Below are 56,316 nucleotides of genomic sequence, written 5' to 3'. Positions count from 1 at the left end.
GAGAATAAACCCTGGGGGCCGGACTTAGGCTTTAAGCCGGTGATGTCGCTGGTATCAAAGCTGATTGCCGTGCGGGAGCACAAAGCGGGCGAGCCGGTGGGTTACGGCGGTACCTGGACCAGCGAGCGCGACACGCGGCTTGGCGTGGTGGCGATGGGCTACGGCGATGGCTATCCGCGCGCGGCACCAACGGGCACGCCGGTGCTGGTCAATGGTCGTGAAGTGAACATTGTCGGCCGCGTGGCGATGGACATGATTTGCGTGGATCTTGGGCCCGGCGCGCAGGATAAAGCGGGCGACGATACGGTGATGTGGGGTGAAGGTCTGCCCGTTGAACGCATTGCTGAGATTACAAAAGTGAGTGCTTACGAACTTATTACGCGTCTGACGTCGCGGGTGGCGATGAAATACATCGACTGAGCTTTAACGGGATGCGATGCATCCCGCTTCTGTTAACATCCCCTCGATCTTATTCCGCTTCCGGTTTATTGTTGAAAACCCTGCCTCATAATAATCCGGAGAACATCGCGTGTTTCAGAAAGTAGACGCCTACGCCGGCGACCCTATTCTCTCCTTAATGGAGCGTTTCAAAGAAGATCCTCGCAGCGATAAAGTGAACCTCAGCATTGGTCTGTATTACAACGAGGATGGCATCATTCCTCAACTGAAAGCCGTTGCCGAAGCCGAAGCACGTCTTAACGCAACCCCGCACGGTGCTTCGCTTTATTTGCCGATGGAAGGGTTAAACACCTACCGTAATACGATTGCGCCGCTGCTGTTTGGTGCGGACCACGCGGTGCTCGCGCAAAAGCGCGTGGCGACTATCCAGACGCTGGGCGGCTCGGGTGCGCTGAAGGTAGGCGCAGATTTCCTGAAAAAATATTTCCCGGATTCCGGCGTGTGGGTCAGCGACCCGACGTGGGAAAACCACGTGGCCATCTTTGAAGGTGCGGGCTTTAAGGTCGAGACCTATCCGTGGTTCGATAGCGAAACCAATGGCGTGCGCGTCGAAGCGCTGCTGGAAAAACTGAACACCCTGCCGGCGCGCAGCATCGTGCTGCTGCACCCATGCTGCCATAACCCGACCGGGGCGGACCTCACCAATGCCCAGTGGGATGCGGTGATCGAGGTGCTGAAGGCACGTAACCTGATCCCGTTCCTCGACATCGCCTATCAGGGCTTTGGCGCGGGCATGGAAGAAGATGCTTACGCCATCCGCGCCGTTGCCAGCGCCGGGCTGCCGGCGCTGGTCAGCAACTCCTTCTCAAAAATCTTCTCTCTCTACGGCGAGCGCGTTGGCGGTCTGTCCGTGGTGTGTGAAGACGCCGAAGCCGCGGGGCGCGTTCTCGGCCAACTGAAAGCGACGGTCCGCCGTATTTACTCCAGCCCGCCGAACTTTGGTGCGCAGGTGGTGGCGACCGTTCTGGGCGATGAACAGCTGAAAGCCACCTGGCTTGCGGAAGTGGAAGCGATGCGCAAGCGCATTCTGTCGATGCGTCAGGAACTTGTTAACGTGCTGAAAGAGGCGGTGCCGGGGCATAACTTCGACTATCTGCTCAAGCAGCGCGGGATGTTCAGCTATACCGGACTGAGCGCGGCACAGGTCGATCGCCTGCGTGACGAGTTCGGCGTCTACCTGATCGCCAGCGGCCGTATGTGCGTGGCGGGCCTGAATGCCGGCAACGTCCAGCGCGTGGCGCAGGCGTTTGCTGCTGTAATGTAAATGCTCACTAACCCAGCCCTCTCCCACAGGGAGAGGGCTGGGGTGAGGGCATCAGACCGCATAAACACGTCCCCCGGCACTTTGTGATCGTCTTCTTTTTATTCATCTTTATAAGTAAAAACTCCTTTCCTTCCCCTCCCGCTGGGGTTATGGTCGGATAGATTTTTGACCATCCACTCAAAATATAAAGATAACAAACTGAATATTCAGGGGAAAATATGCGCAAGATCACACTGGCGCTCAGCGCCGCCTGCTTATTGTTCTCGCTTAATAGCGCCGTCGTCGCGCGAGCTTCCGCACCGACGCCGCTTTACACCGGTACCACCGCCGCCATCCTTGCCGAGCAGGCACCCATTCACTGGGTTTCCGTGGCCCAAATCGAAAACAGCTTGGTGGGCCGCCCGCCAATGGCCGTGGGCTTCGACATTGACGATACCGTGCTGTTCTCAAGCCCTGGCTTCTGGCGTGGCAAGAAAACGTATTCTCCTGACAGCGAAGCGTATCTGAAGAACCCGGAGTTCTGGGAAAAAATGAATAACGGCTGGGATGAGTTCAGCATTCCGAAAGAGGTGGCCCGCGCGCTGATCGCCATGCACGTTAAGCGCGGCGACAGCATTTACTTTGTCACCGGCCGTAGCCAGACCAAAACGGAGACCGTCTCCAAAACCCTGCAGGACGATTTTCAGATCCCGGCGGCCAGCATGAATCCGGTCATTTTTGCCGGTGATAAAGAGGGACAAAACACCAAAACCCAGTGGCTGGAGCAGAAAAACATCAAAGTGTTCTACGGTGATTCGGATAACGACATTACCGCGGCGCAGGATGTGGGGGCCAGAGCGATCCGGGTGCTGCGTGCCTCTAACTCGACCTATCGACCGCTGCCGATGGCAGGCAAGTTTGGCGAGGAGGTGATTGTTAACTCCGAGTATTAGTTCTTGAGCGGCGGCTTTGATTCTTTTTTGAACAAATCCGCCGCTGCGGGTTTTACCTTTCGCCTTCTTGCTGCACACTTAGAAAGATTCATCTTTCAGAACGGAGCAGCTCATGTGGTATCAACAGACCCTGACCTTAAGCGCTAAACCCCGCGGGTTTCACCTTGTGACGGACGAAGTCATCGGGCAACTCCGCGACCTGTCGCGCGTCAAAACGGGTTTACTGCATCTGCTGCTTCAGCACACGTCAGCCTCCCTCACGCTTAATGAAAATTGCGACCCTACCGTCCGGTCTGATATGGAACACCATTTCCTGAAGACGGTTCCGGACAACGCCCCCTACGAGCACGATTATGAAGGCGCAGATGACATGCCTTCGCATATCAAATCTTCTCTGCTGGGCGTATCGCTGATGCTGCCGGTTCATAACGGGCGGCTAATGCTGGGAACGTGGCAAGGGATCTGGCTGGGAGAACATCGCATTCACGGTGGTTCGCGTAAAATTATCGCAACGCTACAAGGGGAATAAAGATGACAATTTCGGAGATACTTCAGTACTGCATGAGCAAGCCTGGCGCGGAACAAAGCGTTCACAGCGACTGGAAAGCCACGCAGATCAAAGTGGGAGACGTGCTGTTTGCGATGGTGAAAGAGGTTGAAGGGCGCCCGGCGGCGTCGCTGAAAACCAGCCCGGAACTGGCGGACCTATTACGTCAGCAGCATGATGATGTGAGGCCGAGCCAGCACCTCAATAAGGCGCACTGGAGTACCGTTTATCTGGACGGCTCGCTGCCCGGCTCGCAAATTTACTATCTGGTGGATGCGTCCTACAAGCAGGCGGTTGAGCTGCTGCCGGAAGCGACCCGACAGCAGCTCTCCGTGTAACAATTACAGCAACGGTTTAAGGAAGCGCGCGGTGTGCGAGGCTTCGCACTCTGCAACGGTCTCTGGCGTACCGGAGACGAGGATTTCACCCCCGCCGCTGCCGCCTTCCGGGCCGAGATCGACAATCCAGTCCGCGGTTTTAATCACGTCCAGATTATGTTCGATGACCACAATCGTGTTGCCCTGATCGCGCAGCTGATGCAGCACCTCAAGCAACTGCTGGATATCCGCAAAGTGCAGGCCAGTGGTCGGCTCATCCAGAATGTAGAGCGTCTGGCCGGTACCACGCTTGGACAGCTCGCGCGCCAGCTTCACGCGCTGCGCCTCACCGCCGGACAGGGTTGTTGCTGACTGCCCCAGGCGAATGTAGGTCAGGCCTACGTCCATCAGCGTCTGCAGCTTACGCGCCAGCGCAGGGACGGCGTCAAAGAACTCGCGCGCCTCTTCGATGGTCATGTCCAGCACTTCGTGGATGGTCTTGCCTTTGTATTTAATCTCCAGCGTTTCGCGGTTATAGCGCTTGCCTTTGCACTGGTCGCACGGCACGTAGATATCCGGCAGGAAGTGCATCTCAACCTTGATCACGCCGTCGCCCTGACACGCTTCACAGCGGCCGCCGCGCACGTTAAAGCTGAAACGTCCTGGCGTATACCCGCGCGAACGCGCTTCCGGTACGCCTGCGAAGAGTTCACGTACGGGCGTGAAGACGCCGGTATAGGTCGCCGGGTTGGAACGCGGCGTACGGCCAATCGGGCTCTGGTCGATGTCGATAACCTTGTCGAAATGCTCCAGCCCCTGAATATCGCGGTACGGTGCAGGCTCGGCCAGCGTCGCGCCGTTCAGCGCCGTCTGCGCAATCGGGAACAGCGTATCGTTGATCAGCGTCGATTTACCGGAACCGGACACGCCGGTAATGCAGGTAAACAGGCCAACCGGCAGCGTCAGGGTGACGTCCTTCAGGTTGTTGCCGCGCGCCCCTGTGAGCTTCAGCACTTTTTCCGGGTTCGCCGCGACGCGCTGTTTTGGCACTTCAATTTTGCGCTTGCCGCTCATGTACTGGCCGGTCAGCGACTCGGGCACCGCCATAATGTCCTTCAGCGTACCTTCCGCCACCACCTGGCCGCCGTGCACGCCCGCGCCCGGGCCGATGTCGATCACGTGGTCTGCGGCGCGAATTGCGTCTTCGTCGTGCTCCACCACGATTACCGTGTTGCCGAGATTGCGCAGGTGGATCAGCGTGCCGAGCAGACGCTCGTTGTCGCGCTGGTGCAGGCCGATGGACGGTTCATCCAGCACGTACATCACGCCGACTAAGCCCGCGCCAATCTGGCTCGCCAGACGGATACGCTGGGCTTCACCGCCGGAGAGCGTTTCCGCCGAGCGGGAAAGCGTCAGGTAGTTCAGGCCAACGTTCACGAGGAACTTGAGGCGATCGCCGATCTCTTTCAGCACTTTTTCGGCGATTTTCGCACGCTGGCCGGAAAGCTTCAGGTTGTTGAAGAAGTCCATTGCGTGGCCGATGCTCATGTCTGAGATGGTCGGCAGCGCCGTGTTTTCCACAAACACGTGGCGCGCTTCGCGACGCAGACGCGTGCCCTCGCAGGTGGCGCAGGAGCGGTTGCTGATGAACTTCGCCAGCTCCTCGCGCACCGCGCTGGATTCGGTCTCTTTGTAGCGGCGCTCCATATTGTGCAGCACCCCTTCGAACGGGTGGCGACGCACGGAGGTATCGCCGCGATCGTTCATGTATTTGAACTCGATGTTCTCTTTGCCGGAACCGAACAGGATCACTTTGTGCACGTTCGGGCTCAGGCTCGCCCACGGCGCTTCAACGTCGAATTTGTAGTGCTCCGCCAGCGACTTCAGCATCTGGAAGTAGTAGAAGTTACGCTTATCCCAGCCGCGAATCGCACCGCCCGCGAGCGACAGCTCGGGGTTCTGGATCACGCGATCCGGATCGAAATACTGCTGCACGCCCAGACCGTCACAGGTCGGGCACGCGCCCGCCGGGTTGTTGAACGAGAACAGGCGCGGTTCCAGCTCGCGCATGCTGTAGCCGCAAATCGGGCAGGCGAAGTTGGCGGAGAAGAGCAGCTCTTCCGCTTTCGGGTCGTCCATGTCGGAGACCACGGCCGTGCCGCCAGAGAGTTCCAGCGCGGTTTCAAAGGATTCAGCCAGACGCGTGGCGAGATCGTCACGCACCTTAAAGCGGTCAATCACCACTTCGATGGTGTGTTTCTTTTGCAGCTCAAGCTTTGGCGGATCGGACAGGTCACACACTTCGCCGTCGATACGGGCGCGGATATAGCCCTGGCTTGCCAGGTTCTCCAGCGTTTTGGTGTGCTCGCCTTTACGCTCTTTGATGATCGGTGCCAGCAGCATCAGGCGTTTGCCTTCCGGCTGCGACAGCACGTTATCCACCATCTGGCTCACGGTCTGTGCCGCCAGCGGGACATCGTGGTCCGGGCAGCGCGGCTCACCCACGCGGGCATACAGCAGACGCAGGTAGTCATGGATTTCGGTAATGGTACCGACCGTTGAACGCGGGTTATGCGAGGTAGACTTCTGCTCAATAGAGATAGCAGGCGATAACCCTTCAATATGATCGACATCCGGTTTTTCCATCAGCGACAGGAACTGACGCGCGTACGCAGAAAGTGATTCGACGTAACGACGCTGTCCTTCGGCATACAAAGTGTCGAAAGCCAGTGAGGATTTGCCAGACCCCGAAAGCCCGGTCACGACGATGAGTTTGTCGCGAGGGATTATGAGGTTGATATTCTTGAGATTATGGGTGCGGGCGCCCCGAACTTCGATCTTATCCATTCACCTTTCCCGGTTGGAACACGGATTGCCTGGTTTGTTTGAAGGACAAACGGCTGTCAGAAACGGCTAATTATGACACAAAATGACCTGTTTGAATATACAGTATTGGAATGCATTTTCTGATTCACTGTGTAAAAATGTTGAGTTCGCGGGAGAACTCTGGAACGTGCTACGCAACTATCAAAGTGCAGCATGGAAATGGTACACTCGCGCGTTTACACTATTAAGAAACGTATTCAGGAGACACGAACATGGCCAGCAGAGGCGTAAACAAGGTGATTCTCGTCGGTAATCTGGGCCAGGACCCGGAAGTACGCTACATGCCGAGTGGTGGCGCAGTTGCCAACATTACGCTGGCTACTTCCGAATCCTGGCGTGATAAAGCGACCGGTGAAATGAAAGAGCAGACCGAATGGCACCGCGTTGTGCTGTTTGGCAAACTGGCAGAAGTAGCCGGTGAGTATCTGCGTAAAGGTTCTCAGGTCTATATCGAAGGCCAGCTGCGTACCCGCAAATGGACCGACCAATCCGGTCAGGAAAAATACACCACGGAAGTGGTGGTGAACGTGGGCGGCACCATGCAAATGCTGGGTGGCCGTCAGGGCGGTGGCGCACCGGCAGGTGGCGGTCAGAACCAGCAGCAGGGCGGTTGGGGTCAGCCTCAGCAGCCGCAGGGCGGCAACCAGTTCAGCGGCGGCGCGCAGTCTCGTCCGCAGCAGCAGTCTGCTCCTGCTCCGTCTAACGAACCGCCAATGGACTTCGACGACGATATCCCGTTCTGATCAACGGATGCTAAAACAAAAAACCCAGACATCGTCTGGGTTTTTTTATTGCTGAAGGGATCAGGTAATCACCATCGGCCAGTCTGGTGGGGTGTGGTTCATCGCCTCAACCATCACCACTTTTATATTTTCCCAGACCGCGGCCATATCCAGCAGGGTAATGCCCAGCAGGCCCGTTGCGAACCAGCAGGCCGCGCCAAGCCCTAACAGGGTACTTATGACGGCAAGACCCGCGTAGTCGGATTTACGAAACTGAATGTTCAGCGTGCTGGCTAAAAACATCAAAACCGCGCTCAACAAGGGCCAGCGCAGGAGAACCATGCTGGTAGTAATGGTTGCCATAAAACCCATCCTCTACAAAACAGACGAACTGAATGAAACAGTGTTTCTCGTTACACAATATGTGTGAACTATATCACATTTGTTGATTTATTCGCCAGTGTCTGCGTAGCCAAAAAAGGGGATTTTATTACCCGAAAAAAAGAGCATGCGGTTCGGGACCGCCTTCGCACAGGGGGAGGCGGATCCACAACGCGCTGAGGTAATCCCGTCGGGTAAGTGGGGAAGAGCATCTGGAGGCAGAGAGACGGCCAGCCGTGCCGTTTTTAGGGGGCGCATTATTTTCTGATAATATTGTGGTGATGTCTGATTATTTATAAAACAACGAACAAAATATACCCGCAGAAATAGGATGAAACGTCACGTTGGTGTTGTACTTTTTTCATGCCGCCAGAAGTTTTGCTTAATCAGCGATCCTCTGTTGTGTTCTCTTCAAACCTCCCGTACGCGATGGATAATTATTTTCCTTAATTAAAACGGAACGAATACTTACAGTTTAGCTTACGGGAAAATATTATCGTCATAACGAAATTTAAGATTTTTAATACTAAAAGTCAGTTGCTAACTTCGCATGATTCATGCAACGTAATCACCTGTTTAACAAAGCATCCGGCCTTCATTACTACAGGCGTACAACATGCAGGGATATAGGGCGGGAAATGAATCGTAGCGCGCGGCGCAAAATGCTCAGAGTGGTAGGGATCATCATGGTAGTTATGCTGCCGGTGATGCTTGCTCTATGGTTTGCCCAGCTACGAGCCGAGTCGGAAACGAGCGCTCAGCTACGGACATTTGCTGAACTGGCATTAGACAAAACAGAACTGGTTATTCAACAAGTTGAACTGGCCAGGGGCGAGGCAGAAAAATATCAGGGTGAACGTTGTACGCCGGAACATCGTCAATATATGTTGAACGTTGTTCGTGGCCGCCTGTTTGTCGCCGATTTAATTTATGCTGAAGGTCAGAATTTTCTTTGTTCGACCGTTTTTACACCGGATCAACCCTACGTCATTCCGGTCGCTAATTACACGCGTAAACCTGACGTTGCTATCTATTATTTTCGCGATACGCCATTTTATACTGGCTATAAAATGACATATATGCAGCGCGGAAATTATGTCGTGGTTGTCAATCCGCTTTCTTACAGTGAAGTGATGTCTACCGATCATTCCCTCGCATGGGGGGTATACGACACGGTAACTAATGCCTTCTTTTCCGTCAGCCAGAAAGCCAATGCGACTTTATTAAATTCGATGATTCGGGATAAGGAATCGGTATTTCAAAAAGATAACCGTTTCTATACCGTCGTGAAATCGACAAATCGGCCTATTGCCGCCATCGTGTCGACGTCAGATAAACGTTTTTATGAAACGCTCTATCACCAGGCGACGTTGACGCTACCGCTGGGAATGATCTGCAGCATTATTATTTTGCTGGTGTGGTCCCGCACCCATCGTGAGCTTAATTCGCCGGGGCGCTTACTGCACCGGGCGCTGAACAAGCGCCAGCTTTGTGTGCACTATCAGCCGATTATTGATATCAAGAACAACCAGTGTGTGGGGGCAGAGGCGCTGTTGCGCTGGCCTGGTTTCAATGGGCAGGTAATGAGCCCGGCTGAGTTTATTCCGCTTGCGGAAAAAGAGGGAATGAGCGAGCGGATTACGGATTATGTCGTTGAGGAGGTATTCAGCGATCTGGGCCATTTCCTGGCGGCGCATCCGCATCTCTATATTTCGATCAACCTGTCGGCCACGGACTTTCACTCCTCGCGGCTGATCGCCATGATTTCTGACAAGGCCCGGCACTACGCCGTACGCGCCCAGCAAATTAAAATTGAAGTGACGGAACGCGGCTTTATCGATGTGCCAAAAACCACGCCGGTGATTCAGGCCTTCCGTCAGGCGGGCTATGAAGTGGCGATCGATGATTTCGGGACCGGTTATTCCAACCTGCACAACCTCTACTCGTTGAATGTGGATATTCTGAAAATCGATAAATCGTTTATCGACACCTTAACCACCAACAGCACCAGCCACCTGATCGCCGAGCATATTATCGAGATGGCGCAAAGCCTGCGGCTTAAAACCATTGCGGAAGGGGTTGAGACGGCTGAGCAGGTGAGCTGGCTGTTGAAGCGCGGCGTTGAGTTCTGTCAGGGATGGCACTTCGCGAAAGCGATGCCGCCCCAGGAGTTTATGACCTGGCAGCAGCAACCTTTGCACTGATATGCATTAATTCAACTGGTGGCGATAATCGCTCGGCGTACGGTCAAACTCGCGGCGAAACACGCGGGAAAAGGTTTGTTGCGAGACATAGCCAAGATCCATCGCGATATCAAAAATCGGCCGCTGCGTTGAGCGTAACGCCTGCGCCGCCAGCAGCAGCCTGCGCTGACGAATGTACTCCCCCAGCGTCTGGTGCATGACCGTGCGGAACATTCTCTGTAAATACCATTTCGAATAGCCCGATTTTTTTGCGACCACATCAATGTTCAACGGTTGGTCGATATGATCGTCAATCCATTCAATAAGTGTCTGAATAATTTGCTGATGCGACATAAGGTTGCCCCTCTGTAGATACAACTTTCTCGGTTGATTCGTCGTTTTCTCTGCGGGGGAGTATAATTCCTCAAGTTAACTTGAGGTAAAGAGGTTTTATGGAAAAGAGATTGCCGCGCATTAAAGCGCTGTTAACCCCCGGCGAAGTGGCAAAGCGAAGCGGTGTTGCGGTATCGGCGCTCCACTTTTATGAAAGCAAAGGGTTAATTAAAAGCATCCGTAACGGCGGAAACCAGCGCCGCTATACCCGTGACGTGCTCCGCTACGTGGCGATTATCAAAATTGCGCAACGCATCGGCATTCCCCTGGCGACAATCGGTGAGGCATTCGGCGTGTTGCCGGAAGGGCATACGCTTAGCCCGAAAGAGTGGAAAGAGCTTTCGTCCCAGTGGCGTGAAGAGCTGGACAGGCGTATCCACACGCTGGTTGCGCTGCGTGACGAGCTGGACGGCTGTATCGGCTGCGGCTGCCTGTCCCGTAGCGACTGCCCGCTACGTAACCCTGGCGACAGGCTGGGCGAGCAGGGGACCGGGGCGCGGCTGCTGGAGGAGGATTAAGTTCTTGCGGCAAAAAGCATAATAAAGAACTAAAGCGCCACTAAGGGCGCTTTAGTTTTTCCCGGTCTTTGTCTTTCTCTCTATCCCGCTGGTTCACGGGAGGGTTTCCCCCGACATCAGCACCCCTCGTGTCGAGCTGGTTGGGAAGGTTCCGGATTGTGCTGACACTTTAATTCTATGCAAGACCCGTTTTTTCGCCAGCCGCACTAGCCGTTTTTTAGACGAAATTTTTTCGCGGTGTTGTTCGATTTTCTATAGTTAAAAAGTATGAATAACAGGAGAAAATCATGCTCACGGTACATCACCTTAACCAGTCGCGCTCGCACCGCGTGATCTGGGCGCTGGAAGAGCTCGCCCTGCCTTATGAGATTGTTCACTACCAGCGCGAAAAGAACATGCTGGCACCCGACTCCCTCAAAAAGGTGCATCCGTTGGGTAAATCGCCGGTCATTGAAGATAACGGGCTGATCCTTGCGGAGTCAGGCGCCATTCTGGAATATCTGCAGGAAACCTATGATGCCGAATCGCGGCTGAAGCCTTTAGACCCCGCGCATAAGGTGCAATACCGCTTCTGGCTGCATTACGCAGAAGGGTCGCTGATGCCGCTGCTGCTCATGAAGCTGGTCTTCAGCAGCCTGGGCAAGCCGCCCGTGCCGTTTGGCATCCGAACGCTGGGCAAGGCGCTGGGGCAGGGGGTACAGAAAGCGTATCTCAACCCCCAGCTGGAGACCCATGCGCGCTTTATTGACTCACATCTTGCTAAAAACAGCTGGTTTGCCGGAGAGACGTTAAGCATGGCCGACATTCAGATGAGCTTCCCCCTCTGTGCCCTGCTGGCGCGCGGCGGCATTGCTAATCTGCCGCATATTCAGGCATGGAAGCAAAAAGTGGAAACGAGTCCTGGCTGGCAAAGAACCCTGCAACAAGGTGGCCCGTTAACGATCCCGGGCGAGGATTGAAATGTAAACAAATTGCGCATAGACGATAACGTTTGCGCATCCTCTGTTTATTTCTTCATCGTCATAAGTGAATTTTAGCGAAAAACGACAAAGTTCAGTTGAAAAGGGCGGGTATTAGGCTGGATAATCGTTTGCCTTAATTTGACCACCCGTTTTATAAGCGCGGAGCTAAACGTTTGCTTTTTTTGTGACGCCCTTTCGTCGCAAACGCAACACACGGATTTGACGTTTTAGCTGGCAGCGGTGTCTCCACCACGCTTATGGACGTTCTATAAAAACTCTCAGGGGATGTTTTCTATGTCTACGCCATCTGCGCGTACCGGCGGTTCACTTGACGCCATGTTTAAAATTTCGGCTCGTGGCAGCACCGTGCGCCAGGAAGTCGTTGCCGGTCTGACCACGTTTCTGGCGATGGTTTACTCCGTCATCGTGGTGCCGGGCATGCTGGGCAAGGCGGGCTTCCCGCCTGCGGCTGTCTTTGTCGCCACCTGCCTGGTGGCCGGCGTGGGCTCCATCGTAATGGGCCTGTGGGCGAACCTGCCGCTGGCGATTGGTTGCGCCATCTCTTTGACCGCTTTTACCGCGTTCAGTCTGGTGCTGGGCCAGCAGATCAGCGTACCGGTTGCCCTCGGCGCCGTGTTCCTGATGGGCGTACTGTTTACCGTTATTTCTGCCACCGGCATCCGTAGCTGGATTTTGCGCAACCTGCCGCAGGGCGTGGCGCACGGCACCGGTATCGGTATCGGCCTGTTCCTGCTGCTGATCGCTGCCAACGGCGTGGGTCTGGTCATCAAGAACCCGCTGGACGGCCTGCCGGTAGCGCTCGGTCATTTCGCGAGCTTCCCGGTCATTATGTCGCTCATCGGTCTGGCGGTGATTATCGGCCTGGAAAAACTGAAGGTGCCGGGCGGCATTTTGCTGACCATTATTGGCATTTCCATCGTCGGCCTGATTTTCGATCCGACCGTTCACTTCTCCGGTATTTTCGCCATGCCGTCGCTGAGCGATGACAAAGGCAACTCCCTGATCGGCAGCCTGGATATCGTCGGCGCGCTGAACCCGGTGATCCTGCCAAGCGTGCTGGCGCTGGTGATGACCGCGGTATTTGACGCCACCGGTACCATTCGCGCGGTGGCCGGGCAGGCCAACCTGCTGGATAAAGACGGTCAGATTATTGATGGCGGCAAAGCGCTGACCACCGACTCCCTGAGCAGCGTCTTCTCTGGTCTGGTGGGTGCGGCGCCTGCGGCGGTGTACATCGAATCTGCAGCGGGTACGGCGGCAGGCGGTAAAACCGGCCTGACGGCCATCACCGTTGGCGTGCTGTTCCTGCTGATCCTGTTCCTCTCTCCGCTCTCCTACCTGGTGCCTGCGTATGCGACCGCGCCAGCGCTGATGTACGTCGGCCTGCTGATGCTGAGCAACGTGGCGAAAATCGATTTTGCGGACTTCGTGGATGCGATGTCCGGCCTGATTACCGCAGTGTTTATCGTCCTGACCTGTAACATCGTGACCGGCATTATGATCGGCTTTGCCTCGCTGGTGATTGGCCGCCTGGTCTCCGGTGAGTGGCGCAAGCTGAACATCGGCACCGTGGTGATCGCCGTTGCGCTGGTGGCGTTCTACGCGGGCGGCTGGGCAATCTAAATTATCCATTGATGCGAAAACGGGTGGCTCAGGCCGCCCGTTTTTATTTTCAGGACTCATCCCGTTGCCTTTTGCGTTACTCTGGAGAGGATAGAATAAGAGGCACGACGCCTCAGGTTTGGCTTAAAAAGAAACACAGCAAACAGGGAACGCATGGAAATTTTCTTCACAATACTCATCATGACCCTTGTGGTCTCATTATCCGGGGTGGTTACACGCGTACTGCCCTTCCAGGTCCCCCTGCCTTTAATGCAAATAGCCATCGGCGCGCTGCTGGCGTGGCCGACGTTCGGTCTGCACGTGGAGTTCGATCCGGAACTGTTCCTCGTGCTGTTTATCCCGCCGCTGCTGTTTGCCGATGGGTGGAAAACGCCGACGCGCGAATTTCTTGAGCACGGGCGAGAGATCTTCGGCCTGGCGCTGGCGCTGGTGGTCGTTACCGTGGTCGGGATTGGTTTCCTGATCTACTGGGCCGTACCGGGTATCCCGTTAATTCCCGCCTTTGCGCTGGCCGCCGTGCTGTCGCCGACCGACGCCGTGGCCCTCTCCGGCATTGTGGGTGAAGGGCGCATTCCGAAGAAAATAATGGGCATTTTGCAGGGCGAGGCGTTGATGAACGACGCTTCCGGCCTGGTGGCCCTGAAGTTTGCCGTGGCGGTAGCCATGGGCACCATGGTCTTTACCATTGGTGGCGCGACCCTGGAATTCTTCAAGGTGGCGATTGGCGGTATTCTCGCGGGCTTCGTGGTGAGCTGGCTGTACGGTCGTTCGCTGCGCTTCCTCAGCCGCTGGGGCGGCGATGAACCGGCGACGCAAATCGTTCTGCTGTTCCTGCTGCCGTTTGCCTCTTACCTTATCGCTGAACATATCGGCGTCTCGGGCATTCTGGCGGCGGTAGCGGCGGGGATGACCATCACCCGCTCCGGCGTGATGCGCCGCGCGCCGCTGGCGATGCGCCTGCGCGCCAACAGCACCTGGGCGATGCTGGAGTTTGTCTTTAACGGCATGGTCTTCCTGCTGCTGGGCCTGCAGCTGCCGGGCATTATGGAATCCTCGCTGATCGCGGCGGAGGCGGATCCAAACGTTGAAGTCTGGATGCTGTTTACCGATATCGTGCTGATCTACATGGCATTAATGCTGGTGCGTTTCGGCTGGCTGTGGACGATGAAAAAGTTCAGCATGCGCTTCCTGACCAAAAAGCCGATGGAGTTCGGCTCCTGGACCACGCGCGAGCTGCTGATTGCCTCCTTCGCGGGCGTACGCGGGGCGATAACCCTCGCCGGTGTGCTCTCTATTCCGCTGCTGCTGCCGACGGGCGACGTCTTCCCGGCGCGCTACGAGCTGGTGTTCCTGGCGGCGGGCGTGATTCTCTTCTCGCTGTTTGTCGGCGTGATTATGCTGCCGATTTTACTCCAGCACATTGATGCCGGTGACTCGACCCAACAGCACAAAGAGGAGCGGATAGCCCGTGCGGCGACGGCAGAAGTCGCGATTGTCGCCATTGAGAAGATGGAGGAGCGTCTGGCTGCCGATGCCGAAGAGAACATTGATAACCAGCTGCTGAAGGAAGTCAGTTCACGCGTGATTGGTAATTTGCGCCGTCGTGCTGACGGACGTAACGACGTGGAAAGTTCGTTGCAGGAAGAGAACCTCGAGCGTCGTTTCCGCCTGGCGGCGCTGCGCTCCGAGCGTGCCGAGCTGTATCACCTGCGCGCGACGCGTCAGATCAGCAACGAGACGCTGCAAAAGCTGCTGCACGATCTGGACCTGTTAGAAGCGCTGTTGATAGAGAATCAGTAGCGCGTTGTTGCCCGGTGGTGCTACGCTTACCGGGCCTACGGTTCAAACGTAGGCCGGGTAAGGCGAAGCCGCCACCCGGCACTATTCAGACCGCACCCAAAACCCCTCACAACATTGCAGCCACGCCTGTGCGCTGTGCGACAGATACACCCCTTCACGCCAAATCATCCCCAACTGCCAGTGCAGGTCACTCTCCAGCGGGATCCAGCGCAGCGTGTTTTTATCAAGCCGCTCGCAGATCGGCTGCGGCAGAATGGCAATTCCCACGCCCGCCTGCACCATTGCCGCGAGGAAATCCCACTGGCCGCTGCGCACCGCAATGCGCGGCTTCACGTTATGGTGGTTAAACAGGGCCATCAGCTGGCGGCTTAAGGCGAAGTCTTCGTTGTAGATCAGCAGCGGGTGTTCGCCGAGCAGATCGGGCTTCACTGAGTCTATCTTCAGCCAGTCGCCGGAGCGGGGTACTAGCACGCACAGCGGATGGCTGAACAGCGGCAGCGTTGCCAGCCCGCTCTCTTCCTCCACGGGAAGGGCCGTCATCGCCACGTCCAGCTCGCCGTTGATCACCGCCTGCTGCACGGTCAGGCCGCCAAACTCAGATATTTTGAGCTCAACGCCGGGGTAGCGCTGGCGGAACAGGCTTATCGGCCCGGCCATCATCATGCCGACCATCGGCGGAATGCCGAGCCGCAGCAGACCTTTCGTCAGGTGGTTGATGTCCGCAAGCTCGGCCTCAAGCTGGCGGAACTCCGCCAGGATCGCCAGCCCGCGCTCGAACACCACGCGTCCGGTATCGGTCAGCAGCAGCTTGCGTCCGTCGCGGATCAGCAGGGTGCAGTTCAGCTCGTCTTCGAGGTTTTTCAGCATTTTGCTGATGGTTGGCTGGGTAACGAACAACTTCTCCGCTGCGCGAGTAAAACTTTGCTGGCGAACCACCTCGACAAAATAGCGCAGCGTTCTTATGTCCATGATTATTCCTCGAAACTATACCTTCGATGATTTTAATTCATTTCAGTCGATGACGTACGCTCACTATACTGGCGCCTCGTCTCATTTCTGAGGAAAACCCCCATGGCCGTGGCGTTAAGCCGTGTTACGCCTGCCGTTGTGCAACGACTCCAGGTCCCGGTTCAGGTACTGCTCTACGCGGGACTGTTTGTTTTTGCGGAATACCTTGTCGACTGGCTGCACCTGCCTTTACCCGCCAACCTGGTGGGAATGGTGCTGATGCTGGTGCTGATCCTCTGCCGCGCGTTGCCCCTCAGCTGGGTGCGCGCCGGCGCGCGCTGGCTGCTGGCGGAGATGCTGCTGTTCTTCGTTCCGGCCGTGGTGGCGGTGGTGAACTATGCGCAGCTGCTGATGGTCGACGGCTGGCGCATCTTCACGGTTATTGCCCTGAGCACGCTGATGGTGCTGGGTGCCACCGCCTGGGTGGTGGATAAGGTGTACCGGTTCGAAATCAGCAGGCAAAAGCATGACTAACTTTCAGATAAGCGTGCTGTGCCTGATCGTGACGGTCGCCATCTACTTTGCCAACAAGCGCCTGTATCGCCGCTTTCGCACGCTGCCGCTGATGCCGCTGGTCTTTACGCCGATCCTGCTGGTGCTGATGCTGGTCTTCGGCCATATCTCCTGGCAGAACTACATTGGTGAATCCCACTGGCTGCTGTGGCTGCTCGGCCCGGCGACTATCGCCTTTGCGGTGCCGGTGTATGACAACCTGGCCATTATCAAACGCCACTGGATGTCGCTCAGCGCGGGCGTCGTCACCGCGACGGTGGTGGCGGTCTGTAGCTCCGTCTGGCTGGCGCGGCTGTTTACCCTCTCCGATGAAATTCAGCGCAGCCTGGCCGTGCGCTCGGTGACCACGCCGTTTGCGCTGGCGGCCGCCAAACCGCTCGGCGGGCAGCCGGATCTGGTGGCGCTGTTTGTGGTCGTCACCGGCGTATTCGGCATGGCGGTGGGGGATGTGCTGTTTCTGCGGCTGTCCATTCGGGAAGGGATGGCGAAAGGGGCGGGCTTTGGCGCGGCTTCGCACGGTGCGGGAACGGCGCGTTCGTATGAGCTGGGTCAGCAGGAAGGGGTCGTTGCAAGCCTGGTGATGATGCTCTCGGGCGTAACGATGGTGCTGATTGCGCCGCTGGTGGCGTGGGTGATGTTTTAAGCTCCCCGGCCAGAGCAACCGGGGAGAAAGGCTTAGTGTGCGCGGCCCTGCTCAACGCCGAGGCCGGTTTGTGAGCGGATAAACTGGGCGCGGAATTTCTCACGCTCCAGGTTACCCTCCGGCGAGTTGTCGGTAGCCGAGAAGACCCAGATACCGATAAACGCCACGGCAATGGAGAACAGCGCCGGGTACTCGTACGGGAAGATAGCGCTTTCGTGACCGAGGATCTGCACCCAGATGGTCGGGCCGAGGATCATCAGAATTACCGCTGTCAGCAGGCCGAGCCAGCCGCCTATCATCGCCCCACGGGTGGTCAGTTTGGACCAGTACATGGAGAGCAGAATGATTGGGAAGTTACAGCTTGCCGCAATCGAGAAGGCCAGTCCCACCATAAAGGCGATGTTCTGCTTCTCAAACAGGATCCCCAGCAGAATAGCGACCACGCCCAGCACCAGCACGGTGATTTTGGAAACCTTCAGCTCGTCGCGCTCGCTCGCGCCTTTACGGAAGACGTTGGCGTAGAGGTCGTGCGATACCGCAGACGCGCCCGCCAGCGTCAGCCCGGCGACCACCGCAAGGATGGTGGCGAAGGCCACGGCGGAGATAAAGCCGAGGAACAGGTTGCCGCCCACCGCATCGGCCAGGTGCACCGCCGCCATGTTGTTACCGCCAATCAGCGCGCCCGCCGCGTCTTTAAACGCCGGGTTCGCGCCCACCAGCATGATCGCGCCGAAGCCGATGATAAAGGTCAGGATGTAGAAGTAACCCATAAAGCCGGTGGCGTAGAAGACGCTCTTACGCGCTTCACGCGCGTCTGACACCGTGAAGAAACGCATCAGAATGTGCGGCAGGCCAGCGGTACCAAACATCAGGCCGAGACCGAGAGAGAGCGCGGAGATCGGATCTTTCACCAGCCCGCCCGGGCTCATGATCGCTTCTCCTTTCGGGTGGACAGCCATCGCTTCGGTGAACAGGTTATTGAAGCTGAAGCCGACGTGTTTCATCACCATAAAGGCCATAAAGCTCGCGCCGAACAGCAGCAGTACGGCTTTGATGATCTGCACCCAGGTGGTGGCCAGCATGCCGCCGAACAAAACGTACATCACCATCAGCACGCCCACCAGCACCACCGCGACGTGGTAGTTCAGGCCAAACAGCAGTTCGATAAGCTTGCCCGCGCCCACCATCTGGGCGATCAGATACAGCGCCACCACTACCAGCGAGCCGCAGGCGGAGAGGGTACGAATCGGCCCCTGCTTCAGGCGATAGGATGCCACGTCAGCGAAGGTGTAACGTCCCAGGTTGCGCAAGCGCTCGGCAATCAGGAACAGAATGATCGGCCAGCCGACGAGGAAGCCGAGGGAGTAGATCAGGCCGTCATAGCCGGAGGTGTAAACCAGCGCGGAGATCCCGAGGAACGAGGCGGCAGACATAAAGTCACCCGCAATTGCCAGCCCGTTCTGGAAGCCGGTTATGTTGCCGCCCGCGGTGTAGTAATCGTTACGGGAGCGCACGCGTTTCGACGCCCAGTACGTAATGTACAGCGTCAGCACCACGAAAATCAGGAACATGATAATCGCCTGCCAGTTGGTTGGCTGACGCTGTACCTCGCCGGTAATGGCATCCGCCGCGTGGGCGGCAAAGGGAAGTGTGGCGGCTAGCGCCGTCAGGATTCGCTTCATGATGCTTTTACCTCTTGCAGTACCGCTTTATTAAGACGATCGAACTCACCGTTCGCGCGCCAGACGTAGACGCCGGTCAGCACAAATGAAATCACGATCACGCCAATGCCAATCGGGATACCGCGCGTCACGCTGGTGCCCTCATGTAACGGGGTGCCCAGCCAGTGCGGCGCAAAGGCGATCAGCAGAATAAAGCCGACGTAGATAATCAGCATGATGATGGAAAGGGTGAAGGCAAACCGTTGCCGCTTATCGACGAGCTCCCTGTAGTGCGCACTATTCTCTATCTGCTGACAAATATCGTTATTCATCACAGAAATCTCCAGAGGTAAGGTTGGTTTGTTTTATCTCCTCTCCCCTATGGGGAGAGGGTTAGGGTGAGGGGAGGAAGGTGCGGTCTGATGCCCTCACCCCGGCCCTCTCCCACGGGGAGAGGGAGAAAACACTAGGATGGCATTGCGATGGCCTGCTTCTCTTCGAGCAGTTTGTCCACCACGCCAGGATCGGCAAGCGTTGAGGTATCGCCGAGGTTGCTGGTATCGCCTGCCGCGATTTTGCGCAGGATACGGCGCATAATCTTGCCGGAACGGGTTTTCGGCAGCGAGTCTGTCCAGTGCAGTACGTCCGGCGTGGCAAGCGGGCCAATCTCTTTACGTACCCAGTTGCGCACCTCGGTATACAGCTCCGGCGACGGCTCTTCACCGTGGTTCAGGGTGACGTAGGCGTAAATCGCCTGGCCCTTGATGTTGTGAGGAATGCCGACCACCGCCGCTTCGGCAATCTTCGGATGCGACACCAGCGCGGACTCAATCTCTGCCGTACCCAGACGGTGGCCGGAAACGTTCAGCACGTCGTCCACGCGTCCGGTGATCCAGTAATAACCGTCTTCATCCCGGCGCGCGCCGTCGCCGCTGAAGTACATGTTTTTAAAGGTCGAGAAGTAGGTCTGCTCGAAGCGCTCGTGATCGCCAAACAGCGTGCGCGCCTGGCCCGGCCAGGAGTCTGTGATCACCAGGTTACCCTCGGTAGCGCCTTCCTGCGGATTACCTTCGTTATCCACCAGCGCAGGCTGCACGCCGAAGAACGGACGGGTTGCCGAGCCGGCCTTCAGCTGCGTGGCACCCGGCATTGGGGTGATCATGAAGCCGCCGGTTTCGGTCTGCCACCAGGTGTCCATCACCGGGCACTTCTCGTTACCGATTTTCTTCCAGTACCACTCCCAGGCTTCCGGGTTGATGGGCTCGCCCACGGAGCCGAGGATGCGCAATGAGGAGCGGTCGGTGCCCTCGATGGCCTTATCACCTTCCGCCATTAACGCGCGGATCGCCGTTGGCGCGGTGTAAAGAATGTTGACCTGGTGCTTATCGACCACCTGACACATGCGCGCCGGGGTCGGCCAGTTCGGTACGCCCTCAAACATCAGCGTCGTTGCGCCGCAGGCCAGCGGGCCGTACAGCAGGTAGCTGTGTCCGGTGACCCAGCCCACGTCGGCGGTACACCAGTAGATGTCGCCCGGATGGTAGTCGAAGACGTATTTGAAGGTGGTGGCCGCATAGACCAGATAGCCGCCGGTGGTGTGCAGTACGCCTTTCGGTTTACCGGTTGAGCCGGAGGTGTAAAGAATAAACAGCGGATCTTCCGCGTTCATCTCTTCCGGCTGATGCTGGTCGCTCGCTTTTTCAATCAGGTCGCTCCACCACAGGTCACGCCCCTCGTGCCAGTCGATCTTGCCGCCGGTACGCTTGAGGACAATGACGTTATTGATGGATTTGACGTTCGGGTTTTTCAGCGCTTCATCGACGTTTTTCTTCAGCGGAATACCGCGCCCGGCGCGTACGCCCTCGTCGGCGGTGATCACCAGCTTCGAGTTCGAGTCAACGATGCGCCCGGCAACCGCTTCAGGGGAGAAGCCGCCGAAGATGACGGAGTGGATCGCGCCGATACGCGCGCAGGCGAGCATAGCTACCGCCGCTTCCGGCACCATCGGCATGTAGATCGCCACCACGTCGCCTTTTTTAATCCCCTGGTCCAGCAGCACGTTAGCGAAGCGGCAGACGTCGCGGTGCAGCTCTTTATAAGAGATATGTTTGCTCTGAGAGGCATCGTCGCCTTCCCAGATAATGGCTGTTTCGTTGCCGCGTTCGGCAAGATGGCGGTCCAGGCAGTTCGCCGCCAGGTTCAGCGTGCCGTCTTCATACCATTTAATGGAGACGTTGCCTGGCGCGAAAGAGGTATTCTTCACCTTCTGATAAGGTTTGATCCAGTCAAGGATGTGACCCTGCTCGCCCCAGAAGGCGTCCGGGTTGGTAACAGATTGCTGATATTTCTCGTGGTACTGCTCCGGGGTGATCAGGCAACGGTCCGCAATGTTTGCGGGAATGTCGTGTTTGTGTATTTGGCTCATGGCTTTTTTTCTCCTTGTAAGATGTTAATAATATGTCGCAAAAACGTTAATAGTAGGGGCTTTACAAGCTTTGTTTAGTATTTGGGCGACAGATCACGCATTGTTTGAACAGGTTGAAAATTGAGCGAATGAAACTTTGAAGGGAAATAATTCACGATGCCGATTATTCACAATTCTTTATAAAAAAGCGTTTTTATAACAAAAGGTTATTTATCAGAATTATGACAAACTCGCGTCATAACCGCTTTTGATAGTGAAATGCGTCGTTCTTTAAGGCTTGCGCAACAGGTCGTGCAAATGATACTCATACGCCGCGTTAAAAAATCCCATAAACCAACGCAACACAATTCATACCCTTTCAGTATGTCTCCATATTCATGCAGTTTTGCTGGTGCGGAGATTTCATTGAGGAAGTCAGTTTCTATGAAAAATTTGAAAGTCAGCCTGGCCTGGCAGATCCTGCTGGCCCTTGTGCTGGGCATCTTGCTGGGCAGTTATCTTCATTATCATAGCGACAGCCGCGAGTGGCTGATTGCGAACCTGCTCTCTCCGGCAGGCGATATTTTTATTCATCTGATTAAGATGATTGTGGTGCCCATTGTGATTTCGACGCTGGTGGTCGGTATCGCGGGCGTCGGCGATGCGAAGCAGTTAGGCCGCATTGGCGCGAAAACTATTCTCTATTTCGAAGTGATCACCACGGTTGCGATTATCCTCGGCATAACGCTGGCGAACGTATTCCAGCCAGGCTCCGGGATCGATATGTCGCAGCTGGCGACGGTGGATATTTCGAAATACCAAAGCACCACCGCTGACGTGCAGAGCCATTCCCACGGTCTGATGGGGACTATCCTGTCGCTGGTGCCGACCAACATCATTGCTTCCATGGCGAAAGGCGAGATGCTGCCGATCATCTTCTTCTCGGTGCTGTTTGGTCTGGGGCTCTCCTCCCTGCCGGCAACACACCGTGAGCCGCTGGTCACCGTGTTCCGCTCTATTTCCGAAACCATGTTCAAAGTGACCCACATGGTGATGCGCTACGCGCCGGTTGGGGTGTTCGCGCTTATCGCAGTGACCGTGGCGAACTTTGGTTTTGCCTCCCTGTGGCCGCTGGCGAAGCTGGTGATCCTGGTGCACTTCGCCATTCTGTTCTTCGCGCTGGTGGTGCTGGGGATTGTGGCGCGCCTGTGCGGGCTGAGTATCTGGATCCTGATCCGTATCCTGAAGGATGAACTGATTCTGGCGTACTCCACCGCAAGCTCTGAGAGCGTGCTGCCGCGCATCATTGAGAAGATGGAGGCGTACGGCGCACCAGCGTCGATAACGAGCTTCGTGGTGCCGACCGGCTACTCCTTTAACCTGGATGGCTCGACGTTGTACCAGAGTATTGCGGCGATCTTTATCGCGCAGCTGTACGGCATTGACCTGTCGCTGTGGCAGGAGATCGTACTGGTTCTGACGCTGATGGTGACCTCAAAGGGCATCGCAGGCGTGCCGGGCGTCTCCTTCGTGGTGCTGCTGGCGACGCTGGGCAGCGTGGGTATTCCGCTGGAAGGCCTGGCGTTTATCGCCGGTGTGGACCGTATCCTCGATATGGCGCGTACCGCGCTGAACGTGGTGGGTAACGCGCTGGCGGTGCTGGTTATCGCCAAGTGGGAACATAAATTCGACCGTAAAAAGGCGCTGGCGTATGAACGCGAAGTGCTGGGTCGTTTTGATAAGACGGCTGACCAGTAACATCCTAAGCCCGGTGGCGCTGCGCTTACCGGGCCTACGGGTTTTGTAGGCCGGGTAAGGCGAAGCCGCCACCCGGCACGTTATTCTCCGCTCAATGCATCAAACTCCTCACACCCCGTATCAAACCCTTCGGTACAGCTCAGGTTTAGCCAGTAGAGCGCTTTCTGCTTATTCGGCGTGATAAAGCCTTTCTCACCCTGCTGGAACAGCATTCCTGCCCAGTATTCCGCATAGCCCGTACGTGACAGGGACGAGCTGCGCTTAAACCATGATGCCGCCTGTACGTCATCCTGCGGCACCTCTACACCGTTGGCATAAATCAGCCCCAGCAGCAGTTGCGCATCGACCGCCGAGTCGTTGTCGATATCTTCGGCCGCCGTTTGCAGGAGCTTGATGGCCTGAGGATAGTCGGTTTTACCCGCCTGCGTGTTCACCATAATACGCGCCAGCATAATCGTGCCGCGCTTGCTGCCGGCGATGGTGGCCTGCTGCGCCAGCGCTTTAGCCTGAGCGTAATCCCCCTGCGTAAAGAGGATCTGCGAGAGTAACCCCATGGCGTCGACATCACCGCCTTTCGCGGCTTTCTCGGCCCACAGCGCTGCCTGCTTTCTGTCACCGGAGCTGAAGTAGGTATCGGCGAGATAATACTGGGCGCGGGCATCGCCGGCTTCCGCCTGCTTCTGATACTGGCTGCCTATCTCATCCGCGCGGGCGAACGACGTAAAAAATAACAACAACAGAAAAATGGCTTTCATGGATTCTTATCATCTGGGTACACGCCGCGCAGTATAATCGCGGTAGCAAAAGAAAAAAATGGGTGCATTAAGACCTCAGCATCCTACAAGCCGGGCGAAACCGTGGTTTCGCCCGTAGAGGTTAGCCTGCCATGCAGGCTAATTTCGCCGCCACCTCCTGATGTTCACTCTTTATTGAAAACTCGCACAGTCTACCGCGAGTAATAAAGGCAAATATCACTATCGTCAGGCAGATAATAAAGACGATGCCTAACGCAGTTTTTAATGGCGTCATGCCTTTTACTCCTTGTCAAAAAAAGAATAAGAGGCTACTCTCAACCTGTTGGTAGTTGAGGGGTAGCCTCGGGTGAATGAAAATTTCCCGGGGCTTTCCACTTTCTGTCCCTCAACAATGCTCAAGACAGAAAGTCTTAAGCACCCGCCGCACATCTTATCCTTCTGAATTAAAATGCAAAGATGTAATTCTGTTCTGCGCGAATTACATTATTTTGCGAGCCGCTTTCCAGAATAATAATTTATATTTTTAATGTTTTAAGTGGAAATAAAAAGGGAGTGAATAACTCACTCCCTTTATTCAGCGATTAATTAACGGCTTCAACCCATTGCGCTTTCACGCAGCCGTGCTTTCAGCTTGTTATATTCGTCGATCACATACTGTTCCGCCGCGTGCTGATCCGCAATTGGCTCCACGTTGACGGCGCAGTATTTATACTCCGGCGTTTTGGTTATCGGGCTGAGGTTCTCCGTCACCAGCTCGTTACAGGCACCAATCCACCACTGGTAGGTCATATAGACCGCCCCTTTGTTTGGACGGTCGCTGACCTGCGCGCGGGTAATGATGCGGCCTTTGCGCGAATTCACCCACACCAGCGCTTCATCCTCAATGCCGAGGCGCTCCGCATCGGCGGTGTTGATCTGCGCGTAGCCCGGTTCGTCCGCCAGCGCCGCCAGCGCGGCGCAGTTGCCGGTCATCGAACGGCAGGAGTAGTGGCCTACTTCACGCACGGTAGAGAGCACCATCGGGTACTCCTCGGTGAGTTTATCGATCGGCGCAACCCAGTCGCAGGTGAAGAACTGCGCCAGCCCGTTCGGGGTGTCAAATTTCTCTTTAAAGAGATACGACGTCCCCTGGTTGGCCTCCGACTCGTCCCGGCACGGCCACTGGATGTAGCCCAGCTCACCCATTTTTTCATAGGTTGCCCCATAAAAGTCCGGGCACAGATGCCGCAGCTCGTCCCAGATCTCCTGGGTGTTGTTGTAGTGCATCGGGTAGCCCATGCGGGTGGCGATTTCGCTGATGATCTGCCAGTCCGTTTTCAAATCCCACTTCGGCTCGACCGCCTTAAAGAAGCGCTGGAAGCCGCGGTCCGCCGCCGTGTAGACGCCTTCATGCTCGCCCCAGGAGGTCGACGGGAGAATCACATCCGCCGCCGCCGCGGTTTTGGTCATGAAGATATCCTGGACAATCACCAGCTCCAGATCCTCAAAGCCTTTGCGCACCGCAGACAACTCGGCGTCGGTCTGGAGCGGATCTTCACCCATGATGTAGGCCGCCCGCACTTCACCGTGCGCCGCGCGGTGCGGCAGCTCGCTGATGCGATAGCCGGTGTGTGCCGGCAGGCTCTCCACGCCCCAGGCCTTCGCGAACTTCTCGCGGTTTTCCGGGTACTTCACGTACTGGTAGCCCGGATACGTGTCCGGCAGCGCGCCCATGTCGCAGGCACCCTGGACGTTATTCTGGCCGCGAACCGGGTTAACGCCGACGTGCGCTTTGCCCAGATTCCCGGTCAGCATCGCGAGGCTGGTCAGGGAGCGCACGGTTTCCACGCCCTGGTAGAACTGGGTCACGCCCATGCCCCACAGGATGGCGGCGGTTTTCGCTCCGGCATACATCCGTGCCGCCTGGCGGATCTCCTGCGCGCTCACGCCGGTTATTGCCTCTACCGACTCCGGCGTGTAGCCTTCGACAATTTTCCGGTACTCTTCAAACCCTTCCGTACGCGTGGCGACAAACGCCTGGTCGTACAGGTTCTCCTCAATAATGACGTGCCCCATCGCATTCAAAAGCGCGATATTCGAGCCGTTTTTCAGCGCAATGTGCATATCCGCAATGCGCGCGGTTTCGATTTTGCGCGGATCGCAGACGATGATTTTCGCCCCGTTCTGTTTAGCGCGAATCACGTGGTTCGCGACGATAGGGTGAGAATCCGCTGGGTTATAACCGAAGATAAACACCAGATCGGTGTTATCTATCTCGTTGATGGCATTACTCATTGCGCCGTTACCGACCGACTGGTGCAGACCTGCAACCGATGGGCCGTGTCAGACGCGAGCGCAGCAGTCGACGTTATTGGTACCAATAACGGCGCGCGCGAATTTTTGCATCATGTAGTTGGTTTCATTCCCGGTCCCGCGTGAGGAGCCGGTGGTCTGAATGGCATCCGGGCCATACTTGGCCTTAATAGCACTCAGGCGCGTGGCGACGTAATCCAGCGCCTCGTTCCAGGAGACGGCTTCCAGCTTGCCGCCGCGCTCGCGGCGGATCATAGGGTTTTTCAGGCGCGGGGTGAGGATTTGTGTATCGTTAATAAAATCCCAGCCGTAATACCCCTTCAGGCACAGCGTGCCCTGGTTGGTTTTCCCCTGCGCGGCCTCCGCCCGGACGATTTTGCCGTTATCGACCACCAGGTGGATCTTGCAACCTGAGGCACAATAAGGGCAAACCGTGACGACTTTTTTCATCAGTCTGCTCCAGTTAATCAAATCTTTCGCACCGACTAATGCAGCTTCTATGCCATTTTTTTAGTGGGGTTACTCACCGGCTTTACGGTGCATTCCCGGCGAAATCCCTGACGAAAAGCAGACAATCGTCAAAATTGACGTGTCGAATGAGCGGCGGATGTGACATGGGTTGAATTTCCGTCACGGAAAAATTCATTTCACTGGAGCCGACGGCAGAATGGTTCAGACTTAACATAATCCCCTGACGGAAGCATATGATGAAACCGGCGATTCTGGTGGTTGATGACGATATGGCAGTGTGTGAACTGCTGCAGGATGTGCTGAGCGAGCACGTCTTTAGCGTGCTTGTCTGCCACAACGGCCAGGATGCGCTGCGACAGGTCCAACAGGAGCAGGCTATCGCCCTTGTTCTGCTGGATATGATGCTGCCGGACATCAACGGCCTGCAGGTTTTGCTGCAGCTGCAAAAGCAGCGCCCGGCGATACCGGTGATCATGTTAACCGGGCTGGGCAGTGAATCAGACGTGGTGGTGGGGCTGGAGATGGGGGCTGACGATTATATTGGCAAACCGTTTAATCCACGCGTGGTGGTGGCCCGCGTTAAGGCCGTGCTGCGTCGTACCGGAGCGCTGGCAGCCGAAGCGCCGATGCCACGTGCGGCGGGGATAACCTTCAACGACTGGACGCTGGACACCGCCCGCTGTGAACTGATTGATCCGCAGCGTAACGCCGTGCCACTGACTCAGGGTGAATATGGCCTGCTGCTGGCGCTCACGCAAAATGCCCGCCGGGTACTGAGCCGCGAGCAGCTGCTTGAGCTCACCCACAGCGAAAGTACCGAGGTATTCGACCGCACGATTGACGTGTTGATCATGCGCCTGCGGCGAAAAATCGAGGTCAACCCGCATCAGCCTAAGCTCATCAAAACCATGCGCGGTCTGGGCTATGTTTTTGCCGCCGATGTGTCTCATAGCGAGAAAGCGGCCTAAGTATTCTCTTTAATAAACAGCTGCAGCTCGGCCAGCGTTTTTGCGCCGTCAATCGCATTGGCCGCCAGCAGGCTTGCCCGCGCGCAGGCGTGCGCCAGATAAATACTTTCTGTCAGCGGCAGCGATTCATGGCAGCCGTATAAAAAGCCCGCGCAAAAGGCATCGCCCGCGCCGACGCTGCCGATAATCTCGTTCTGCTCCAGCTTCCAGGACGGAACCCATCGGCCCGCTTCTCCCGGTGTTTCACCCCATGCCCCTTCCGGGCAGTGGATTACCACCCGCTGATGAACGCCTGCCGCCAGCAGCTGCGCCGCGGCATCGGCGATATGGGCGATGTTCAGCGCATCGTTGCCGTCGCGCATCTCCAGCCCGCTAAACTCACCGGCCTCGAGCTCGTTAATTACCAGATAATCCAGATGGCGCAGGGCAGGGAGCACCAGCGGCTGGTATCGCGGGTCGCCCTTGCGGGACACCAGGTCAAGGGAGGTTTCATACCCCTGCTCGCGCATCTGCGCCAGCAGCCGCGCGCTGCGGGTGCCAAACTCGTCATCCGGCATATCCAGGCTGTCGAGCAGCAGCAGGTAGCCGAGATGGAAGATCTTCATCGATCCATCGAGACGATCGAAGGCGGGAAGATCCAGCAGACGGTTGGCCCCCGGCGAGTGGAAAAAGGTGCGCTGCCCGCTGGGATCGGTCATCACCTGCGACATGGAGGTTGGGGCGAAGGTGGTGCGCTGCACGCGCTGGCGGTTGACGTGGTACTGGTCGAGCATCGCCAGAATGTAATCCCCGTCGCCGTCTTCCCCGATCAGCCCCACCGCCTGCAGCGGCAGGCCGGCGTGCATTTTCGCCAGCGTCAGCAGCACGTTGAGCGGCGCGCCGCCGGTGGAGCGTTCGCTGTGGGTGATTTCCGCCAGCCAGCCGCGCTCCGGCCACTGCACGATCTGGTGAACGTGATCCACCAGCATGTTGCCTGCGGCGATGATGCCTTTGCGTTCCATTATGCCTGCCCCGCGCTGCCGAAGATGCGCATCTGCTCGGCGACCGTATCGGTTATCGCCTCTTCTATCCCCAGCAGCAGTTCGGCAAACTCATCGTACAGCGGCTGGCGGTTCGCCATACGCTGCTCAACGGCGGCGAGCGCGGCCTGCGACATGCCGGTGTAGAAGTTGATTTTATGAATGCCCAGCTCGATGGCGCGGCGGAAGTCGGCATCGCTAATCCCGGAGCCGCCGTGCAGCACCAGCGGCAGCCCCGTCTGCTGACGAATGGCGTCCAGGCGCGGGAAATCGAGCTTCGGCTCGCCTTTGTATTTGCCGTGCGCGTTGCCGATGGCGACCGCCAGCGCGTCGATGCCGGTCTTATCGACAAACTCCCGCGCCAGCTGCGGGTCGGTAAAGAACGCTTCATCCGCATGTCCGTACAGCGCGCCGCCTTCATCCCCGCCGACCGCGCCCAGCTCCGCCTCCACCGAGACGCCCACCGCGTGGCACATCTTCACCACTTCCCGGGTCTGGCGAATGTTCTCCTCGTAGCTCAGCGTCGAGCCGTCGAACATCACCGAGCTAAACCCCAGGCGCAGGGCGCGCACGACGGCCTCGAAATGCAGACCGTGGTCGAGATTCAGCACCACGGGAATATCGTGGCGGGCGGCTTCGAACTTAACCGCTTCGACCAGCGAATCCAGGGAAACATACTTAAAGTGCACTTCGGCGATGTTGATGATAAACGGCGAGCGTTCCTGCTTTGCGGCGGCAAACAGCGCGCGCAGAAAATGGGAGTCGAGCACGTTGAACGCGCCCAGCGCGTAGCGATGTTTCCTGGCGTGCTCAAGACCGTCGGCAAGAGAAATCAGTGGCATCATTCACTCCTTATCTCCGAAACAGGTTGTACTCGTTGCACAGCACCAGCACCGCCGGTTCGTCTTCTTCGATGTTGTTATAGCGGGCAACGGGCTGCAAAAAGTGGTTGTCGTGCTCGTCGTCATTCACCGACGACACTTCGCCCACCAGCACGTCGCCAAAGCCGCGTTCGCCCCAGAAGCTGTGATACAGGCCGGGCGTGAGACAGATGCTTTCCCCTGGTGTGAGGCGCAGCTGGCTGCCGGGAGCGTGGGTTTGCCGACAGCCGTCAATCGTGACGGTCACGTCGGTGTTTTCGGTCTCCTCATGCATCCCGGCATTCCATAACTCAATAATCAGGTTCCCGCCGCCCCGGTTAATGATGTCTTCCCGCTTGCGCCAGTGAAAATGCATCGGCGTCACCTGGCCGTCGCGCACGTGCATGATTTTTTCGGCGTAGCATTTCTCATACGGCACGCCGTTCGGGGAGCCGTTGCGCAGGGTAAACAGCGTCAGACCCTGTGCGGAAAAGCTGTTGCCGCCGAAAGCGGTCACGTCCCAGCCGAGCTTGAGGTCAAACACTTCCTGCCACGCGGCCTGGTCAAGCTGCTGCCATTTTGTGGGTGGAAAGCTGGCAAACGGCGGGAGATGCACGTCGTGCATGGAAAAGAACTGCCGCGTGTGGCCGAGGATTTCATTGATGTCGGAGCGTTTCATGGGGACTCCTTGAAAACAGTTCCCTCTCCCTGTGGGAGAGGGAAAAGGATCATTTAACCGTCCACCCCTTATACGTGCCGACGTTCTTTTTATCGATCATCGTCACCGGGATCAGCACAGGCTCTTTCGGCGCAGGTTTGCCCTGCAGAATGTCATAGCCGATCTCCACCGCCTTCGCCGCCATCACCTGCGGATCCTGCGCCGGGGTCGCCACAAACAGGGAGTTTTCGCGCTTCAGCGCCTCTTCACCGTCCGGGGAACCGTCCACGCCGACGATAAAGAACTCGTTGCGCTGGGCCTGTTTCGCCGCCAGATCGGCGCCGATCGCGGTCGGATCGTTAATCGCGAATACGCCGTCGATCTTCGGATTGGCCGCCAGCAGGGAGGTCATCACTTCCAGCCCGCCTTCACGACTGCCTTTGGCATTCTGGTTGTCCGATAGCACCTTGATGTCCGGATGTTTTTTGAATTCCGTCTGGCAGCCTTCCACGCGGTTCTGCACCGCGGAGACCGGCGGTCCATTGATGATCACCACGTTGCCTTTGCCTTTCAGGCGGTCGGTAATGTACTTACAGGCCATTTCCCCCGCCTGGGTATTATCGGAGGTGATGGTCGCATCGGCCCCTTCCGCCGCCACGTCCACCGCCACGACCACGATCCCCGCTTCTTTGGCTCGCTTCACCGCCGGGCCGATCCCTTTGGAATCCGCAGCGTTGAGGATGATCATGTCCACCTTCGCGGCGATGAAGTTATCGATCTGCGACACCTGCTGGCCCAGATCGTAACCGCTGGAAACCAGCGTCACCTTGACGTTATCGCCAGCCAGCTTGCGCGCTTCCAGCTCGGCACCTTTGGTGATCTGCACGAAGAACGGGTTAGCCAGGTCGCCCACCGTCACGCCGATGGACTTCAGATCTTTTGCCTGCGCAAACGGCGTTGCGGCCAGCAGCGCGCCAGCACAGAGCGCGGTCACTAAGGGTTTCAAACGCATCTTGTCTTCCTCGCTTGTAGGGTATTGTTGTTATGCACTTTGATGATGTCGGGTACGGTATTTGTCGATCAGCACCGCTATGATGATCACCGCCCCTTTGATCACCAGCTGCCAGAAGTAGGAGACGCCCATCAGCGTCATGCCGTTGTTGAGGGTGGCGATGATCAGCGCCCCCACCAGCGTGCCGGTGATCGTGCCGATCCCGCCGACGAAGCTGGTGCCGCCGAGGATCACCGCCGCAATCGCATCCAACTCGTAACCCGTGCCGAGGTTGCCGTTGGCGCTGTAGAGGCGCGAGGCGCTCATCACCCCGCCGAGGCCGGAGAGCAGGCCGCTCATGCCGTAGACAAACAGCAGCACCAGCCAGACCTTGATGCCGGTTAAGCGCGCCGCCTGCATGTTGCCGCCGACCGCGTAGATATGAACGCCGAGCGTGGTGCGGCGCAGGATGAACCAGCAGATAGCGATGACCGCCAGGGCAATGACGACGAGCCACGGAATCGGGCCGAGATAGTTATTGCCGATCCACTCGAAGCTGATGCTGGAGTTAATCACCGTGGTGCCGTCCGCCAGCAGATACGCCGCGCCTCGCAGCGCCGTATAGGTGCCGAGCGTGACGATAAACGGCGGCAGCCCGGCGAAGGCCACCAGCGCGCCGTTGAACAGCCCCAGCACCATGCCGAGCATCAGCGCCGCCGGAATGGAGAGCATCGCGAATTCAGGAATAAGCGAGACCACCATCGCCGCCACCGCCGTGGTGCCGAGAATCGAGCCCACGGAGAGGTCAATCCCGCCGGTCAGAATGATGAAGGTCATCCCCGCCGCCAGCACGATGTTGATCGACGCCTGACGGGTAATGTTGAGCAGGTTACTTTCGGTAAAGAAGTTCGGGGCGATAAAGCCAAACACCGCCACAATCAGGATTAAAATCGGCAAAATGCCGACCGTTTGCATCAGATCGCTCATCAGCATTTTTTTGGCGGAGGCGGATTTCGCCACCTGCTGCGGATGGGTTGGAGTTGTCATGATTGCACCGCCTGATGATGTGTGTCGTTCACGCCGGTTGCCAGCGTCATAATATTTTCCTGAGAGATGTCGCGCCCGTGCAGTTCACCCGCAATGCTGCCTTCCCGCATTACGTACACCCGGTCGCTCATGCCTACCACTTCCGGCAGCTCGCTGGAGATCATCAGAATCGCCACCCCCTTGCGCGCCATCTGGTTCATGATGCGGTAGATCTCGCTTTTGGCACCGACGTCCACCCCGCGCGTGGGTTCGTCGAGAATCAGAATGCGCGGGCCAATCGCCACCCAGCGGGAGATCAGCAGCTTTTGCTGGTTGCCGCCGGAGAGCCCGCCCGCGCGCACCTGAGAATGGGGCACGCGGATGTTAAGCAGGGCGATAGCATCATCGGAAATGGACTGGGCTTTTTTGCGGTTAAGCATGCCGAAGGTGGCGTCGCGCTCCAGCGTCGCCATGGTGATGTTCTCCTGCGCCGCCAGCTCCAGAAACAGCCCCTGCTCCTTGCGGTTCTCGGTGAGAAAACCAATCCCGTTTTCAATGGCCGCGCGCGGGGAGTGGATCACCACCGGCTCGCCGTCCACCTCAATCATCCCGCCGGTGGCCTTGCGCACGCCGAAAATCAACTGCGCCAGCTCGGAGCGTCCGGCCCCGACCAGCCCTGCCAGCCCGACGATTTCACCGGAGCGCACCTGCAGGCTGCATGGCTGCACTTTTTTACCGTCGGTGAGGTGGTGCACGTTGAGACGCGGGCTGCCGAGAGGGATATCGCGCTCTTTGTTGAACAGATCGCTGAGCGGGCGGCCCACCATCATTTTTACCAGCTCTGAGGCGTTCAGCTTGTCACGCGTCAGGCTGCCGACGTACTGCCCGTCGCGCAGAACGCTCACGCGGTCAGAGAGTTCATACACTTCCGCCATGCGGTGGCTGATATAGATAATCGCCATGCCTTCATCACGCAGGCGCAAAATCAGTTCGAACAGGCGGTGGGTTTCGCGGGAGGAGAGGGCGGCGGTGGGTTCGTCCATCACCAGGATGCGGCTGTTGCGGTGCAGCGCGCGGGCGATTTCCACCTGCTGCTGCTCGGCGATGGTCAGCTTCATCACCAGGTCGGTGGCGCTGAACTGCGCGCCGAGACGGTCAATCACCGCCTGCGCCTGGGCGGCCATCTCCTTGCGCTGCACCAGCCCGCCGCGCGACAGCTCGCTGCCGAGGAAGATATTTTCAGCGACGGTCAGATTGGGGGCGAGCTGCATCTCCTGGTAAATCAGGGTAATGCCTGCGGCCAGCGCGTCCTTCGGCCCTTTGATGTGAAACGGCTGGCCGTCGATCAGGATCTCGCCGCCGGTGGCGGTATAGGCCCCCGCGAGGATCTTCATCAGCGTGCTTTTTCCCGCGCCGTTTTCCCCCATCAGCGCGTGGATCTCACCGGGGAAGACCGTCAAATCCACGCCCTTGAGCGCGTGGAAATTGCCAAAGGTTTTGGCAATGTGGCGCATCTCTAAAACCGGGGTTCTGCTCATGGCGGATCTCCTGTGAATGTCGATATCTGCACTTCATCACAGGTGCGTAAATGCAAAATGTCAGAAGCTGTTCATATTTGTCATAGTTATGAATAGCGAATGTGGATCACAGTTACGGAGTCAACATGCCTTCACGCCCCCCGTTCTTCTCCAGCGCCCGCGGTCGCCTGCTGATATTTAACCTGCTGGTGGTCGCCGTCACGCTGATGGTGAGCGGCGTGGCGGTGCTCGGCTTTCGTCATGCCAGCCAGATCCAGGAGCAGGTCCAACAGCAAACGCTGGACGACATGACCGGGAGCATGAACCTCGCGCGCGACACGGCCAACGTGGCAACGGCGGCGGTGCGGCTTTCGCAGGTAGTGGGGGCGCTGGAGTACAAAGGCGAGGCCGAGCGGCTGAAGCAGATGCAAACGGCGCTGCGCCGCTCGCTGGAACAGTTGGCGGATGCCCCGCTGGCGCAGCAGGAGCCGGCGCTGGTGGCGCGGATTATTCGCAGAAGCAATGAATTACAGCAAAGCGTAACGGGGATGCTGGAGCGTGGGCAAAAGCGGCATCTTGAGCGTAACGCGCTGCTGAGCTCGCTCTATCAAAGCCAGAGCTATTTACGCCATCTTCAGGACATCAACCGCCGCTTCGGCAGCAACGTGCCGGACGCGCGGCAACTGATGGAGATGGATCGGCTGATCGCGGCCGCGATTGATACACCTTCGCCGCGTGCTACCGTTCAGCAGCTGGACGCCGTGACCGCCACGCTGCCCCGAAGCGCCATACAGCCGGTCGTGGAGGGCGTTCTGCCCGATTTTAACGCCGAGCTGCGCAAGCTTGCCCCGCTGTCGAAGCAGCTGGAGGAGAGCGATCTGTCCATCAGCTGGTATATGTTCCACATTAAGGCACTGGTGGCGATCCTTAATAGCGATATTAATCAGTACGTTGAGCAGGTGGCGCAGGCTTCCCGGCTTCGCACGGCCCAGAGCCATCACGAGTTGCAATCCATCAGCGTGTTTATCAGCATCTTCGCCGTGCTGGCGCTGATCATCACCGGCTGCGCCTGCTGGTATATCTACCGCAATCTGGGCTCCAACCTGACGGCCATCTCCCGGGCGATGTCGCGACTTGCCCACGGTGAACAGGATGTTTCTGTTCCTGCGCTGCAGCGGCGCGACGAGCTGGGCGAGCTGGCGCGGGCGTTTAACGTTTTTGCCCGCAACACCGCCTCGCTTGAGCACACCACGCGTCTGCTGAAAGAGAAAACCACGCAGATGGAGATCGACCGCATCGAGCGTCAGGGGCTGGAAGAGGCGCTGCTGCACAGCCAGAAGATGAAGGCCGTCGGACAGCTGACCGGCGGGTTGGCGCATGATTTTAACAACCTGCTGGCGGTAATTATCGGCAGCCTTGAGCTGACAGACCCAGAATCAAACGACGCGCCGCGCATTACCCGTGCGCTGAAGGCTGCCGAACGCGGCGCGCTGCTGACCCAGCGGCTGCTGGCGTTTTCCCGCAAACAGTCCCTGACGCCGCATGCAGTAGAGATGCTGCCCCTGCTGGAAAACCTTCGGGAACTGATGCGCCACTCGCTGCCCGCCACGCTTACTCTGGAGATTGAAGCGCAAACCCCGGCATGGCCCGCGTGGATTGACGTCAGCCAGCTGGAAAACGCCATTATCAACCTGGTGATGAACGCCCGTGATGCGATGGAAGGCCAGAGCGGGGCGATCAAAATTCGCACCTGGAACCAGCGCGTAACCCGCAGCGACGGACGCAGGCAGGATATGGTAGCGCTGGAGGTCATCGATCGCGGCAGCGGGATGTCGCAGGAGGTGAAATCCCGGGTTTTTGAACCGTTCTTCACCACCAAGCAGACCGGAAGCGGAAGCGGGCTGGGCCTGTCGATGGTGTACGGTTTTGTGCGTCAGTCCGGGGGGCGGGTAGAGATCGAAAGCGCGCCGGGACAAGGAACGACCGTGCGGCTCCACCTCCCGCGCTCGACGCTGCCCGCCGTTTCGGAGGATGAAGCGCTGGCTGCCACAACGTCCGTGGATAACGAGCGGCTTGTACTGGTGCTGGAAGATGAGGCGGACGTTCGCCAGACCCTGTGCGAACAGCTGCATCAGCTTGGCTACCTGACGCTCGAAGCGGACAGCGGCGAACAGGCCCTGAACATGCTGGCGGCGTCGCCGGATATTGGCATGTTTATCAGCGATCTGATGCTGCCCGGAAGCCTGAGCGGGGCCGAGGTGATTAACCATGTGCGCAGCCATTATCCGCAGCTTCCGGTGCTGCTGATCAGCGGGCAGGATTTGCGCCCGGCGCATAACCCGCAGCTGCCGGACGTTCCGTTACTGCGTAAGCCGTTTACCCGCCAGCAGCTGGCGCAGGTGCTGCGGAAGGTGATGGTAATTTGAGATTCCTCCGCTACCCCGGTTCCCAGCCATTCATTACCGTAAGGCCAGTTCCCCTGCGAGTCTGGCCTTATGAAACGTTACTCTACCGTCCTGTTATTTGGTCTGCTGACTTTAACCAGCCAACTGGCGCATGCCGATGTGATTGATGACGCCATTGGCAACATTCAGCAGGCGATCAACGATGCCTACAACCCCAGCAGCAGCCGTAATGACGATGACGACGATCGTTACGACCGCAGCCGTCAAATCGACAGCCGACAGTACGACGATCGTCGTCGGCAGCTCGAAGACAGACGCCGCCGCTTAGACGAGCGTCAGCGTCAGCTGGACGACGACAGGCGTCGGTTAGAAGAGGACGAGCGCAGGTTGGAAGACGATTACGATCGCGGCTAAGTGCGGCCTGTTGCCCTCACCCCAACCCTCTCCCACGGGAGAGGAAGAAAACCTAATCCAGCACCAGTACCATCCCGTCATATCCCGCTTCAATGCCGTCCGGCAGCGGGTTATCCATCATCCATGCGTCAAACTGATGGCTAATGTGCGTCAGGATCACCTGCGGACAGCCAATCACCTCGTTCAGGGCCATCACCGTATTTAAATCACTGTGGTTGCGCGGTGTCTCCGGACGCGGTTCATGGCTGCAGTCGATGATTATCGCCTGTGGCTGATTGTTGAGCAGAAACGTCACCGTTTTATCCGGCAGCCCGGCGGTATCAGAAAGCCACGCCACGCGGCTATGGGCCGATTCCAGCAGATACCCGAAGGTCAGTTTTGAATGGTTGAGCGGCAGCGGCGTGACCCGCAGCCCCTGCAGCTCAAACATCACGAACGGCTCGACCGTGTGGCTGAAATCCAGAATGCCGGGGTGTTTGAACAGGTCGTCACAGCCCGCTTCATCCGGCGGACCGTAGACGGGGATGGTTGCGCCCACGCCCCAGCGCAGGGGGAACAGCCCCTGGACGTGATCCATATGATAGTGCGTGAGCAAAAACTGCTGGAAGCTGCCCGCCGGCCAGTCGTCCATCAGGTGCGGAATGCCCGCATCCAGCAGGGTGACTGCATCGTTGAATTTGACCACCGCGCTACAGGGGCGACGGCGATAGTTGTCCTGCAAACGCGCCCTGCGACACGCCGCGCAGTCGCAGCCAAAGACCGGGACCAGCTGTGCGCTTCCGGTTCCCGTTAACGTGATGGTCAGACTCATAACGCACCTCTACAGCGGTTTGGTGAATCGAAAATGGCTCTGCGTATATCCCTCACGAACGTAAAAACGTTGCGCGTCCGTACGCTTCACGCTGGTGGAGAGCTCCGTTAGCTCGGCGCCAGCCTGCCGCGCAACGTCTTCTGCCCAGGCGAGCAGCTGGCTGCCAATCTTTAACCCGCGCGCCTGCGGCATCACCACCAGCTCCTGGATCTCGCCGATCCAGCGGGCATGGTGCAGGTGAAACTGCATGTGCAGGCCGATCATGCCGACGACATGTCCGTCCAGCTCGGCAAGCTGGTAGCGCATGTTGTGATCCTGAAGGTTGGCCAGAAATCCGGCGTGAAACGCCTGGTGATCGAACTCTGCCTGCTTCAGTTCACAGATCAGGGCGTAAACAATTTGTGCATCGTCGGTGGTGGCGGGGCGAAGCTGGCAGTCAGGCATGCTGTCTCTCCTTCTGGCGAATAAGCGATAAAAAGGTCTCGACTGACTGTAGCAAACTTCCGTCGTTATTGAGGACGTGACAGCCCGACGGAGTGTAGCGCGCCGCACGTTCCAGCCGCTGGTCGATCTCACGCGCATTTTCGCGCCCCCGGCTTTGCAGGCGGCTGCGCAGAATATCCGGAGAAACCTGCAAACAGACTGGCAGCAGCGCCGCTTCGTACCGGGCTTTGGCCTGCGGCAGATGTGCGCGCGAGCCGTTAACCAGCACGTCGAAGCCCGCGTGCAGCCAGAGGTCGATCTCGATGCCGACGCCGTAATAAAAGCCGTTCGCGTGCCAGCTCAGCGCCAGCAGATTTTGCCCGGCGCGGGTAAAAAACTCCTGCTCGCTCAGGGCGATATGGTTTTCACTGCCAACGTTCGCCGCGCGGGTAATGTAGCGGTGCGCCACCAGCAGCTGTGAATGTTCCCGCTGCCGTAACGCCGACAGCAGGCTGTCTTTTCCCGAGCCGGACGGGCCCATTAACCAGATGAGTCTTCCCATCAGAACACCCTTTTTCCCTGACGCCAGACGTGGTCGATATGAACGTGCTCGCCCTTGCGGTGCGCCAGCACCAGGTCTGCCCGTTTGCCTTCGGCAATCTCACCGCGGTCGTGAAGGTTGAGCGCGCTGGCCGGGTTTTTCGTCACCAGTCGAATCGCCTGCGGCAGCGTAAAGCGGTTGTCCTCGTCGTCTGCAACGCGGAAGGCCGCGTCCAGCAGGCTGGCGGGGTAGTAGTCAGACGAGAGGATATCCAGCAGGCCGAGGGAAGCGAGTTTGCTTGCCGCCACGTTGCCGGAGTGCGAGCCGCCGCGCACGATGTTCGGCGCGCCCATCAGCACGTTCATGCCGTGTTTGCGGGAGGCTTCAGCCGCTTCGAACGTGGTGGGAAATTCGGCGATCACGCTGCCAAGCTGGTGGGATTCGCGCACGTGATCGTGCGTGGCGTCGTCATGGCTGGCCAGCGCAATGTTGCGGTCCCGACACATCGCGGCAATGGAGAGACGGTTCGGCTGCGACCATTGTGCCGCAAGCGCCAGCTGCTCTTCTTCGTAGCGCGCCATCTCCGCGTCGTTGAGCGAGTATTTGCCCTGATAGTATTCACGGTACTTTTCAATGTTGGCGAACTGGCGCTGCCCCGGGGAGTGATCCATCAGGGAGACCAGCGACACCGGCTCGCGTCCGACCAGCTTTTCAAACAGCGGCAGGGTGGTGTGGTGCGGCAGCTCGCAGCGCAGGTGCAGGCGGTGCTCGGCGCGGTTGAGGCCGCGCTTTTGCGTCTCCTCCACGGCGTTGATCATCTTTTCCAGATTTTCCAGACGATCGCCGCCGTCGCGCACGTCGCCGATCGCCACCGCGTCCAGCACCGTGGTGATGCCGCTGGCGACCATCAGCGCGTCGTGGCTGCTCATCGCCGAATGGGCGGGCCAGTCCACCTTCGGGCGCGGGGTGAAGAATTTATCCAGATTATCGGTATGCAGCTCAATCAGCCCCGGCAGCAGCCAGCCGCCGTCGCCGTCCATCGCTTCAGGGGAACGGCTTTGGGTTTCGGCAAAGGCGCGGATGATGCCATCCTGGATTTCAACCGAACCCTTCACGACCTCATTTTCCAGCACCAGCCTGACATTATTGATAATCATGCGTTTGTCCCCATCGGGTGCAGCCTGTCCGCTACGCGATTGCGGACGGCGTCGTCGTGGAAGATCCCGACGATCGCCGCCCCGCGCGCTTTGGCCTGTTCGATCAGCGCTATCACCGCTGCGCTGTTTTTAGCGTCGAGCGAGGCGGTGGGTTCATCCAGCAGTAAAATCGGATAGTCGACGATAAACCCGCGCGCGATATTCACGCGCTGCTGCTCGCCGCCGGAAAAGGTCGACGGGGCGAGGTGCCACAGGCGCTCCGGCACGTTGAGGCGCGTCAGCAGGCTGGCGGCCCTGGCGGCGCAGGTTTCGCGCGGCACGCCGAGATCCAGCAGGGGCTGCATCACCACGTCCAGGGCGGAGATCCGCGGGATCACCCGCAGGAACTGGCTAACCCAGCCGATCGTTGAGCGGCGCACTTCCAGCACCTTGCGCGCCGGGGCCTGAACCAGATCGACCCACTCTTCGTTATGGCGAATATGGATGTGGCCTTCGTCCGGTAAATAGTTGGCGTACAGGGAGCGCAGCAGGGTCGATTTACCGCTGCCGGAGTGGCCGTGCAGCACCACGCATTCACCCTGACTCACCTCTAACGAGGCATTTTGCAGCACCGGCAGGCGCACGCCATTTTGCTGGTGGAGCACAAAGGTCTTACTGACATTTTCAACGTGGATCATGTTGGCCTCTTAATTCTGTAATACCGACGACACCAGCAGCTGGGTGTACGGATGATGTGGATCGTCGAGCACGCGGTCGGTCAGCCCACTTTCCACCACCTGACCCTGCTTCATCACCAGCAGGCGGTCCGCCAGCAGGCGCGCAACGCCCAGATCGTGGGTGACAATCACCACCGCCAGGTTCAGCTCCACCACCAGGCCGCGCAGCAGGTCGAGCAGGCGGGCCTGCACGGAGACGTCCAGCCCGCCGGTGGGTTCATCCATAAATACCAGCTTTGGATGGGTGACCAGATTGCGGGCAATTTGCAAACGCTGCTGCATACCGCCGGAAAAGGTGGTTGGCAGGTCGTCAATGCGCGAGGCGGGGATCTCCACCTCCTCCAGCCAGTGCTGTGCGGTGGCGCGGATGTTGCCGTAGTGGCGCGCGCCGGTGGCCATCAGCCGTTCGCCGATATTGCCTCCCGCCGACACCTGACGGCGCAGGCCGTCCATCGGGTGCTGATGCACCACGCCCCACTCGGTGCGCAGCAGGCGACGGCGCTCGGCCTCGCTTATGTCGTAGAGGGAGCGTCCCTGATACAGGATCTCGCCGTGTTGCGGCGTCAGGCGCGCGGAGATGGACTTCAGCAGGGTGGTTTTGCCGGAGCCGGACTCGCCGACAATGCCCAGCACTTCGCCCGGCCACAGCTCGAACGACACGTCGCTGAAGCCTTTTCCCGGCGCATAAAGGTGGGTCAGGTTATTAACCGAAAGCAGCGGTTTCATTGGCCGTTCGCCTCGCTCTGTTGGCGGCAGTAATCGGTGTCGGAGCAGACAAACATCCGTTTGCCCGTATCGTCCAGCACCACTTCATCGAGATAGCTGTGTTTGGATCCGCAGATGGCGCACGGCTCGTCCCACTCCTGCACCGTAAACGGGTGATCGTCGAAATCCAGGCTTTCGACACGCGTATACGGCGGTACGGCGTAGATGCGTTTTTCACGTCCGGCACCAAAGAGCTGCAGGGCAGGCATCATGTCCATCTTCGGATTGTCGAATTTTGGGATCGGCGACGGGTCCATGACGTAGCGCCCGTTGACCTTCACCGGGTAGGCGTAGGTGGTGGCGATATGGCCGAAGCGGGCGATATCTTCATACAGTTTGACCTGCATGATCCCGTACTCTTCCAGTGCGTGCATGGTGCGGGTCTCGGTTTCGCGCGGCTCGATAAAGCGCAGCGGCTCCGGGATCGGCACCTGGAAAATCAGAATCTGATCTTCCGTCAGCGGAGTCTCCGGAATTCGGTGGCGGGTCTGGATCAGCGTCGCGTCTTCGGTTTTTTCGGTGGTGTTGACGCCCGTCACGCGCTTAAAGAAGTTGCGGATCGACACGGCGTTGGTGGTATCGTCCGCGCCCTGGTCGATAACCTTCAGCACGTCCGCTTCGCCAATCACGCTGGCGGTGATCTGAATGCCGCCCGTGCCCCAGCCGTACGGCATCGGCATTTCACGGCCACCAAACGGCACCTGATAGCCCGGAATAGCCACCGCTTTTAAAATGGCGCGGCGGATCATGCGTTTAGTTTGCTCATCCAGATAGGCAAAGTTGTAGCCGCTTAAGTTAGCCATTGGCGCGCTCCCGTTGCAGGCGTTTCAGCAGTTCCAGTTCGGCCTGGAAATCGACGTAGTGCGGCAGCTTGAGGTGCGAGACAAAGCCTGCGGCCTCGACGTTGTCCGCGTGGGCCAGCACGAACTCTTCGTCCTGCGCCGGGCCGGCAATGTGCTCGCCGTAGTCCGGTGCCTGCAGGGCGCGGTCAACCAGCGCCATCGCCATCGCCTTGCGCTCGCCGAGGCCAAACACCAGCCCGTAGCCGCGGGTAAAATGCGGGTCTTCATTCTCTGGCGCGACGAAACCGTTGACCATTTCGCACTCGGTCATCAGCAGTTCGCCGACGTTCACCGCAAAACCCAGCTCTTCCGGCACGATTTCGACGTCGAGATAGCCGCTGCGGATTTCTGCCGCGAACGGGTGGTTGCGCCCGTAGCCGCGCTGTGTGGAGTAGGCCAGCGCCAGCAGATACCCTTCGTCGCCGCGCATCAGCTGTTGCAGACGGGACGAGCGTGAGCACGGGTAGACCGGCGGCGTGCGGGTGACGTCGTCCGGCGTGGCGCCAGTGTCTTCTTCCGCTTTCGCCAGCCCCTGGTTTGCCAGCAGGCTGAAGACGTGCGGAGACGGTTCCTGTTCGACATCTGAAGTGCTGAGCGTTGGGGCTTCGCCGTTCGCCAGCAGCGTGAAGTCCAGCAGACGATGGGTGTAGTCGTAAGTCGGGCCAAGCAGCTGGCCGCCGGGAATGTCTTTATAAACGGCAGAGATTCGGCGCTCCAGGCGCATTTCCGCCGTGTTCACCGGCTCGCTGACTGCCAGACGGGGAACGGTGGTGCGCCAGGCGCGCAGCAGGAAGATGGCTTCCACGTTATCGCCGCTGGCCTGCTTGAGCGCCAGCGCTGCAAGCTCGCGGTCAGCAACGCCGCCCTCGGTCATCACGCGGTCAACCGCGAGGTTAAGCTGTTGCTCAATTTGGGCGACGCTCAGCTCGGGAAGCTGTTCATCGCCCCGGCGTCTGTGCTCCTGTAAGGCATGAGCGGCGGCGATCGCCTTTTCGCCTCCTTTGACGGCTACGTACATCAGCACACCTCCACGTGGGTAGTCCGCGGGATTGCCAGCAGGCGCTCGCCGCAGGTCAGGATCAGGTCAATGCCTAGCGGGAACGGGTGCGGGCGCTCGGTCAGCTCATGGATGATGCACTCCGGTAGCTGGGGCGCGACCATCCGCTCGTCGGCGATGCCTGCGCCCGTCAGGCGAAGCATGCGGCCACCGCTCAGGCTGGAGACTTGCAGGATCAGCGTGGCGCTGGTTTCCGGTGCGACGGCGCTGCCTTCGCTCAGGGCGTTAAGCTGTTCATGGCTGATTTGCTCGTCGGCCACGGCAAAGACCGCCTGCTGGGGCTGATCGACCAGCGGCGCGCTGGTGTGAAAGCGCAGGTTCTGGCTGGCGATATCGTTCAGCAATGCGCTTGACAGCCATACCGGGGTGTCGTTGTCCGCCAGTGTCAGCAGCACGCTGGTGGAGGCGAGGTTCAGCGGCAGCCAGCCCTGCGAGAGCTGGTGCAGGGAGACAATCACCCCCGGCTCGCTCATGGCCTTCAGCAGGCGACGGAAACTCTGTTGGGCATCCTGGACGGCCAGGGTAAAAGCAGGTTGAAGCGTCATGCGTTGTCTCCGCGAACGAGCGTAAAGAAGTCGACCCGGCTGGTGTTCACTTCGGCCTGACGCGCGGCAAGGCGTGCGGCGCGGTCGGCTTCCAGCGGGGCAATAAGGGTTTCCATTAACGTCTGGAAATGCGGGTGTTCCTGTAAAAGCGCGTCGATCACCGCGCAGCGCTCGGCGTGCGTTTTGTCTCGCCCAAGTACGTAGCTATAACCCAGCGTGCCGCTGTTAAGGCGGATAGCCGCGCGGGTGAGGGTGGCATCGCCGGCGAAGAAGCGCTCGCCGGTGCCGCCCATGCGTGCCTGGATCTGCACCAGGCCGATCTCCGGCGCGCGGATCGTGTCGTAGTCCGGCGTCAGGCCGAGTGCGTTCATGCGGGCGGCCAGCGCAGCAGGCTGGCTATGGGCCAGCACGCGCATCCAGCGCTGTCGGGTGGAGGTGTCGAAGTGCATTCAGTGCTCCATGGTGAATTCAATCATGTCGGCGCGGGTCAGGCTGACGGAGTATTCCGTCGCGTTGATCTCGCCGTCACGGTGGTTGAGGGTGCGCACGCAGAGCAGCGGGGCCATGTTGGGGATCTCCAGCACCTTGCTCTCTTTCGCCTGTGCACGGCGGGCGCTGATGCGCGTCTGGGTGCGTTTGAGCGCGATACCCGTCGCGTCCTGAAGGAAATCATGCAGGGAACCGCTGGCGAAATGTTGCAGCACTGGCCAGAGGGTGAGGTCCGCGAAGTAGTGGTCGATCTGGCAGACCGCCACGCCGTTGACCCGGCGCAACGTACGCAGGTGTACGACGTTGTCACCCTCCTGAATCCCGAGCGCGTCCGCCACGTGACGGGAGGCCGGGCGCAGTACCGAGAGCAGCTTTTCGCTGGTCGGATGGCTGCCCTGATCCAGCAGGTTCTGGCTAAAACGCGCCTGGGCGTTGAGCGGGTAGTCAAACGGGCGCATCAGCACCAGCACGCCGACGCCCTGACGGCGCTGCACCCAGCCGCGCTCCACCAGCTGGTCAATGGCGCGGCGCAGGGTGTGGCGGTTCACCTCGTAGCGGTCGGCAAGTTGCTGCTCGGCGGGCAGGTAGTCACCGCAGCGGTAATGCGTGCGCAGCTCCACTTCGAGCCTGGCCGCAATCTCTTGCCAGCGGGTAGGGTAACTGGTCGGATGTCTGGATAAGTGCATACCAATCAAAGCCTCGCTAATCAGATGAAGTGCTTACGCAAGCGTTGAGAGAGGAAATCCAGCAGGCTGACGGTGACGATGATGAGCACCATCAGGGCGCAGGTTTGCTGGAACTGGAAACCGCGAATCGCTTCCCACAGGGTGACGCCAATCCCGCCTGCGCCCACCATACCGACCACGGTGGCGGAGCGAACGTTGGACTCGAAGCGGTACAGCGAGTAGGAGATCAGCAGCGGCATCACCTGCGGCAGGACGCCGTAGAGGATCTCTTCGATTTTGTTGGCGCCGGTTGCGCGAATACCTTCCACCGGGCCGGGCTCGATGGCTTCAACCGCTTCCGAGAGCAGCTTGGAGAGCACGCCGGTGGTGTGGATGAACAGTGCCATCACGCCGGCGAACGGACCCAGGCCAACGGCGACAACGAACAGCATCGCAAAGACCATTTCGTTGATGGCGCGACAGGCGTCCATCAGGCGACGCATCGGCTGGTAAACCCACCACGGTACGATGTTTTCGGCGCTCATCAGGCCGAACGGAATGGAGAGAACGACGGCGAGGGCGGTGCCCCAGACGGCGATTTGCAGGGTGATGGCCATTTCGCTGAGGTAGTCCTGCCACTGGCTGAAATCCGGCGGGAAGAAGTCGGCGGCGAAGGTCGCCATGTTGCCGGAATCTTTGAAGAGCAGCAGCGGATCCATCTCCGCGCCCTTCCAGGAGATAACGAGTACCGCCAGCAGGATGGCCCAGCTTATGAGCGAGAACCAGCTGCGCTTCGGCGGCGGGAGGGTGATGGTTTGCATGTTGGCTCCTTAATCTGTTCCCCCTCTCCCCCAAGGGAGAGGGGACTTGTGTTACTGCACCGCTTTATTCACGCTCGTCATCGCACCCAGCGCGGCGGTCAGGCGGTCGAGGTCTTCCAGCTGGGCCTGGATTTCAGAGACTTTGCTGGTCTTCTCCTCTTCCTTCAGCCCTTTGTTGTCCTTCACGGCCTGCATCTGCTTAAACAGCGCCAGCTGGCGAATCGGGACCAGCTGCAGATCGCTGGACGCGCGGAACGGTGCCCAGCCCAGACGTTCCAGAACCGCTTTCTCTTCCGGCGTTTTGCCGTAGTTCATAAAGAAGTCGTAGACCTTGTCCTTGGTGCTTTCGGAGAGATTTTTGCGCCAGACGATCGGGTCGCCGGGGATCAGCGGGGATTTCCAGATGACCTTCAGCTCTTTCAGCTTGTCAGGGGCGGAGGTTTTCAGCTTGTCGAGGTTTTCGGTGTTATTGGTGGCAACGTCCACCTGCTTGTTCGCCACGGCCAGCGCGTTGGTTTCGTGGCTGGCGTTGACGGTGCGCTTAAAGTCGCTGGCGGAGATGTTGTTTTTCGCGAAGACGTAGTAGCCAGGGACGAGGAAGCCGGAGGTGGAGTTCGGATCGCCGTTGCCAAAGGTCAGATCTTTGCGTTTGGCGATCATGTCGTTGAGGTTGTTGATCGGGCTGTCTTTGTTGACGATCAGCACGCTCCAGTATCCTGGAGAACCATCTGCCGCAACGGTCTGGGCAAAGACCTGACCGTTGGCGCGGTCCACCGCTTCCATGGCGGAAAGGTTGCCGTACCAGGCGATGTCCACTTTGTTAAAGCGCATCCCCTGGATGATGCCCGCGTAGTCCGGGGCGAAGAAGGCGTTCACTTTGATCCCCAGTTTGGTTTCCATATCTTTCAGGAACGGTTCCCACTGCGGCTTCAGGTTTTGCTGTGATTCCGTTGAAATGATGCCAAAGTTCAACGCTTTTTCCTGCTCTTCGGCGTACGCCGGGCTTAACAGGGTGCTGATGCTGAACATGCTGGTGAAGGCCAGCGCGGCAACGGCTTTGTAGTTCATTTCCATTCCTCGTTATCGGGGCGTTAAGCAGCCTGCGCGCGTTCTTCGACGCGGTTTACGCTGCGGTAGAGATGGTCAAAACGTTCGTTATCAAACAGATGGCTGGCGCCATCGAAGAACACGTGGCCCTGACGCAGGGCGACGATGCGCTCGCAGTAGCGCAGGGCGTAATCCACCTGATGCAGCGTCACCACCACGGTGATGCCGTCGTTCTGGTTGATGTCGCGCAGGGTTTCCATCACGATGCGGGCCGACTCCGGATCCAACGAGGCGATGGGCTCATCGGCGAGAATGATTTTGGCTTTCTGCATCAGGGCGCGGGCGATAGCGACGCGCTGCTGCTGCCCGCCAGACAGCGTGGACACGCGCTGGTGGGCGAAGTGCGCCATGCCGACGCGGGTCAGCGCCTGTAAGGCTTCCTGCTTCTGTGATGGGGAGAACCAGCGCAGGCAGGTGCGCCAGAACGGGGTGCTGCCGAGCGCGCCAATCAGCACGTTCTCCAGCACCGTCAGGCGGTTCACCAGGTTGAACTGCTGAAAGATGTAGCCCGTCCGGGCGCGGCTTTTGCGAATATCGCTCGCCAGACGGCCCGCATGCTGCACGGTGTTACCCAGCAGCTCGACGCGGCTTTCCGGCGTTTTATCGCAGGTAATAAGGCCGCTTAAGTGACGCAGAAGGGTGGATTTTACTGAACCGGACGGCCCCAGCAGCGCCACCATTTCGCCCTGCTGGACGGTCAGATCAACGGCATGCAGCGCCTTGTTGTGATTGAAGGTCTTGCTCAGTTTCTCGACGCGGATGACAGTGTGCATGTGCTGGGCCTCACGATAAATGTGGCCTCATGCTGGCGCATCAATATGACATTTGGGTTAAGTGCAGGTTGCGGGAGTTTGAAGAGTTGAGGGGAGTTTGATGACAGGCGGAGGCAGACCGCCCACCGCCCGAAAATTAGTGCTGCTGCTTAACGACGTTAATCATCCACGGCACGCCGTACTTGTCGGTGACCTTACCGAAGCCGTGCGCCCAGAAGGTTTCCTGCCAGGCCATGTCGATATTCCCGCCATCGGCAAGGTTGTCGAACCAGCGCTTGCCTTCTGACACATCCTGCGTGTCGAGCACCAGCGTGAAGCCCGCGTATTGTGCGCTGCTGCCCGGCGGCAGCCCGTCGCTCATCATGATATCGCTGCCCGCAATGCGAACGTTGGAGTGAGCGATAGCCGAATCCGGAAACTGCATGCCGGACGGACAGCCTTCTTCGCTGTTATCGCTTTTTGGCATTTCGCCGAAGGTGATTTTATAGAGGAGTTCTGCGCCGACGGCCTGCTGATAGAAGGCGGTAGCCTCTGCACAGTTGCCGGCAAAAGAGATGTAGGGACTTAACGGCATAATCTTTACCTCACGTAAGAAAAGCCCGTTAAGTGTAGTTCCCGAAAGCCCGGTAAGCGAAGCGCTACCGGGCGGGTTAAATCAGTTCTTTTTCACGAACTCAGATTTCAGTTTCATCGGACCGAAGCCGTCAATTTTGCAATCGATATTATGATCGCCTTCCACCAGACGGATATTCTTCACTTTGGTGCCGATCTTCAGCATGGAAGAGCTGCCTTTCACCTTAAGATCTTTCACCACGGTGACGCTGTCGCCATCCGCCAGCAGATTACCGTTGGCATCTTTGACGACCAGCGCATCAGCGTCCTGCGCTGGCTCGGCATCATTCCATTCGTGTGCACATTCCGGGCAGATGAACATGCCATTATCTTCGTATGTGTATTCAGAATTGCATTTTGGGCAGTGTGGGAGTTGCATGTCGGTATCCTCAAAAGTGTTAACGCGCTGGAAAGTGCCAGCTAAATGACGGCAGAGTGCCGAAAAAGGCGGCAAGTATAACGCAAATCCACACTTTTGTCGGTGCTATTGTGAATTTAAAAAACGCAGAAAATGTGTTGCGAGTGACACTTACTGTCAGTCAGCTAAGCGATGCTAACGTCATTAACACGGTGGAAAGAGAAGTCGCTAAATATATCGAATATTTTATTGCGGCAAATTGCTACGCACCTTCATTTCGGATAAGGTGAAGCAACGCATTGTTATTTATCTTCGAACTTTACTGCCATGCATTTCTTATGTTGGCGGCCTATCCCTCTCTTTTTAGGTGGGTAAATAATGATGATATATCCTGAAGCTTCTTAAAATGGGCCAGGCTTTTTATCTTTTGGCTTTCAGGCCTTGAGGAGAGCTTTACACGCCATGCAGGGATAGCCATTTATTTCTGATTATCTTCAATTAGTTATATTTTGGTGAACATGTTTTCCACACGTGATCATATAAGCCTGAACATCATAATTAATACAAGTGGCTTAATAAAAGTAATAAATTTGCGTTAAGGAAAGGCTTTTATCATGCACACACAGACCATTTTTGAATTAAGTCAGGAAGCTGAGCGTTTGTTACAGCTTGCCCTGCAAAATCTCGATACCCTGAAATCAATGCCGACAGCGAAGCTGGAGAGCACGACGGCTGCTATTACAGGTGAAAAGAACAACGTGCTGCCTTTGCATTTTAGTGCGCGCGGCGTCGAAGCGCAGCAGGCAACGCTGAATAATGAATTACGCAAAATAACACGTCTGGAAATGGTTCTGGCTATCGTTGGCACGATGAAAGCGGGGAAATCGACCACCATTAATGCCATTGTGGGTACCGAAGTGTTGCCGAACCGCAACCGCCCAATGACGGCGCTGCCTACGCTGATACGTCATACGCCAGGCCAGAAAGAGCCGGTGCTCCACTTCTCACATGTCTCTCCTATTGATGATTTGATTCACCTGCTGCAGAAAAAGCTTGGCGATTACGATCGCGGCAAGCTGGCTCTGCAACTGGAAATTGATAAGGACATGAATACGCTGCTGGAGCGTATTGAGAAAGGCGAGGCCTTTGAAAAGCATCATCTCGGGGCGCAGCCAATATTTCATTGCCTGAAAAGTCTCAATGACCTGGTGAGGCTCTCCCAGGCGCTGGGCGTGGCGTTTCCGTTCTCTGAATACGCGGCCATCGAACATATTCCGGTGATTGAAGTGGAGTTCGTGCATCTTGCGGGTCTGGATGCGCACCTCGGGCAGCTGACGCTGCTCGATACCCCCGGCCCCAATGAGGCCGGACAACCGCATCTGCAAAAAATGCTTAGCGAACAGCTAGCCCGCGCGTCGGCGGTGCTGGCGGTGATGGATTATACCCAGCTTAAATCTATTTCTGATGAAGAGGTCCGTCAGGCTATTTCGGTTGCGGGGAAATCAGTGCCTCTGTATGCGCTGGTGAATAAATTCGACCAGAAGGATCGCAATAGCGACGATGAAGAGCAGGTCAGGGCGATGATCTCCGGTACCTTAATGAAAGGCACTATTTCGCCTGGCCAGATCTACCCTGTTTCCTCTATGTGGGCGTATCTGGCAAACCGCGCCCGCAACGAGATGAATGCCCGTGGACGCCTGCCGGATCATCAGGAGCAGCCCTGGGTGCAGGATTTTGCCGAAGCCGCACTCGGACGCCGCTGGCGTTCGGCGGACCTGGACGATATAAACCATATCCGTCACGCAGCCGATTTGCTCTGGGAAGATTCGCTGTTTGAACAGCCGATACGCAAACTGATTTACGCCGCCTATGCCAATGCCTCGCTATTCGCGCTGCGCTCGGCCTCGCATAAGCTGCTCAACTACGCGCAAAATGCCCGGGAGTATCTCGACTTCCGCTATCAGGGGCTGACGGTGGCCTTTGAGGGGCTGGAACTGAACATCGCGCGTCTTGAAGAGGATATGGCGCTGCTGCAGACGCGCCAGAGCGCGGTGAGCGATGAGGTGAAACATGAAGTTGACCAGGCGCTGAACGCGACCGCGGACTTTATGGAGGCCGAAAAATCGGCGCTTCACCAGGCAGTGGGCCATGTGTTCAGCACTCAAAATATTCTTGATTTGGCAGGCGTTGAGCGGCTGAATCGCCGCAGTGATAAACTGCAAGAGCGGGAACCGCTGGTTCTGGATGATGAAGGTCAGGCGCAGATCGTCCTGAGTAAAATTCGCTCCTCCTGTGAACTCATCATGCTGGATGCGCAGGCAAAAATTGCCCGGGAGCTGGCGTTACGCTTCGATCAGCTGGAATCTACGCTGGCGCGCTCGCTGAATGACGCTATCCGCCCCATTGAAACGCGTATAAAAGAGCATCTGAGCCATGCCGGCTTCCGGGCGCGGATCAGCTTCCCGGCTTTTCAGGCAAACCAGCTTGACTTCAATACGCGCGCGCTGTTTAACGATGCCATTGCACAGGATAACCGCCCGGCAGGTCAACTTTCCGCCGGGAGCAGTATGCGTGAAACCGTTTCGCGTTGGCTCAATAATCCGGGCTGGGGCTGGGATGAGTATGTGGTCACGCGCACGCACTATGTTATCGACATTGCGCAACTGCATGACAAATTTAAGCAACATATTGATCAGTTTTGTGAACAAATACGTAAAGCTTTGTCCGCGCAGGTCGATGTCTCTGTTACGGCCGGAATGGCGACGTTCTTTGCAGAATTTTCGTTATGCCTGACCGGGTTACAGGAAAGCTTGCGTGATAGCCTCGCAGTGCGTCAACAAAATGAGCATTCAACCCGAGCGCTCAGCCAGCTGTTGAAGCAAAGCATTTCGACTGCGACGTGGATTCAGGAAGATACCCGACTGTTACGCGATGACATTCAAACTCTATTCGCAGCAGAGCAACCATGACAACACAGCTACTGGACGGTCCCGGGCGGACGCTGGAGTGTATTCATCCCAGGTTTATGGTCGATCTTGTGCAGGGCGTGGACGCGGCGCGCCATCCCCATCTGGGGCCGCAGCAGCTGCAGTTTCGTGAACGTTTGACTCAGGAGATCATGACGCATACCCGGCTACGGCCCTGGGCGATGGCGGGAATGCTTAACGAGAACGCGGCCCTGCGCCTGGGGCTGGCGGAAAAACTCGCCGGCATGTTGGATCCAGGCCATCTTGCGCTGACGCTGATGGCCGATAAACTGACTGCACTGTGCCAGCAGGCTCACCTGCGCGCTCAGCCATCTCCCGGCCTGCTTGAACAGTATGCGGAGCTCTCCTCTCATTTTACCCAACGTGCCGCCTATAAAGAAAAGGCGCTGACCCAGCGTGGACTGACGGTACAGGCGGGCGAGCACAGTGAACAAATTTTCACCCGCTGGCGAGCCGGTCACTATGATGGCTGGTCTTTGGCCGGGCGCTGCTTCATTGTTCTGGAAGAGCTGCGTTGGGGAGCATTTGGCGATGCCTGCCGTCTGGCGAACAACGATGTGTCGGCCATGCTCAAGGATAATTTACGCAGCATGGCCGCCAACTACCTCGCGCAGGGCATCAATGCGTCTCCCACAACGCGCCATTTCTATCATCAATGGCTGACCACACCCGCTTCGGCGGGTTTAATCGATCACAAAGACATGCTGGGCTGGCTGGGCGACTGGTGTCAGGCGGATATACACCCGGTGAGTTGGTCAGTGACGCAAAACTGGCAGACTGTCGCGCTGGGTATGCCGAGGCTGTGTTCGGCAAAACGGCTGGTGGATGCAATGGTGGAAGAGATTTTTGGTTGAACCCCACATCCTGACCCTCTCCCCCCAGGGGAGAGAGGATGGCTGGCGCGGTGTGTTAGTGATTCATTTCTATCGGTTTCGGTTCAGGCGGGATCTCTTGCACATTTCCGTAGCGTTTCGCGTATAGCGCCGTGATGATGGGCACCAGGATTGCGGTGACAATCACGCTGGCGGCAACCAGTGCCGTCGCGGACGCGGCCACCGGTTCGAAGGCCGGGTTAATCTGGGCGATAATCACCGGGTTTGCAACGGCAGCGCCTGCGGCTGAAGAGGCGGCGACGCCCGCCGTGCCGTTTCCTCCCCCGATTACGCGGTCAGCAATGATCAGCGGAATACCGGTGATGATGATAACCGCGACACCCAGCACAATCCCCAGCAGTCCCGTATCCAGAATCACGTTCAGGTTGATGGTGTTACCCAGCGCAAAGCCAAAGAATGGGATCAGCACCGGCGTGGCTTTGCTGAAGAAATCACGCAGATCGTGATCCAGATTGCCCAGTGCGAAGCCGATCAGGAATGGCAGGATCGCGCCGACAAAATGATGGGGCTCAAAAGAAGCCAGGCCAGCGGACCCCAGGATCAACATCGTCATGAGCGGGCCGGACTCCAGAGACATCAAAACAAACGCGCCGGACTCCTCTTTCGTTCCATACTGGTTCATCAGGCTGGCATACAGCCCGCCGTTGGTCATGTCCATCGCCGAGACAATCGCCAGGACGGATAACCCGGCGAAGAAACCGGTCTGAATTCCATTTTCAGGAATGAACATCGCGCATATCATTGCGACCACCCAGGCAACCGCTATTTTGGTTATCACCAGCGTTCCGGATTTGCGTAATACGGTACCGGTTGCCCGCAAATTAATGGATGCGCCGATACAAAAGAACCAGACCGCCAGGATGGGAACGGTACCCGTAATCATCCCCTTTGTGAAACCACCAAAATAAGCCCCGGTTTCAGGTGCTAATGTATTCAGAATAGCACCGAGTACCAGCGGCACCAGCATCATACCACCCGGTATGCGTTCTATCGTGGCTTTAATCTTCATCTCTAACCCTCACAATTTCGCCTCTCATGGTGAGCGGCAGGTGCGAATAAAAAAATCAATAAATTCAATTTGATGAAGGGTGCTCTTGATGATTGGTTTGTGATAACCCTGCACCGAAATTCAGTTAGCGCTCTCGTTTCCTCTCGTCAGAAAACATGCGTCGCTATGTTTCAGGAATTATCATGCGATCGATGGAATATCGATTCAATGAAAATAAAACGGTGTTTTAGTTATCTTCATCACATATTGAATGTAAACTTTACGGCGCGTTGTGAGAGCTGAAAATTTATGTAAATCTCTTGTAAAAAATATGGCTTTTTATTCTGTTGGGAAAAGAAAAAGGATGAGGCCGAAAATGAGGGCTCTGGAAGGTTGAGAAAGTACTTATTTGCGGTAGTTGACAAAAACTGTCTTCACCTGACGCAGTATAAATATATGTGTGAAGTTGATCACAAATATAAACGCTGGTAGGGTAAAAAGGTCATTAACTGCCCAGACAGGCGTCAACAGGTTCGGTTGTATCGACGGTAAACGTCAATGTAAGTAAACCTGCTACGCTTGAAGATGGAGGTTCGCACGGAGCGGATCTCGGGTTCACAGAGTGCGAGTTGGCTGTGGAACGGACAGGGCTAAGTCTACGAGGAAAGCTATGCTAAGAAGGAAAAAGGTTAAACCCATTACGCTTCGCGACGTCACCATTATTGATGACGCTAAACTGCGTAAAGCGATCACCGCCGCCTCGCTCGGTAATGCGATGGAATGGTTCGATTTCGGTGTCTACGGCTTTGTTGCCTATGCATTAGGTAAAGTGTTCTTCCCCGGTGCTGACCCAAGCCTGCAGATGATTGCCGCGCTGGGTACATTCTCCGTTCCTTTCCTGATCCGCCCGCTGGGTGGTCTGTTCTTCGGTATGCTCGGTGACAAATACGGTCGCCAGAAAATACTCGCTATCACCATTGTCATTATGTCGATCAGTACGTTCTGTATCGGCCTAATACCGTCCTATGCCACGATCGGCATCTGGGCACCTATTCTGCTGTTGCTCTGTAAGATGGCGCAGGGCTTCTCTGTCGGGGGCGAGTATACCGGGGCGTCGATCTTCGTCGCGGAGTATTCCCCTGACCGTAAGCGCGGCTTTATGGGCAGCTGGCTGGACTTCGGTTCGATTGCCGGGTTCGTGATGGGCGCGGGCGTCGTGGTTCTGATTTCAACCGTGGTCGGTGAGGAGAACTTCCTCGACTGGGGCTGGCGTATCCCGTTCTTTATCGCGCTCCCGCTGGGTATTATCGGTCTTTACCTGCGACATGCGCTGGAAGAGACACCTGCGTTCCAGCAGCACGTTGAGAAACTGGAGCAGGGTGACCGCGAAGGGCTGCAGGACGGCCCGAAAGTGTCCTTTAAAGAGATTGCGACAAAGCACTGGCGCAGCCTGCTGACCTGTATTGGTCTGGTGATTTCCACCAACGTCACTTACTACATGCTGCTGACCTACATGCCGAGCTATCTGTCGCATAACCTGCACTACTCGGAAGATCACGGCGTGCTGATTATTATCGCCATCATGGTGGGTATGCTGTTTGTACAGCCGATTATGGGTCTGCTGAGCGACCGCTTTGGCCGTCGACCGTTTATCATCCTGGGTAGCGTAGCGCTGTTCGCGCTGGCGATCCCGGCGTTTATTCTGATCAACAGTAACGTGCTGGGTCTGATTTTCGCGGGTCTGCTGATGCTGGCGGTGATCCTGAACTGCTTTATCGGGGTGATGGCATCCACATTACCTGCGATGTTCCCGACGCACATTCGTTATAGTGCGCTGGCGGCGGCGTTCAACATCTCCGTTCTGATTGCCGGCCTGACGCCTACGCTTGCCGCCTCTCTGGTGGAAAGCACGCAGAACCTGATGATGCCAGCCTACTACCTGATGGTTATTGCGGTAGTCGGCCTGGCGACCGGCCTGACCATGAAGGAGACGGCGAACCGTCCTCTGAAAGGGGCGACGCCTGCGGCATCTGATATTCAGGAAGCGAAAGAAATCCTGCGCGAGCACTACGATAACGTTGAGCAGAAAATTGAGGATATCGACGCAGAGATTGAAGAGCTGCAGAAGAAACGCTCCCGTCTTGTTGATCAACATCCCCGCATTAACGAGTAATAAAGAAACCCGCCAACGGCGGGTTTTCTTTTATTAGCATCCGGCGGCGATGTAGTCGCCGTTGGCGCTAATGGGGATGACGGTCAGGAACAGGACGGTCGCGAACAGGATCAGGATGATACCTCCAGCAATTTTAACTGCCGGTACCAGCCATCTGAACGCGCTATCTCCCCCGAACCATGCCACCGTGCGTTCACGGGCATAACGAACCGCCAGTGATAGCCCCATAATAGAGAGTGCCGTTCCTAAAGACATGGTCATAACGGCCGCCATTCCCCAGGTGACAATGCCCAGCGCGTTCGAAAACATCAGAATCATGATTGCACCGCTGCACGGACGTGCGCCAATCGCCAGAATGACGCCCAGACGCGTTTTCCAGTCACCTTGTGTCAGATCTGCGCCCACGCCGTGATGACCACAGCCACAGTGTTCATAGTGCTGATGAAGGGGAGTGATGGCTGAGATCCTTATTCTTTGAGGCCGCAGGCTTTTCAGCGCCTGGTAAATGATGAAAGCACCAAACGCGCCAATCAGCACGGCGCTTATCTTCTCGACATACCAGCGGCTGGTGCTGATATCCCCTGACGCGAGGTTAAATCCTACTGCCAGAATAAAGACAAACAGAATGGCGCTGACGCCCTGCATCAGGCTGCCAAGAAAGGGAACGGTGCGTGCGGCCAGTTCGCTCTCCTTATTTGTGCTCAGGTAGGTTGTCACGATGAACTTCCCGTGCCCCGGCCCGATGGCGTGAAGGACGCCATAAAAGAAAGCGCCTGTTAAGAGCCATAATCCACCGCTGTACTGGTTGTTATTAAGCTGCAGTAGATACATCACCAGATAACGGTGCAGCGTAATCTGCGTGGCAAGGCACCACTGGATAAAGGCGTTCCAGTGCGTATGCAGCGTAAAAGCGGCGAAGAGGATGGTCAGCAGCATCAATCCGGCCGTAGGGAGGCGCCAGTCGCGAGGCAGGCGTTGTGTATTCATCAGAGGAGCTCTGCGGAGAAGAATATTTGCCGCTAGTATAGTTGATCTTCTCTTTCAGTTCGCAGGATCGCATCAGGATCTTGCTGTAATTGTGGATAAGTCTGTGCGTAAAAGGGTATAAGGCGGGGTTTTGCTGGGGAATGCAGCAGTCAGTCATTTTTCTGTCATTTAGCGGTTGCGGCCCGCGGAGAACTCCCTATAATGCGCCTCCATCGACACGGCGGATGTGAATCAC

The 56,316-nt window shown here is 57.5% G+C and carries 54 protein-coding genes (1 of these 54 only partly in view); 20 read left to right on the top strand and 34 right to left on the bottom strand.

Annotated elements, in window-relative coordinates; genetic code table 11:
- The 5 genes from alr to INF77_RS10690 form a co-directional block, all read left to right on the top strand.
- Positions 1-420: the 3' end of an alanine racemase gene (gene alr, locus INF77_RS10710; protein ID WP_063437699.1), read on the top strand. The gene continues 660 nt to the left of window position 1, outside the view; 420 of the gene's 1,080 nt are visible here — the last part of the coding sequence; the start codon falls outside the window, past its left edge; it ends in the stop codon at positions 418-420.
- A 109-nt stretch (positions 421-529) separates the two neighbouring features.
- Complete coding sequence (tyrB, locus tag INF77_RS10705) at positions 530-1,723, top strand: aromatic amino acid transaminase (protein ID WP_045260940.1); 1,194 nt, start codon at positions 530-532, stop codon at positions 1,721-1,723.
- Between the two features lie 218 nt (positions 1,724-1,941).
- Positions 1,942-2,655, top strand: coding sequence for an acid phosphatase AphA (aphA, locus tag INF77_RS10700; RefSeq protein ID WP_047366859.1), 714 nt, complete (start codon positions 1,942-1,944; stop codon positions 2,653-2,655).
- Positions 2,656-2,767: 112 nt separating this feature from the next.
- A complete protein-coding gene (locus INF77_RS10695; protein ID WP_041911536.1) occupies positions 2,768-3,184 on the top strand; it encodes a secondary thiamine-phosphate synthase enzyme YjbQ in 417 nt (138 codons plus the stop codon).
- A 2-nt stretch (positions 3,185-3,186) separates the two neighbouring features.
- Complete coding sequence (locus INF77_RS10690; protein WP_028015174.1) at positions 3,187-3,540, top strand: MmcQ/YjbR family DNA-binding protein; 354 nt, start codon at positions 3,187-3,189, stop codon at positions 3,538-3,540.
- Positions 3,541-3,543: 3 nt separating this feature from the next.
- Here the strand turns inward: INF77_RS10690 and uvrA are convergent, their stop codons facing one another.
- The gene (gene uvrA, locus INF77_RS10685) at positions 3,544-6,366 is read right to left on the bottom strand and encodes an excinuclease ABC subunit UvrA (protein ID WP_041911534.1); all 2,823 of its coding nucleotides are present in this window, start codon (positions 6,364-6,366) and stop codon (positions 3,544-3,546) included.
- Positions 6,367-6,617: 251 nt separating this feature from the next.
- On the opposite strand from uvrA, the gene ssb1 reads away from it, so the two are divergent.
- Entirely contained in the window at positions 6,618-7,148 is a 531-nt protein-coding gene (gene ssb1 / locus INF77_RS10680; RefSeq protein WP_006810470.1) for a single-stranded DNA-binding protein SSB1, read from the top strand.
- A gap of 60 nt (positions 7,149-7,208) precedes the next feature.
- Here the strand turns inward: ssb1 and INF77_RS10675 are convergent, their stop codons facing one another.
- Complete coding sequence (locus INF77_RS10675; RefSeq protein WP_028015176.1) at positions 7,209-7,490, bottom strand: YjcB family protein; 282 nt, start codon at positions 7,488-7,490, stop codon at positions 7,209-7,211.
- Between the two features lie 656 nt (positions 7,491-8,146).
- Between INF77_RS10675 and INF77_RS10670 the strand changes: the two genes are divergently transcribed.
- Positions 8,147-9,712: an EAL domain-containing protein gene (locus tag INF77_RS10670; protein ID WP_028015177.1), complete on the top strand. Its 1,566-nt coding sequence runs from the start codon at positions 8,147-8,149 to the stop codon at positions 9,710-9,712.
- Between the two features lie 6 nt (positions 9,713-9,718).
- Here the strand turns inward: INF77_RS10670 and soxS are convergent, their stop codons facing one another.
- Positions 9,719-10,045 carry a superoxide response transcriptional regulator SoxS gene (soxS, locus tag INF77_RS10665; RefSeq protein ID WP_008503387.1) on the bottom strand — a complete coding sequence of 109 codons (327 nt, stop codon included), beginning with the start codon at positions 10,043-10,045 and terminating at the stop codon, positions 9,719-9,721.
- A gap of 98 nt (positions 10,046-10,143) precedes the next feature.
- On the opposite strand from soxS, the gene soxR reads away from it, so the two are divergent.
- The 4 genes from soxR (at position 10,144) to INF77_RS10645 (ending at position 15,008) form a co-directional block, all read left to right on the top strand.
- On the top strand, positions 10,144-10,602 hold the full coding sequence (soxR, locus tag INF77_RS10660) for a redox-sensitive transcriptional activator SoxR (protein WP_023331806.1): 459 nt from the start codon (positions 10,144-10,146) through the stop codon (positions 10,600-10,602).
- 287 nt (positions 10,603-10,889) lie between these two features.
- On the top strand, positions 10,890-11,561 hold the full coding sequence (locus INF77_RS10655) for a glutathione S-transferase family protein (RefSeq protein WP_193532249.1): 672 nt from the start codon (positions 10,890-10,892) through the stop codon (positions 11,559-11,561).
- A gap of 297 nt (positions 11,562-11,858) precedes the next feature.
- Positions 11,859-13,208 (top strand): guanine/hypoxanthine transporter GhxP, encoded by a 1,350-nt coding sequence (ghxP, locus tag INF77_RS10650; RefSeq protein ID WP_028015179.1) that lies wholly within the window; start codon positions 11,859-11,861, stop codon positions 13,206-13,208.
- A 153-nt stretch (positions 13,209-13,361) separates the two neighbouring features.
- The gene (locus INF77_RS10645; RefSeq protein ID WP_041911530.1) at positions 13,362-15,008 is read left to right on the top strand and encodes a Na+/H+ antiporter; all 1,647 of its coding nucleotides are present in this window, start codon (positions 13,362-13,364) and stop codon (positions 15,006-15,008) included.
- Between the two features lie 81 nt (positions 15,009-15,089).
- Here INF77_RS10645 and INF77_RS10640 read toward each other — a convergent pair whose 3' ends face one another.
- Positions 15,090-15,977 carry a LysR family transcriptional regulator gene (locus INF77_RS10640; protein ID WP_193067166.1) on the bottom strand — a complete coding sequence of 296 codons (888 nt, stop codon included), beginning with the start codon at positions 15,975-15,977 and terminating at the stop codon, positions 15,090-15,092.
- Between the two features lie 102 nt (positions 15,978-16,079).
- On the opposite strand from INF77_RS10640, the gene INF77_RS10635 reads away from it, so the two are divergent.
- Together INF77_RS10635 and INF77_RS10630 are read left to right on the top strand one after the other, a co-directional pair.
- Positions 16,080-16,490, top strand: a complete 411-nt coding sequence (locus tag INF77_RS10635) for a CidA/LrgA family protein (RefSeq protein ID WP_047366861.1) — start codon at positions 16,080-16,082, stop codon at positions 16,488-16,490.
- The gene (locus INF77_RS10630) at positions 16,483-17,172 is read left to right on the top strand and encodes an LrgB family protein (protein ID WP_045630755.1); all 690 of its coding nucleotides are present in this window, start codon (positions 16,483-16,485) and stop codon (positions 17,170-17,172) included. Before INF77_RS10635 ends, INF77_RS10630 begins: the two co-directional genes overlap by 8 nt.
- A 32-nt stretch (positions 17,173-17,204) precedes the next feature.
- Here the strand turns inward: INF77_RS10630 and actP are convergent, their stop codons facing one another.
- From actP to acs, 3 genes are all read right to left on the bottom strand, one after another.
- Entirely contained in the window at positions 17,205-18,854 is a 1,650-nt protein-coding gene (actP, locus tag INF77_RS10625) for a cation/acetate symporter ActP (RefSeq protein ID WP_047366862.1), read from the bottom strand.
- Positions 18,851-19,165, bottom strand: coding sequence for a DUF485 domain-containing protein (locus INF77_RS10620; RefSeq protein ID WP_028015185.1), 315 nt, complete (start codon positions 19,163-19,165; stop codon positions 18,851-18,853). Before INF77_RS10620 ends, actP begins: the two co-directional genes overlap by 4 nt.
- A 134-nt stretch (positions 19,166-19,299) precedes the next feature.
- A complete protein-coding gene (gene acs, locus INF77_RS10615) occupies positions 19,300-21,258 on the bottom strand; it encodes an acetate--CoA ligase (protein ID WP_041911526.1) in 1,959 nt (652 codons plus the stop codon).
- Positions 21,259-21,681: 423 nt separating this feature from the next.
- Here acs and gltP point away from each other — a divergent pair, with 423 nt between their 5' ends.
- Positions 21,682-22,995, top strand: coding sequence for a glutamate/aspartate:proton symporter GltP (gene gltP, locus INF77_RS10610; protein ID WP_028015187.1), 1,314 nt, complete (start codon positions 21,682-21,684; stop codon positions 22,993-22,995).
- A gap of 80 nt (positions 22,996-23,075) precedes the next feature.
- On the opposite strand, the gene INF77_RS10605 is transcribed toward gltP, so the two are convergent.
- From INF77_RS10605 to fdhF, 3 genes are all read right to left on the bottom strand, one after another.
- Positions 23,076-23,750 carry a tetratricopeptide repeat protein gene (locus INF77_RS10605; RefSeq protein WP_045261055.1) on the bottom strand — a complete coding sequence of 225 codons (675 nt, stop codon included), beginning with the start codon at positions 23,748-23,750 and terminating at the stop codon, positions 23,076-23,078.
- Positions 23,751-23,871: 121 nt separating this feature from the next.
- Positions 23,872-24,024 carry a Hok/Gef family protein gene (locus INF77_RS10600; protein WP_193532250.1) on the bottom strand — a complete coding sequence of 51 codons (153 nt, stop codon included), beginning with the start codon at positions 24,022-24,024 and terminating at the stop codon, positions 23,872-23,874.
- A gap of 320 nt (positions 24,025-24,344) precedes the next feature.
- A complete protein-coding gene (gene fdhF, locus INF77_RS10595; protein ID WP_193532251.1) occupies positions 24,345-26,492 on the bottom strand; it encodes a formate dehydrogenase subunit alpha in 2,148 nt (715 codons plus the stop codon).
- A 257-nt stretch (positions 26,493-26,749) separates the two neighbouring features.
- Between fdhF and INF77_RS10590 the strand changes: the two genes are divergently transcribed.
- Complete coding sequence (locus INF77_RS10590) at positions 26,750-27,481, top strand: response regulator (protein WP_193532259.1); 732 nt, start codon at positions 26,750-26,752, stop codon at positions 27,479-27,481.
- On the opposite strand, the gene INF77_RS10585 is transcribed toward INF77_RS10590, so the two are convergent.
- Genes INF77_RS10585 through INF77_RS10560 form a run of 6 tightly spaced genes read right to left on the bottom strand, consistent with a single transcriptional unit; the run spans position 27,478 to position 33,573 of the window.
- Entirely contained in the window at positions 27,478-28,485 is a 1,008-nt protein-coding gene (locus INF77_RS10585; protein ID WP_193532258.1) for a carbohydrate kinase family protein, read from the bottom strand. The two genes, INF77_RS10590 and INF77_RS10585, sit on opposite strands and share 4 nt — an antisense overlap.
- Positions 28,482-29,342: a ketose 1,6-bisphosphate aldolase gene (locus tag INF77_RS10580; protein ID WP_028015195.1), complete on the bottom strand. Its 861-nt coding sequence runs from the start codon at positions 29,340-29,342 to the stop codon at positions 28,482-28,484. Before INF77_RS10580 ends, INF77_RS10585 begins: the two co-directional genes overlap by 4 nt.
- A gap of 10 nt (positions 29,343-29,352) precedes the next feature.
- Positions 29,353-30,039: a D-lyxose/D-mannose family sugar isomerase gene (locus INF77_RS10575; protein WP_063155539.1), complete on the bottom strand. Its 687-nt coding sequence runs from the start codon at positions 30,037-30,039 to the stop codon at positions 29,353-29,355.
- 49 nt (positions 30,040-30,088) lie between these two features.
- Complete coding sequence (locus INF77_RS10570; protein WP_028015197.1) at positions 30,089-31,030, bottom strand: ABC transporter substrate-binding protein; 942 nt, start codon at positions 31,028-31,030, stop codon at positions 30,089-30,091.
- A 30-nt stretch (positions 31,031-31,060) separates the two neighbouring features.
- Complete coding sequence (locus tag INF77_RS10565) at positions 31,061-32,056, bottom strand: ribose ABC transporter permease (RefSeq protein WP_028015198.1); 996 nt, start codon at positions 32,054-32,056, stop codon at positions 31,061-31,063.
- On the bottom strand, positions 32,053-33,573 hold the full coding sequence (locus INF77_RS10560; RefSeq protein ID WP_028015199.1) for a sugar ABC transporter ATP-binding protein: 1,521 nt from the start codon (positions 33,571-33,573) through the stop codon (positions 32,053-32,055). Before INF77_RS10560 ends, INF77_RS10565 begins: the two co-directional genes overlap by 4 nt.
- 125 nt (positions 33,574-33,698) lie before the next feature.
- On the opposite strand from INF77_RS10560, the gene INF77_RS10555 reads away from it, so the two are divergent.
- Together INF77_RS10555 and yjdP are read left to right on the top strand one after the other, a co-directional pair.
- Complete coding sequence (locus tag INF77_RS10555; protein WP_193532252.1) at positions 33,699-35,978, top strand: ATP-binding protein; 2,280 nt, start codon at positions 33,699-33,701, stop codon at positions 35,976-35,978.
- A gap of 69 nt (positions 35,979-36,047) precedes the next feature.
- Positions 36,048-36,371 carry a DDRRRQL repeat protein YjdP gene (gene yjdP / locus INF77_RS10550; protein WP_028015201.1) on the top strand — a complete coding sequence of 108 codons (324 nt, stop codon included), beginning with the start codon at positions 36,048-36,050 and terminating at the stop codon, positions 36,369-36,371.
- Between the two features lie 52 nt (positions 36,372-36,423).
- On the opposite strand, the gene phnP is transcribed toward yjdP, so the two are convergent.
- The 16 genes from phnP to INF77_RS10470 form a co-directional block, all read right to left on the bottom strand.
- Complete coding sequence (gene phnP, locus INF77_RS10545; RefSeq protein ID WP_041911517.1) at positions 36,424-37,182, bottom strand: phosphonate metabolism protein PhnP; 759 nt, start codon at positions 37,180-37,182, stop codon at positions 36,424-36,426.
- A gap of 9 nt (positions 37,183-37,191) precedes the next feature.
- On the bottom strand, positions 37,192-37,626 hold the full coding sequence (gene phnO, locus INF77_RS10540; protein ID WP_193532253.1) for an aminoalkylphosphonate N-acetyltransferase: 435 nt from the start codon (positions 37,624-37,626) through the stop codon (positions 37,192-37,194).
- Complete coding sequence (gene phnN / locus INF77_RS10535; RefSeq protein WP_102863634.1) at positions 37,619-38,170, bottom strand: ribose 1,5-bisphosphokinase; 552 nt, start codon at positions 38,168-38,170, stop codon at positions 37,619-37,621. The genes phnO and phnN overlap by 8 nt, the downstream gene beginning before the upstream one ends.
- Positions 38,167-39,303, bottom strand: a complete 1,137-nt coding sequence (gene phnM / locus INF77_RS10530; protein WP_048958900.1) for an alpha-D-ribose 1-methylphosphonate 5-triphosphate diphosphatase — start codon at positions 39,301-39,303, stop codon at positions 38,167-38,169. The genes phnN and phnM overlap by 4 nt, the downstream gene beginning before the upstream one ends.
- Entirely contained in the window at positions 39,300-39,980 is a 681-nt protein-coding gene (gene phnL / locus INF77_RS10525) for a phosphonate C-P lyase system protein PhnL (protein ID WP_047366876.1), read from the bottom strand. The genes phnM and phnL overlap by 4 nt, the downstream gene beginning before the upstream one ends.
- A gap of 9 nt (positions 39,981-39,989) precedes the next feature.
- Entirely contained in the window at positions 39,990-40,745 is a 756-nt protein-coding gene (phnK, locus tag INF77_RS10520; RefSeq protein ID WP_045261067.1) for a phosphonate C-P lyase system protein PhnK, read from the bottom strand.
- The gene (gene phnJ / locus INF77_RS10515; RefSeq protein ID WP_041911512.1) at positions 40,742-41,587 is read right to left on the bottom strand and encodes an alpha-D-ribose 1-methylphosphonate 5-phosphate C-P-lyase PhnJ; all 846 of its coding nucleotides are present in this window, start codon (positions 41,585-41,587) and stop codon (positions 40,742-40,744) included. Before phnJ ends, phnK begins: the two co-directional genes overlap by 4 nt.
- Positions 41,580-42,644: a carbon-phosphorus lyase complex subunit PhnI gene (locus INF77_RS10510; protein WP_028015209.1), complete on the bottom strand. Its 1,065-nt coding sequence runs from the start codon at positions 42,642-42,644 to the stop codon at positions 41,580-41,582. Before INF77_RS10510 ends, phnJ begins: the two co-directional genes overlap by 8 nt.
- On the bottom strand, positions 42,644-43,228 hold the full coding sequence (phnH, locus tag INF77_RS10505; RefSeq protein WP_193532254.1) for a phosphonate C-P lyase system protein PhnH: 585 nt from the start codon (positions 43,226-43,228) through the stop codon (positions 42,644-42,646). The genes INF77_RS10510 and phnH overlap by 1 nt, the downstream gene beginning before the upstream one ends.
- On the bottom strand, positions 43,225-43,677 hold the full coding sequence (phnG, locus tag INF77_RS10500; RefSeq protein WP_028015211.1) for a phosphonate C-P lyase system protein PhnG: 453 nt from the start codon (positions 43,675-43,677) through the stop codon (positions 43,225-43,227). The genes phnH and phnG overlap by 4 nt, the downstream gene beginning before the upstream one ends.
- Complete coding sequence (gene phnF / locus INF77_RS10495) at positions 43,678-44,403, bottom strand: phosphonate metabolism transcriptional regulator PhnF (RefSeq protein ID WP_041911508.1); 726 nt, start codon at positions 44,401-44,403, stop codon at positions 43,678-43,680.
- Positions 44,404-44,423: 20 nt separating this feature from the next.
- Positions 44,424-45,203 carry a phosphonate ABC transporter, permease protein PhnE gene (gene phnE / locus INF77_RS10490; protein WP_028015213.1) on the bottom strand — a complete coding sequence of 260 codons (780 nt, stop codon included), beginning with the start codon at positions 45,201-45,203 and terminating at the stop codon, positions 44,424-44,426.
- Positions 45,204-45,254: 51 nt separating this feature from the next.
- Positions 45,255-46,271, bottom strand: coding sequence for a phosphonate ABC transporter substrate-binding protein (gene phnD, locus INF77_RS10485; protein WP_028015214.1), 1,017 nt, complete (start codon positions 46,269-46,271; stop codon positions 45,255-45,257).
- A 23-nt stretch (positions 46,272-46,294) separates the two neighbouring features.
- Complete coding sequence (gene phnC / locus INF77_RS10480) at positions 46,295-47,083, bottom strand: phosphonate ABC transporter ATP-binding protein (protein ID WP_193532255.1); 789 nt, start codon at positions 47,081-47,083, stop codon at positions 46,295-46,297.
- A 136-nt stretch (positions 47,084-47,219) separates the two neighbouring features.
- Positions 47,220-47,657, bottom strand: coding sequence for a VOC family metalloprotein YjdN (yjdN, locus tag INF77_RS10475; protein WP_028015216.1), 438 nt, complete (start codon positions 47,655-47,657; stop codon positions 47,220-47,222).
- Between the two features lie 81 nt (positions 47,658-47,738).
- The gene (locus INF77_RS10470) at positions 47,739-48,074 is read right to left on the bottom strand and encodes a zinc ribbon domain-containing protein YjdM (RefSeq protein WP_028015217.1); all 336 of its coding nucleotides are present in this window, start codon (positions 48,072-48,074) and stop codon (positions 47,739-47,741) included.
- A 593-nt stretch (positions 48,075-48,667) separates the two neighbouring features.
- Here INF77_RS10470 and crfC point away from each other — a divergent pair.
- Together crfC and INF77_RS10460 are read left to right on the top strand one after the other, a co-directional pair.
- Positions 48,668-51,022: a clamp-binding protein CrfC gene (crfC, locus tag INF77_RS10465; RefSeq protein ID WP_193532256.1), complete on the top strand. Its 2,355-nt coding sequence runs from the start codon at positions 48,668-48,670 to the stop codon at positions 51,020-51,022.
- Positions 51,019-51,894, top strand: coding sequence for a diguanylate cyclase regulator RdcB family protein (locus INF77_RS10460; protein WP_028015219.1), 876 nt, complete (start codon positions 51,019-51,021; stop codon positions 51,892-51,894). The genes crfC and INF77_RS10460 overlap by 4 nt, the downstream gene beginning before the upstream one ends.
- Before the next feature lie 55 nt (positions 51,895-51,949).
- Here INF77_RS10460 and kdgT read toward each other — a convergent pair whose 3' ends face one another.
- A complete protein-coding gene (kdgT, locus tag INF77_RS10455; RefSeq protein WP_028015220.1) occupies positions 51,950-52,942 on the bottom strand; it encodes a 2-keto-3-deoxygluconate transporter in 993 nt (330 codons plus the stop codon).
- A gap of 649 nt (positions 52,943-53,591) precedes the next feature.
- Between kdgT and proP the strand changes: the two genes are divergently transcribed.
- Positions 53,592-55,094 carry a glycine betaine/L-proline transporter ProP gene (proP, locus tag INF77_RS10450; protein WP_041911505.1) on the top strand — a complete coding sequence of 501 codons (1,503 nt, stop codon included), beginning with the start codon at positions 53,592-53,594 and terminating at the stop codon, positions 55,092-55,094.
- Between the two features lie 33 nt (positions 55,095-55,127).
- On the opposite strand, the gene INF77_RS10445 is transcribed toward proP, so the two are convergent.
- Positions 55,128-56,081: a nickel/cobalt transporter gene (locus INF77_RS10445; RefSeq protein WP_193532257.1), complete on the bottom strand. Its 954-nt coding sequence runs from the start codon at positions 56,079-56,081 to the stop codon at positions 55,128-55,130.
- Positions 56,082-56,316 lie beyond the last annotated feature (235 nt).

It is taken from the genome of Enterobacter cloacae complex sp. P1B, assembly GCF_014982345.1.
Lineage (GTDB): Bacteria > Pseudomonadota > Gammaproteobacteria > Enterobacterales > Enterobacteriaceae > Enterobacter > Enterobacter bugandensis.
The sequence above is the reverse complement of the archived record's forward strand: the minus strand, read 5'-3'. Positions and strand labels throughout refer to the sequence as shown.

Bases quoted from the DNA above. Each gene is read 5' to 3' on its own strand.
- kdgT (WP_028015220.1), bottom strand. From the start codon at position 52,942: ATGAAGATTAAAGCCACGATAGAACGCATACCGGGTGGTATGATGCTG.
- INF77_RS10670 (WP_028015177.1), top strand. From the start codon at position 8,147: ATGAATCGTAGCGCGCGGCGCAAAATGCTCAGAGTGGTAGGGATCATC.
- phnF (WP_041911508.1), bottom strand. From the start codon at position 44,403: ATGCACTTATCCAGACATCCGACCAGTTACCCTACCCGCTGGCAAGAG.
- INF77_RS10470 (WP_028015217.1), bottom strand. From the start codon at position 48,074: ATGCAACTCCCACACTGCCCAAAATGCAATTCTGAATACACATACGAA.
- gltP (WP_028015187.1), top strand. From the start codon at position 21,682: ATGAAAAATTTGAAAGTCAGCCTGGCCTGGCAGATCCTGCTGGCCCTT.
- phnJ (WP_041911512.1), bottom strand. From the start codon at position 41,587: ATGGCTAACTTAAGCGGCTACAACTTTGCCTATCTGGATGAGCAAACT.
- aphA (WP_047366859.1), top strand. From the start codon at position 1,942: ATGCGCAAGATCACACTGGCGCTCAGCGCCGCCTGCTTATTGTTCTCG.
- phnE (WP_028015213.1), bottom strand. From the start codon at position 45,203: ATGCAAACCATCACCCTCCCGCCGCCGAAGCGCAGCTGGTTCTCGCTC.
- INF77_RS10655 (WP_193532249.1), top strand. From the start codon at position 10,890: ATGCTCACGGTACATCACCTTAACCAGTCGCGCTCGCACCGCGTGATC.
- INF77_RS10590 (WP_193532259.1), top strand. From the start codon at position 26,750: ATGAAACCGGCGATTCTGGTGGTTGATGACGATATGGCAGTGTGTGAA.
- INF77_RS10445 (WP_193532257.1), bottom strand. From the start codon at position 56,081: ATGAATACACAACGCCTGCCTCGCGACTGGCGCCTCCCTACGGCCGGA.
- INF77_RS10580 (WP_028015195.1), bottom strand. From the start codon at position 29,342: ATGCCACTGATTTCTCTTGCCGACGGTCTTGAGCACGCCAGGAAACAT.
- yjdP (WP_028015201.1), top strand. From the start codon at position 36,048: ATGAAACGTTACTCTACCGTCCTGTTATTTGGTCTGCTGACTTTAACC.
- uvrA (WP_041911534.1), bottom strand. From the start codon at position 6,366: ATGGATAAGATCGAAGTTCGGGGCGCCCGCACCCATAATCTCAAGAAT.
- INF77_RS10635 (WP_047366861.1), top strand. From the start codon at position 16,080: ATGGCCGTGGCGTTAAGCCGTGTTACGCCTGCCGTTGTGCAACGACTC.
- phnD (WP_028015214.1), bottom strand. From the start codon at position 46,271: ATGAACTACAAAGCCGTTGCCGCGCTGGCCTTCACCAGCATGTTCAGC.
- INF77_RS10675 (WP_028015176.1), bottom strand. From the start codon at position 7,490: ATGGCAACCATTACTACCAGCATGGTTCTCCTGCGCTGGCCCTTGTTG.
- phnL (WP_047366876.1), bottom strand. From the start codon at position 39,980: ATGATCCACGTTGAAAATGTCAGTAAGACCTTTGTGCTCCACCAGCAA.
- phnH (WP_193532254.1), bottom strand. From the start codon at position 43,228: ATGACGCTTCAACCTGCTTTTACCCTGGCCGTCCAGGATGCCCAACAG.
- INF77_RS10555 (WP_193532252.1), top strand. From the start codon at position 33,699: ATGCCTTCACGCCCCCCGTTCTTCTCCAGCGCCCGCGGTCGCCTGCTG.
- INF77_RS10605 (WP_045261055.1), bottom strand. From the start codon at position 23,750: ATGAAAGCCATTTTTCTGTTGTTGTTATTTTTTACGTCGTTCGCCCGC.
- phnP (WP_041911517.1), bottom strand. From the start codon at position 37,182: ATGAGTCTGACCATCACGTTAACGGGAACCGGAAGCGCACAGCTGGTC.
- phnG (WP_028015211.1), bottom strand. From the start codon at position 43,677: ATGCACTTCGACACCTCCACCCGACAGCGCTGGATGCGCGTGCTGGCC.
- INF77_RS10695 (WP_041911536.1), top strand. From the start codon at position 2,768: ATGTGGTATCAACAGACCCTGACCTTAAGCGCTAAACCCCGCGGGTTT.
- phnM (WP_048958900.1), bottom strand. From the start codon at position 39,303: ATGATTATCAATAATGTCAGGCTGGTGCTGGAAAATGAGGTCGTGAAG.
- ghxP (WP_028015179.1), top strand. From the start codon at position 11,859: ATGTCTACGCCATCTGCGCGTACCGGCGGTTCACTTGACGCCATGTTT.
- INF77_RS10575 (WP_063155539.1), bottom strand. From the start codon at position 30,039: ATGAAACGCTCCGACATCAATGAAATCCTCGGCCACACGCGGCAGTTC.
- INF77_RS10600 (WP_193532250.1), bottom strand. From the start codon at position 24,024: ATGACGCCATTAAAAACTGCGTTAGGCATCGTCTTTATTATCTGCCTG.
- INF77_RS10630 (WP_045630755.1), top strand. From the start codon at position 16,483: ATGACTAACTTTCAGATAAGCGTGCTGTGCCTGATCGTGACGGTCGCC.
- phnO (WP_193532253.1), bottom strand. From the start codon at position 37,626: ATGCCTGACTGCCAGCTTCGCCCCGCCACCACCGACGATGCACAAATT.
- ssb1 (WP_006810470.1), top strand. From the start codon at position 6,618: ATGGCCAGCAGAGGCGTAAACAAGGTGATTCTCGTCGGTAATCTGGGC.
- soxS (WP_008503387.1), bottom strand. From the start codon at position 10,045: ATGTCGCATCAGCAAATTATTCAGACACTTATTGAATGGATTGACGAT.
- INF77_RS10645 (WP_041911530.1), top strand. From the start codon at position 13,362: ATGGAAATTTTCTTCACAATACTCATCATGACCCTTGTGGTCTCATTA.
- phnK (WP_045261067.1), bottom strand. From the start codon at position 40,745: ATGAAACCGCTGCTTTCGGTTAATAACCTGACCCACCTTTATGCGCCG.
- INF77_RS10560 (WP_028015199.1), bottom strand. From the start codon at position 33,573: ATGAGCAGAACCCCGGTTTTAGAGATGCGCCACATTGCCAAAACCTTT.
- INF77_RS10510 (WP_028015209.1), bottom strand. From the start codon at position 42,644: ATGTACGTAGCCGTCAAAGGAGGCGAAAAGGCGATCGCCGCCGCTCAT.
- INF77_RS10690 (WP_028015174.1), top strand. From the start codon at position 3,187: ATGACAATTTCGGAGATACTTCAGTACTGCATGAGCAAGCCTGGCGCG.
- crfC (WP_193532256.1), top strand. From the start codon at position 48,668: ATGCACACACAGACCATTTTTGAATTAAGTCAGGAAGCTGAGCGTTTG.
- soxR (WP_023331806.1), top strand. From the start codon at position 10,144: ATGGAAAAGAGATTGCCGCGCATTAAAGCGCTGTTAACCCCCGGCGAA.
- INF77_RS10640 (WP_193067166.1), bottom strand. From the start codon at position 15,977: ATGGACATAAGAACGCTGCGCTATTTTGTCGAGGTGGTTCGCCAGCAA.
- INF77_RS10570 (WP_028015197.1), bottom strand. From the start codon at position 31,030: ATGCGTTTGAAACCCTTAGTGACCGCGCTCTGTGCTGGCGCGCTGCTG.
- INF77_RS10620 (WP_028015185.1), bottom strand. From the start codon at position 19,165: ATGAATAACGATATTTGTCAGCAGATAGAGAATAGTGCGCACTACAGG.
- proP (WP_041911505.1), top strand. From the start codon at position 53,592: ATGCTAAGAAGGAAAAAGGTTAAACCCATTACGCTTCGCGACGTCACC.
- phnC (WP_193532255.1), bottom strand. From the start codon at position 47,083: ATGCACACTGTCATCCGCGTCGAGAAACTGAGCAAGACCTTCAATCAC.
- yjdN (WP_028015216.1), bottom strand. From the start codon at position 47,657: ATGCCGTTAAGTCCCTACATCTCTTTTGCCGGCAACTGTGCAGAGGCT.
- INF77_RS10565 (WP_028015198.1), bottom strand. From the start codon at position 32,056: ATGACAACTCCAACCCATCCGCAGCAGGTGGCGAAATCCGCCTCCGCC.
- acs (WP_041911526.1), bottom strand. From the start codon at position 21,258: ATGAGCCAAATACACAAACACGACATTCCCGCAAACATTGCGGACCGT.
- actP (WP_047366862.1), bottom strand. From the start codon at position 18,854: ATGAAGCGAATCCTGACGGCGCTAGCCGCCACACTTCCCTTTGCCGCC.
- INF77_RS10460 (WP_028015219.1), top strand. From the start codon at position 51,019: ATGACAACACAGCTACTGGACGGTCCCGGGCGGACGCTGGAGTGTATT.